The organism is Novosphingobium beihaiense, from assembly GCF_022832375.1.
Classification (GTDB): Bacteria; Pseudomonadota; Alphaproteobacteria; order Sphingomonadales; family Sphingomonadaceae; genus Novosphingobium; species Novosphingobium beihaiensis.
This window is the reverse complement of sequence record NZ_JALHLG010000026.1, coordinates 1-47,054: the sequence shown is the minus strand read 5'-3', so window position 1 is coordinate 47,054 and position 47,054 is coordinate 1. Positions and strand designations below refer to the sequence as shown.

The following is a 47,054-nucleotide window of genomic DNA, read 5'->3' as shown; positions in this document are numbered from 1 at the left end:
CACTTCCAAGGATAAACGAAGGGGGCGCCCACAGGGCGCCCCCTTCTTTGTGCGTTCCGCACAAGGCTGCAGCGCCTCTTCCCTGTCAGTCCTCAAAGCACAAAAGCTGGACTTCACCGCCCGATGGCATATGCGGGCCTGGCGAAGGTAACGTGTTCGATTGTTAGCGCCTGTCAATCCGCCACGGCTGCTGATAAGGGGCTGAGCCTTCGATCGCTCGAAACCGGAGATCAGCCCCCCAATGGACGATACGCTGCGCCGCGCCGCACTGGACTACCACCGCCTGCCCACCCCCGGTAAGGTCACCATCGAGCCGACCAAGCGCATGATCAACCAGCGCGACCTGGCGCTGGCCTATTCGCCCGGCGTCGCGGCCCCTTGTGAGGAAATCGCGGCCGATCCCGGCAAGGCGATGGACTACACCGCGCGCGGCAATCTGGTGGCCGTCATCTCCAACGGCACCGCCGTCCTCGGCCTCGGCGCAATCGGTGCACTGGCATCGAAGCCGGTGATGGAAGGCAAGGGCGTGCTGTTCAAGAAGTTCGCCGATATCGACGTGTTCGATATCGAAGTGGACACCACCGATCCCGAAAAGTTCGTCGAAGCCGTGGCGCTGCTGGAACCCACGTTCGGCGGTATCAACCTTGAAGACATCAAGGCGCCCGAATGCTTCGCGATCGAGGCGGCTCTACGCGAGCGGATGAGCATCCCGGTGTTCCATGACGATCAGCATGGCACCGCGATCGTGGTGGCAGCGGCGGTGCGCAACGCGCTGGTGCTGCAAGGCAAAACGCTGGCGGAAGCCAAGCTCGTCACCTCCGGCGCGGGCGCGGCGGCGCTGGCCTGCGTCGATCTGCTGGTGGCGATGGGCCTTCCGGCCGAAAACGTCACGCTGACCGACAAGGACGGCGTGATCCACGCCGGGCGCGAAGGCATGCTGCCCAACATGGCCCGCTATGCCCGCAACACCAATGCGCGCACGCTCCCCGACGTGCTGCCCGGCGCCAATGTCTTCCTCGGCCTCTCGGCGCCCGGGGTGCTCAAACCGGAATGGCTGCCGCTGCTGGCCGAAAATCCGCTGATCTTCGCTCTCGCCAATCCCGAGCCGGAGATTCTGCCGGACGTCGCACGCGAAGCACGCCCCGATGCCATCATCGCCACGGGCCGTTCGGACTTTCCGAACCAGGTCAATAACGTGCTGTGCTTTCCCTATATCTTTCGCGGTGCGCTGGACGTGGGGGCGACGGCCATCAACGAGCCAATGAAAATGGCCGCCGCAGAAGCGATCGCCTCGCTCGCGCGGCTGCCCGCGCATGAAAGCGTCTCCCAGGCCTATGGCGGGCGCAAGCTGGTGTTCGGCCCGGAATATATCATTCCCACGCCTTTCGATCCGCGCCTGATCGCCGAGATCGCGCCCGCCGTCGCCAAGGCGGCGATGGAGACCGGCGTCGCCACCCGCCCGGTCGATATCGAGACCTACCGGCGCGCGCTGGCCCAGAAGAACACCCGCTCGGCCCAGGTCATGCTCCCCGTCTTCGAAGGCGCGCGCGGCACCCGCACCCGCATCGCCTATGGCGAAGGCGAGGACGAGCGCGTGCTGCGGGCGATCCAGGATGCGCTCGACGACGGGATCGTCAGCCCGGTGATCGTCGCCCGCCGCCGCATCCTCGAAGAGCGCTTGCCCGCGCTAGGCTTGCGCTTCGAGCTGGACCGGGATGTCGAAGTGATCGATCCGGAAACCGACGAAGCGCTGATGAGCGAACTCGTCGAGGCCTATCGCACCGCCGCAGGGCGCAAGGGTGTGCCTGCCCCCGAAGCGATCCGCCATGTCCACCGCCGCCCCACCGTTACGGCTGCCATGCTGCTGCGCACCGGCCGCGTCGATGCCGCTCTGGTGGGCGGCAATTCGGAGTACTGGGGCCAGGTCAAGCATGTGCTGCGGATCATCGAACGCGAACCGGGTGCACAGCGGGTCTATGCGCTTTCGGGGCTGATCCTGGATGCTGGCGCGCTGTTCATCACCGATAGCCACATGGTCACGGAACCGACACCGGAGCAAGTCGCCGAAATGACCTTGCTGGCCAGCGAGGAACTGCGCCACTTCGGCCTCGATCCGCGTGTGGCGCTGCTGTCGCATTCGAACTTCGGTGCATCGCACAGCCCCAGCGCGCGCAAGATGCGTGCGGCCCTCGCGATCCTGCGCGAAGCGGCTCCCGATCTTGCCGTCGATGGCGAAATGCATGCCGATGCCGCGCTGTCGCAGCCGCTGCGCGAGCGGCTGGTTTCCGATGGACGGTTCGAAGGATCGGCCAACCTTCTGGTCATGCCCAACCTCGATGCCGCGAACATTACGCTGACCGCCCTGAGCGCCTCGTCGAGCACGGCCACGGTGGGCCCCATGCTGATGGGCCTGTCGCAGCCGATCCACGTGCTGACGCCAAGCGCGACTTCACGCACGATCCTCAACCTCACCGCCATCGCCGCCTCGGAAGTGCTGACGAAAGCCTGACCGGGCGGCGGCTTCCCCCGGTCACACTCCGGGGAGCGGCTGCTCCGCGATTCCCCATCCCTGCAAACCGCCGTCCGCCGCCCGCTCGATCAGGGCATCTGCATCCCCGATCGAGAAGGCGCTGGCTGCAGAGAGCCCGGGCAGTTCCTCCCATGTGACCGGCACCGCAACGGGCGCGCCGGGACGGGCCCGGGCGGAATAGGGCACGACGGCCGTGGCCCCGCGCTGGTTTCGCAGCCAGTCGATGAAGATCTTCCCCTTGCGCTTGGCTTTGGCCATCACCGCCACGAACCGCTCCGGCTCGGCCTGGCTCAGGCTTTCGGCGAGATCCCTTGCAAAAGCGCCGTGCTCATCCCAGCCATGCCCGCGCTGCAAGGGAACGATAACGTGGATACCCTTTCCCCCGGTCAGCATGGGAAAGCTGGCAAGCCCCTTCTCTGCCAGCCGTGCACGCACATCCGCCGCAGCGTGCCTGACCTCCTCAAAGTCCAGCCCCTCGTCCGGATCGAGATCGAAGATCATCCGGTCCGGCTGTTCGATAGTGTCTTCGTGGCAGGCCCACGCATGAAACTCGATCGTGCCCATCTGCACGCAATCGAGCAGCCCTGCCCCGCTGTCGAGATAGAGATAGGGTTTGAGTTCCCCTGCCTTTTCGCGAATGGAGACTTGATGCACATGCGCGCCAAGGCCGCCGGTATCGTGTTTCTGGAAGAAGCACTTTCCTGCCCGCCCCTGAGGACAGCGCACCAGGCTGACCGGGCGGCGGGCCAAATGCTCCAGCATCAGCGGCGCGATTCGCATGTAATAGTTCGCGAGATCGCCCTTGGTCTGGCCAGTTCCGGGAAACACCACACGATCGGCATGCGTGATCGAGACCCGGCCGTTTTCCCCTGTTTGAACTGTCTGCGTTTCCTCTTTCCGCTTGTTCAAGGGCTGCTCTCCCTTTCGAGTCCCGGACCACCGCGGCATCGTCCGTCCTGTCCCTGCACGGGTCAATTCCCTGTCCGGCTCGTGCTGCCCCGCATAGTACTGGACGAAACACGCTCCCCTACCTATATACCAGCTGGTATGAAATGTTCGGATACTGCAACCAAGGCTCGTGGCCGTCCCCGGGAGTTCGATCCGGATAAGGCCCTGGCAAGCGCACTGCGCGTGTTCTGGCAGCACGGCTACGAAGGCGCCTCCATGGCGGAGCTGACTGAAGCGATGGGCATTACCAAGCCCAGCCTCTATGCCTGCTTCGGCAACAAGGAAGCCCTCTTCAAGAAAGCCCTCGACCTCTACGAGCAGGAAAAGCTTTCCTACGTCAAGGCTGCACTCGAAGCGCCCACGGCAAAGGGCGTGGCCAAGCGCCTGCTGAACGGGGCGCTTGATACGCATTGCGGCTCCACCGATCCGCAAGGATGCCTTGGCGTTATCAGCATGGTGGCCTGCACATCCGAAGCCCCCTCCCTTCGCGAGCATGTCATTGCCCGCCGTGTTTCGTCCGAAATGGCGATCGTCGAGCGGCTGGAACGTGCCAAAGCCGATGGCGACCTGCCCGAAAGCGTGGATCCGAAAGCGCTGGCCCAGTGCCTGACGACAGTCCTGCAAGGCCTGGCCGTCAAGACTCAGGCAGGCGCCAGCCGCGAAGACCTGCAGAACGTGGTCGATACCTTTCTGGCGCTCTGGCCCGGCCGCTGATCCCGCACAGCACGAACGCATTTTGAAAAATCTGCGTTCACCTGCGGTTCACCTCTTGAAAACACTCCCGGCGGCCTAAATTACCGCATGGTACAAAAAGGCGCTTGACGCGATACCGCATCGCAATATATATACCGTACTGTACAGTATGGAGTTGAGCCACTCGACTCGCCGGACAACGGCAAGACTGGTGACTGAATTCTATCCGCCGGCTCCAACCGGCTAACAATTGACGCCTTCCGTCCATGCGGGAGGCGTCTGACAATATGACTGCAATCAGCCGCACTCGGGCATCGGCTTCGGCGTACCCGGGCGGCGATAGAGACTTGTTTTCCAGTGCTCCTTGCACTGGAAAAAGCTTGGCGCGCACCCCGCACCCCCACCCCACCCCGCCCCGGGGTGCGCGCCGGGCACCCTCCGGGAGCTCAAAATATGGCCTTCATCGATTTCCACGATGCGGCGCCCTGTGCGCTGCCTAATTCAACCGCCGCTCTATCGGCAGAGATCCAGACCACCGGCGCTGTCAGCATGCTCACAGTGCTGGAACACCGCGTCATCGAACTCGCCCGGGAAGACGGCCTTGAAACGCTTGTGCCCCCACGCAAGCGCGGCTGGCTCGCCCGGCTGATCTTCGGGCCGGAACCGGCATCCTCGATGCTCGCCAACGAACGGCTGGAGGCTCTGCGCAGGCTGGCCGTCCATGCCTGGCATCACGGTTACCAGCTCCCCGCTTCCGCCCTCAAGGAAGCCCAGACATCCGGTTTCAACGAAGATGAAATCGGCGCCGTTATCGATACCATCGGGCGCGCCCGCCCCCCATTTCAAAGGCTTACCCCGTGAATTTCCCTGCAAAAATCGAAACGCAGGCGCAGGACGCGCCTGAGGCCACCGCCAAACGCCGCTGGCCCTTCGGCATGCGCACGACGGCTGTCGGCGCCATTGCCCTTGTCCTGGTGGCAGGGGCCGGCTGGGCCCTGCTCGATCAGGACAACACGGCGGCCGCGATGCCGCCGCTGCCGTCCGTTCAGGCCGCCCATCCGCTGGTGCGCGACGTGACCGAGTGGGACGACTACATCGGCCGTTTCGCCCCCAGCAAGACCGTGGAGGTACGCCCCCGGGTCTCGGGCGCGATCACCCGGATCTACTTCCGCGATGGCGATACCGTCCGCAAGGGCCAGCCGCTGTTCCAGGTCGACCCGCGCCCCTACCGCGCAGCGCTGGCCGGAGCCCAGGCCGACGTCGCCTCGGCGCAAAGCGCGCTGGCGCTGGCGAAGTCCGACTATGACCGCGTGGCCGGTCTGACCGGTGACGAGGCCGTGGCCGCGAGCGAGATCGATCAGCTGCGCACCCGCGTCCGCTCGGCCACTGCCGCGCTGGCCGCCGCGCAGGCCCGCCGCCGCGAACGTGCGCTCGACATGGAGTTCACCACCGTGCGCGCGCCGATCTCGGGCAAGATCTCGGACCGCCGCGTCGATGCGGGCAACCTCGTTTCGGGCGACAACAACGCCAATGCGACGCTGCTGACGACGATCAACGCGGTGAATCCGATCTACTTTACTTTCGATGCCTCCGAAGCCCTGTTCCTCAAGACCCAGCGCGACCGGGCGGAAAGCAAGACTCCCGCCGCCGTGCAGGTGCGCCTCCAGGACGAGGCGGACTATCGCTGGAAGGGCAAGCTGGACTTCACCGACAACGGCCTCGACCCCCGCTCCGGCACGATCCGCGTGCGCGCCGTGCTCGCCAATCCCGACGGCTTCCTGACGCCGGGCATGTTCGGCAACATGCGCCTGGCTGACAGCGGCACCGTCAAGGCCATGCTGGTGCCCGACGATGCGATCCAGTCCGATCAGGCGCGCAAGATCGTGCTGACGGTCGGCAAGGACGGCATGGTCGCGGCCAAGCCGGTGGAGCTGGGCCCGATGATCGGCGGTCTGCGCGTGATCCGCGCCGGGCTGACGGCAAAGGACCGGGTGGTGATCTCCAACTATCAGGCCGCCGTCGCCGGGTCCAAGGTGGCCACGCGGCGCGGCCAGATCATCGCCGATCCGCACGCCGCTCCGGCACCCACAGGGCCTTCCGAGCCGGTAGCCGCGCAAGCGACCCTGGCCAACTGATCCACCCGTAACGAGGGCGCCCTCCCCCGGCCGCGCTCTCCAACAGGGGCACATACCCATGCGATTTTCCCGGTTCTTCATCGACCGGCCGATTTTCGCGGGCGTCATCGCGGTGGTCATCACCGTGGTGGGCGCGCTCGCTTTCTTCGGCCTTCCCGTCACTCAGTATCCCGACATCGTCCCGCCGACGGTGACGGTGACTGCACAATACCCCGGCGCCTCCGCCGAGACCGTGGCCGACACTGTCGCCGCGCCGATCGAGCAGGAGATCAACGGCGTCGACAACATGATCTACATGGACTCGCAGTCCACCGGCGACGGCAAGGTGACGATCACCGTCACCTTCAAGATCGGCACCGATCTCGATGAGGCGCAGGTCCTTGTGCAAAACCGGGTGGCCGTGGCCACACCGCGCCTGCCCGAGGAAGTGCAGCGCTTCGGCATCGTCACGCGCAAGTCCTCGCCGGACTTCCTGATGGTGGTGAACCTGCAATCGCCCGACGGCACGTTCGACCGCGATTACATCTCGAACTATGCCCTGACGCAAGTGAAGGACAAGCTGGCCCGCCTCGATGGCGTGGGCGATGTGCGTCTGTTCGGCGCGCGCGACTATGGCATGCGGATCTGGATCGATCCGGGCAAGGCCGCCGCGCTGGACCTGACGGCGGGCGAAATCGTCTCCGCCCTGCGCGCGCAGAACGTACAGGTCTCCGCAGGCGCGCTGGGCCAGCCGCCTTACGATCAGGGCAATGCCTATCAGGTCAGCGTCGAACTGCAGGGCCGCCTCAAAACCCCCGAACAGTTCGCCAATGTCGTGATCCGCACCGATCCCGACGGCCGCCAGATCCGCGTGCGCGATGTCGCCCGCGTGGAACTGGGCGCGCAGGACTATGGCACCAACACCTATCTTTCGGGCAAGCCCACCGTGGTCATCGCGGTGCTGCAACGCCCGGGTTCCAACGCGCTCGATGCCGCGCAGGCCGTCCGCGATCAGATGGACGAACTGGCCAAGTCCTTCCCGCACGGGCTTGAATATTCGGTGATCTACAACCCCACCGAATTCATCGGCCAGTCGATCGACGCCGTGTACCACACGCTGTTCGAGGCGGTAGTGCTGGTCGTGCTCGTCATCCTTGTGTTCCTGCAGAACTGGCGCGCGGCGATCATTCCGATCATCGCCATTCCGGTCTCGCTGGTCGGCACGGCAGTGATGCTGGCAGCGCTCGGCTATTCGCTCAACAACCTCTCGCTGTTCGGGCTGGTTCTGGCGATCGGCATCGTCGTCGACGACGCCATCGTCGTGGTCGAGAACGTCGAACGCTATATCGAGCACGGGATGAAACCCATCGAGGCGGCCCGCCGTTCGATGGACGAAGTCTCGGGCGCGCTGGTGGCCATCGTGCTGGTGCTCTGCGCCGTGTTCGTGCCTACGCTGTTCATCTCGGGCATCTCGGGCCAGTTCTACAAGCAGTTCGCCGTCACCATCTCGACCGCGACGGTGATCTCGCTGCTGCTCTCGCTCACGCTCTCGCCCGCGCTGGCGGCGATCCTGCTGCGCGAGCGGCACCGGCTTCCCGCCGATGCGCCGCGCTGGAAACGGGGGCTGCAGACCGCCGCCGACCGTTTCAACCACGGCTTCGAGCGGATGAGCGAGGCCTATGCCCGGCTGACCCACAAGCTCGTCCTGCGGCCGCTGCGGATGATGGCGACCTATTGCGCCCTCATTCTGGCAACGCTGGGCCTGTTCTGGGCGACCCCGGCCGGCTTCGTGCCGCAGCAGGATCAGGGCTACTTCCTGGCCGCGATCTTCCTGCCGCCGGGCTCCTCGCTCTCGCGCACGGACGATGCCATGCAGGACATCGCCAAGCGCATCCTGCCGATCAAGGGGCTGCGCGGTGCAGTGATGTTCGCGGGCTTCCACGGTCCCTCGCGCACGCAGGCGCCTGATGCCGCCGCGATCTACTTCCCGTTCAAGACGTTCGAGGAACGCAAGAAGCTGGGCGTGACCTACAAAGGCATCATGCAGCAGGCGCAGGCCGCGGTGCAGGGCTTCGACAAGGGCCAGGTGATCCTGCTGCCCCCGCCGACCATCAACGGCATCGTCCCTCCGGGCGGTTACCGCATGATCGTGGAGGACAAGGAAGGCCGCGGCTATGGCGAACTGGCCAAGGCGGTCGGGCCGCTGCTCGGCAAGGCCAACCAGTCGCCCGAACTGCAGCAGGTCTATACCCTGTTCAACATGGCGACGCCGCGCGTCTATGCCGATGTGGACCGGCGCAAGGCTGATCTTCTGGGCGTGCCGCCGCAGCGGATCTTCGAAGCGCTGCAGGTCTATCTGGGCTCCGCGTTCATCAACGACTTCAACCTGCTCGGCCGCACCTATCGCGTCACCGCACAGGCGGATGCGCCCTATCGCGGCACGACGGCGGATATCGCCAACCTGAAGACCCGCTCGGACTCCGGCGCGATGGTGCCGATCGGTTCGGTCGCCACCTTCAAGGACAAGACCGGCCCCTACCGCGTCGTGCGCTACAACCTGCAGCGCGCCATCGAAGTGGATGGCAGCGTGGCGCCGGGCTATTCGACCGGTCAGGCCCTCTCGACGATGGAACGTATCGCCGACGAGACCCTGCCCTCGGGCTATGGCCACGAATGGACGGGTATTGCCTATCAGCAGACCACTGCGGGTAATACCGCGGGTATCGTGTTCGGCATGGCCGTGCTCTTCGTGTTCCTCGTGCTGGCGGCCCAGTATGAGAGCCTGACGCTACCGCTGGCGATCGTGCTGATCGTGCCGATGTGCCTGTTCGCGGCCATGCTGGGCGTGAACCTGCGGGGGATGGACAACAATATCCTCACCCAGATCGGCCTTGTCGTGCTGATCGCGCTGGCGGCCAAGAACGCGATCCTTGTGGTCGAGTTCGCCAAGCAGGCCGAAGAGGAACGCGGGCTGTCCCCGGTGGAAGCCGCCGTCGATGCCGCTCGCACCCGTCTGCGGCCGATCCTGATGACCAGCTTTGCGTTCATCCTGGGCGTGGTGCCGCTGGTGATCGCCGACGGCGCCGGCGCCGAACTGCGGCAGGCGCTGGGCACGGCGGTGTTCTTCGGGATGGCCGGCGTGACCGCGTTCGGCCTGCTGTTCACGCCGACCTTCTACGTGGTGTGCCGCCATCTGGCGGCCCGCTTCCCCGGAAGGCCGCGCCGCCCCGAGCATCATAGCACCGCGCTGGAACCGGCGGAATGAAAGGAACCCTTGCAATGAAGACGCGCAACCTTGCCGCGGCGCTGCTGGCTTCGGTCAGCCTCGCGGCCTGCGCTGCCGGTCCCGACTATGTCGCGCCGGTGGCGCCCCCCGCCGCCGAGGCGCCGTTCGTCGGCGCCCAGTCCCCGGAAGTCACCGCCACCGCGCCCAATGACACCTGGTGGCGCCTCTATGACGATCCCGTGCTCAACGGCCTTGTGCAGGATGCGCTGGCGGCCAACACCGATGTCCGCGTGGCCGTGGCGCGCATCGCAAGAGCGCGCGCCAACTTGCGCGGATCGCGCTCGGACGCGCTGCCGCAGACCGCGCTCAACGGCACCGGCACGTATGGCCGCGTGCCCGAGAGTCAGGTGCTGCCCGGCATCGACCGCGAACGGCGCACCGTGGATGGCGAATTCGCCGTCAGCTATGAGTTGGACCTGTTCGGCCGCGTCCGGCGCGGGATCGAAGCCTCGCGCGCGGACTATGCCGCCGCGCAGGAAGATGCCGATGCTGTGCGCGTCACCGTGGTCGCCGATACCGTGCGTGCTTATGTCGATGCCACTAGCGCGGCCGAGCAACTGGCCGTCGCACGGCACACGGTGGACCTGCTCGACCGTTCGGTGCGGATCACGCAGGCCCGTTTCGAACACGGGCTCAACCAGAAGCTGGACGTGATCCGCGTCACCCAGCTTCGCGAGCAGCAGGCGGCGGCGATCCCCACGCTGCAGGCGACGCGCGATGCTGCGCTGTTTCGCCTGGCCACGCTGACGGGCCGCACGCCGCAGGATCTTCCCGCGCAGGTGCGCGAGCGGACCACCACGCCCGATGTCGGCCAGCCGATCCCCGTCGGCGACGGTCGCACGCTGCTGGCGCGCCGCCCCGACGTGAAGGCCGCCGAACGCCGCCTTGCCGCCGATACCGCGCGGATCGGCGTGGCGACGGCCGATCTCTATCCGAAGATCACGCTGGGCGCGTCGGTCGGCACGACAGCCCTGGGCGATACCAGCGTGTTCGGCGCGGGGCCCTTGCGCTGGCTGGTCGGGCCGCTGATCTCCTGGGCCTTCCCCAATCAGGAAGCGATCCGCGCCCGCATTGGCGGGGCCAAAGCGGACGCGCAGGCCGATCTCGCCACGTTCGACGGCACCGTGCTGCGCGCGCTGGAGGAAACCGAGACGGCGCTCTCCGCCTATCGCAACGCGCTGCTGCGCAAGGACCGTCTTGCTTCCGCGCGCGATGCAGCGACCCGGGCCGCAAACGTCAGCCTCGCCCGTCAGCGCCGGGGCCAGATCGACGCTCTCAACGTGCTCGATGCCCAGCGCACGCAGGCGCAGTCGGACGCCGACTATGCGCAGGCGACGCGTGACGTGGCCTTTGCGCAAGTGAACCTGTTCCGCGCGCTGGGCGGCAACTGGCAGAACGAGCAGGTCGCTGCCGCCGAGCCAGAAGGCACAGTCAGGTAACGGTAAAGCCGCCGTCCACGGCAAGGACCTGATTGGTCACCAGCCGCGCCATCGGCGTGGCGAAATAGAGCACCGCCGATCCCACATCGCGCGGTGTGCAAGGCCCCAGCGGCGGCTTGCGATTGCCCGGGCCGATCGGCGGCGGACCTTCCGCCCCGATCGCGCCCGGCGTGCCCACGCCGCCGGGCAGCACGGTATTCACAGTGATGCCATGCCCGGCCAGTTCAAAGGCCGCACTGGTGGTAAGCGCCGCCAGCGCGCCCTTGCTGGCCATATAGGCCGCCAGCCCCTGCACGAACTGCCCCACAAGGCCGCAGGAGGCGCAATTGACGATGCGCCCGCCCTCGCCTTTCGCGATCATCGCCTGCGCCACTTCGCGGATCATCAGGAACGGCGCGCGGGCATTCACATCGTTGATCCGCTGCCAGTGCTCAGCCGTGCCGTCCAGCAGCAGTTCGCGGTGCTGCAGTCCCGCATTGTTGACCAGCAGCCACGGCGCCCCATGACGCACCACCGCTTCCGCGCAGGCCCCCACGATAGAGGCTTCATCGGCAAGATCCACAGCCACGAAATCCGCGGCGGCCCCGGCTTCGATCTGCCTGCGGGCACCGGCCTCATCACGGTCGGCAATCACCACCGTGGCCCCGGCTTCGGTGAGCATTTCGCAAATGCCCGCACCGATGCCGCTGGCCCCGCCGGTAACGAGCGCCACGCGCCCGGACAGATCAAATGGTCCGCTCATCCCCTGCTCTCCCTTTCAGGCGGACAGGGGATGTTTCTCGCCCTCAGTCCCCCGTGATCGGCAGCCAGACGGCACTGGCTGCATCGCCACCATAATGCACCGTTTCGGTCGCCTTCACATAGTCCTTGGGCATCGCATCCATGATCGATGGCACCCAGCTCTGCGGGTTGCGGTCATAGAGCGGGAACAGGCTCGACTGCACCTGCACCATGATCCTGTGCCCCGGCAGGAACACGTGATCGACATTGGGCAGCGACCACTTGAAGGCATAGGTCTTGCCCGGCTCCAGCGGCGCCGGGGTAGCGAAGCCGTGGACGTAGCGCCCCCGGAAGATCTCGATCCCCATCGGCAGTTCGTATCCCGCCATCACCGGATTGGCCGAGTTCTCCTCTGGATAGACGTCGATCAGCTTCACCACGAAGTCGCTGTCCTGCCCGGTAGTGGAGGCATGAAGATCCACCTTCGGCGCACCCTTGATATGCACCGGCTTGCTGAGCACGCCGGTGGAATACGTCATCACGTCGGGCCGCCCGTCGACGAAGCGCTGGTCATGCACCAGCCACTCTTTCCACTCATTGCCTTCCATGTGGATCGGGCGCGGCAGCATCGGCACCGGCTTGGCCGGGTCGGACACATAGCTGTCGCTGCCCGCGTCCGGCTTAGTGAAGGACAGCGAGGCCTTGGCGCCGAGGTAAAGCGGCGTGTAGGTGCCGTCGGGCCACTTCTGCGAAACTTCCCAGCGGTCGGCGCCCGTCGCGTAAGTAATTACCGGCGGCGTGTCGCACTTGGGCGCCTGGGTCTTCAGGTGGCAATCGAGGAACGGCAGTTCATAGCGCTCGCGGAACTGCTTGGCGGTATCGCCCGCGAACTGGAGCGGCCCCAATGAGCGCCCCACATAGTTCACGCCCGAATGGCGCCAGGGGCCGATGGCCAGGCTGACCATATCGTTATTGACGTCCTTGGGCTCCAGCGCCTGATAGACGGCGGGCGCGCCATAGCTGTCTTCCTGATCCCACTCGCCGACAAGCAGCAGCATCGGCACCGTCAGCGGGCGCTTGGCAAGCTGCTTGTCGACCGCCTGCCCCTGCCACCAGGCATCGTAAGTGGGATGTTCCAGCACCTTGCGGATCGCGGGCATTTTCAGCAGGCCATAGGCCTTGGCATATTCGATAGCCGAACCGGCGTTCAGATAGGCGGTATATTCATCGCCTGTGCCTTTGGGCACTGCGCCGCCGCCCTGCTTCACCGTCTGGCTGAGATCGTAATCGAACCCGAAAGTACGGTAGGCGCCGTTGTGGAACCAGTCGTCCCCGATCCAGCCATCGACCATCGGGCTCTGCGGGATCGTCGCCTTGAGCGCCGGGTTCGGATCGACCGTACCCATCAGCGCGGTAAAGCCTTCGTAAGACGAGCCGATCATGCCCACGTTACCATTGCTTTCCGGCACGTGCTTCACCAACCAGGCGATAGTGTCATAAGTATCGGTCGCGTGATCGGTCCGGGTGTGGTTGAGGGCCCCGCGCAGCGGCCGGTTCATCACATATTCGCCTTCGGACCCGTGCTGCCCGCGAATGTCCTGAAAGACGCGGATATAGCCGTTATCGACGAAGATCTGATCCGAATAGCGGACGACTTCGTCGATGTCCTGGCTCCGATTCCGGCTGGTCGCCGCTTCCGCGTCGTAAGGCGTGCGCGTCAACAGCATCGGCGCGTCTTTCAGCCCCTTGCGGAAGATGATGACGGTGTGCAGCTTCACGCCATCCCGCATCGGAATATCGACGACACGGCGCACGAAATTGGCCTGCGGACGGACCCAGTCGTAGCTCTCGACCAGTTCGTTCATCATCGTGTCAGTGGGCGCCGCGGCGTGGATCGCTGCGGTGGTGGAAAGGGCGAGAACAAGGCTCGCTGCGATCAGGGGGTGTTTCATGCGCCATGGTTGGAGCGCCCTTGCCGCAGGGTCAAGCCGGAAGCGTAAGGTTTCCCTTCGCCGTCCATGATTTAGGCCCTGCCACAAGGCCTGCTCCGGGAAAAACCCGGATGGTTAACGCAGCCCTAATTCTCAACCCTCCGCGCGAACGCATCAAGGTTCGGTCTCGCAGGACAGTGAACATGACAATTATCGGCACGAACATCACCGCCATGCGCGCGGCCATGGCCGCGAATTCAGCAGATGCCGCCCAGCAAAAGGCCATGGAGCGGCTTTCCACCGGCAAGCGCATCAACAGCGCCGCCGACGATGCGGCCGGTCTTGCCATTTCCACCAGCATGACATCGCAGATCAACGGCCTGTCGGTTTCGATGCGCAATATTTCCGATGGCCTCTCCATGCTGCAGACCGCGGACGGTGCGCTTGGCGAAGTGACCAACATCCTCCAGCGTATGCGCGAGCTTACCGTGCAGGCAGCGAGCGGGACATATTCAACCAGTGACCGCGCCGCGCTGCAAATCGAGATGGATCACTCGGTCCAGCAGGTCAATTCGATCCTGGGCAACAGCGATTTCAACGGGAATGCGCTGTTTTCGGATACAAGCAACGGGCATACGGCCGACAGCAATTACTACTACGTCCCCGGTAACTATTACGAGGACGAGGAAACCCGCCGCATAAACGGCGGACGTTCGTTTCAAGGCCCATACCAGACCGGTAACGCAGACTTCGAAATCCAGAGCGGTGCGGACTCGGGCGATGTCGTCGAAACGTCGCTGGACACACTCTACAGCAAGAGCGACAATTTCGCCTATCTCGGAAAGGACATGGGCTTTTCCAGCGGAAATACACGATTTGTGGGAATATCCAATATCGATCTAACAGCCGCAAACAGCGTGGACGTCAGATTTATTCCAGACCCGGGACACTCCCAGAATATAGACCCTTCCAACTACCTTTCCTATTCGCCAACGGGCAGCAGAAGCTACAATTTCAAGAGCCAGTTCACGGACAGCAACAGCTATGGAAACACATATGCGCCGCTGAAAGTGAACGCGAACGATGGCATCGCTGTCCTCGACGCGGCGCTGCAGCAGGTCACCGCCGTCCGGGCGGATATCGGCGCAGCCAGCAGCCGCCTGACGTCGGAAATGAATGTCGCCCAGTCCCAGATGACCAACCTGACCGAGGCGCGCTCGCAGATCGAGGATGCGGACTATTCGGAGGAGTCAGTCCGGCTCGCCAAGAGCCAAATCCTGGCGCAGGCCTCATCCGCGATGATTTCGCATGCCAACATGAACGCGAAGAACGTACTCGATCTGCTCAAGTAATCTTGAAGGCGCCCGGTTCCCCATGAGCAAGGGGCGCGGAAGCCATAAGCCTCCGCGCCCCTTGTTTCATTGCCGGAACCGAAATCAGGCGGCCTGCTTGTGCCGCTCGTTCGCTTCGAGGTTGAGCAGGTCCGCCATCTCGAAGGCCAGCTCGATCGACTGCGCACCATTGAGACGCGGATCGCAATGGGTGTGGTAGCGGTCGGCCAGTGCCTCGTCGGTGATGGCGATGGCGCCGCCGGTGCATTCGGTCACGTCCTGCCCGGTCATCTCGATGTGGATGCCGCCCGCGTGAGTGCCTTCGGCGCGGTGGACCGCGAAGAAGCCGCGCACTTCGGAGAGGATGCGGTCGAACGGACGGGTCTTGAGGCCGGAGTCGGTCTTGATCACATTGCCGTGCATCGGATCACACGACCACACCACCGGATGCCCTTCCGCCTTCACCGCGCGCACCAGCTTGGGCAGCCCGGCTTCGACCTTCTCATGCCCGAAGCGGCTGATCAGGGTCATGCGGCCCGGCTCGCGGCCCGGATTGAGCGTGTCGAGCATGCGCAGCAGCGCGTCCGGCTCCAGCGAAGGGCCACACTTCATGCCGATCGGATTGCCGACGCCGCGCAGGAACTCGACGTGGGCCGAGCCCTCGAAGCGGGTGCGGTCGCCGATCCACAGCATGTGGGCCGAGCAATCGTACCAGTCGCCCGTCAGCGAATCGCGGCGGGTCAGCGCTTCCTCGTAAGGCAGCAGCAGCGCTTCGTGGCTGGTGTAGAAGCTGGTGCCCTGAAGCTGCGGCACGGTTTCAGGATCGACACCGCAGGCCGCCATGAATTCCAGCGCCTCGCCGATGCGGTCCGCCATCTGCGCGAACTTCTCGCCCCAGGGGCTGCGGCCGATGTGGTCCATCGTCCACTGGTGCACCTGACGCAGATTGGCATAGCCGCCGCCCGCGAATGCGCGCAGCAGGTTCAGCGTCGCCGAAGACTGCGCATAGGCGCGCAGCATGCGCTCGGGATCGTTACGGCGCGATTCCTCGCCGAATTCGATACCGTTGATGATATCGCCGAAGTAGCTGGGCACTTCCAGATCGCCCTGCTTCTCGGTCGGAGCCGAGCGCGGCTTGGCGAACTGGCCCGCCATGCGGCCCAGTTTCACCACCGGCTGCTTGCTGGCGAACGTGAGCACCACCGCCATCTGCAGCAGCACGCGGAACGTATCGCGGATGTTGTCGGCGCTGAATTCGGCGAAGCTTTCCGCGCAGTCACCGCCCTGGAGCAGAAAACCGCGTCCGGCCGCCACTTCGGCCAGATCGTCCTTCAGCGCGCGCGCCTCGCCGGCAAAGACCAGCGGCGGAAACTTTGCAAGCGTGGCCTCGACCTCGCTCAATTTCTCCGCATCGCCATATACCGGAAGGTGGCGGGCTTCCTGTGCCTTCCAGCCGTCCGGGGTCCAATTGCTAGCCACTTTTTCTACTCCTCAGATCCGGCACGCCGCGTGCCGGACAGCAAAACAAGAGGCGCCCATTAGCGCCCGCGGGCAATTTTTGCAAAGCCGCTTTGCCCGATGACTGTGATCGGTTGCGTGACGGGGGCCGGAGCCCCTCCCCGGCAGCCCTGTACAGAGTAGAGCCCGTTACCGCGAAGCGACGGCGCCCTTGTCCTTTTCCGGCATCACTTCCAGCCGCCAGGAATTGTTCTGGCCCAGATAGCGTGCGGCAAGCTGCTGCATCTTTTCCGGCGTCGTCACCGTATAGTCGCTCAGCACCGAACGCACGCTGCCGATGCGCGCAGGATCGCTGGTCGCACCTTCGAGCTGACTCATGAAGAACGAGGTGCTGGAGGCCGCGCGCGTCACCTGCTGGCGCAGCGGTTCGGTCACGCGTTCCAGTTCGTCGGCCGTGGGCGGATTGGCGATCAGGTCCTGCGCGATCTCGTCAGCGGTTTGGAAGAAGACCGGCACTGACTTGGGATCAAGCTGTGCCATCGCGGTGATCGATCCGCCCTGCTGCAAGTCCACTGGCCAGGTCGAAAAGACGTAGGGCGCATAGGACACGCCCAGCTTCTCGCGCACCGCATCAAGCAGCCGGTTGGTGAAAAGCTGCGTGAGGATTTCGAGCTGGCGCGATTCGTGGATGCCCAGCGAGCCGCCACCGGTGGGCCAGGAAATCACAGCCGCCGCCTGATCGGGATCACCATGATGATGCAGCACCACGGGCGTGTTCGAAGGCTTGGGCACCGTCACTTCGGTAAGTTCCGACGTGGAGGGGGCAGGCGTGCGCCGCTTGAGCGCGCCGAACGTTTTTTCCAGCGCCTTGATTGCCGCCGCCTTGTCGAAATCGCCGAAGATCTGCACTTCGACCGGCCCTTGCGAAAGGGCCTTGCTCCAGACCCGCTTGAACCCTTCGGGCGTGGTCTTCTCCAACTCTGCCGGGTCCGGCGTCGCAAAACGCGGGTCCTTGCCGCGCTGGTAGAACTGCAGATCGCGGTTAAGCACGCCCTGCGGCGAAGTGGCATATGTATCGTACTGGATCTTCGCCGCGGCCTTGGCGCGCAGGAACGGGTTCACATCCCACTTGGGCAGATCCAGCTTGGCGGCGAAAAGGTAAAGCTGATCTGCCAGATCCTGCGGGCGGGTTTCGGCCGAAAGCTCGAAATTCGCATCCTGAACATCGAAGTCAAAGCCCATCTTGCGGCCCGTCGCGATCCGGTCGAGATCTTCCTGGCCCAGTGTCGCCAGCCCGGAACCGACAAGCGCATACTGGCCAAGCGCGATATAGGGCGCATCCTTGGGATCGATCGAACGGTAGCCCCCGCCAAAGCGGACTTTCACCATCACCCGGCCCGGCTCTTCCGCCACGGGCCAGAGGAGAACCTTCACCCCGTTCGCAAAGGCCAGTTCCTCGATATCGAGCAACCCCGTCGGCACGTCGGATACCGGCTCGGCAGGCGTGCCCACGGGGGGCAACTTGTCGAACGAGACCGGCGCGGCCTCCGCCGCCATGCGAACGGACTGATCCGGCTTGACCGGTTCGAGCAGCGCCTGATGCAGCGCCGCATCGGTGGCCATGCCTTTCTTCTGAACCGTGAACAGCGCCCGCTTTACCGTTCCGGAGAACAGCTTTCGCGTGTGTTCGAGCACGGCCTGCGGCGTGAACAGCGGCTTGGAGCTGCGGAAAATCTTCAGCACATCGTCCGGCGCGGCCACAGTCTCGCGGATATCCAGCGCATTGACCAGATCGTCAGCCAGCTTGGAGCCCGGCAGGATGCGCTGCTGTTCCACCGGCACCTGAAAGGCGACGTCCAGTTCGGCCGCTTCGCGATCGATTTCTTCCTGCGTCGGCGGGCGGCTGACCGCATCGGCGATCACCGCGCGCACATCGTGCAGCGCCGCTTTCCAGTCATCCCCCAGCGGCGTGACCGAAATGAAAGTGGCATCGGCCGAGCGCGAAACATCGTCCTGATTGACCGAGGCCGAGAGGAAACTGCCGCCCGCGCGCGCCTTGGTTTCCAGGCGGCGGTTGATGACGGCCTGTGCGATCGCGTCGATCATCAGGCCCTGATTGTAGGCGATGTTGTCATTCACCTGCCGCCAGGGGCGCAGGATCGCCACCATCAGCGAAGACGGCAGATCGGGTTCGACCAGCACGCGGGTTTCGCCCACCGGGTTCTTCGGATCGATGCCTTTGGGCGCCACGGGATCGCCGAAGCTGGGCGCCGGGGTTTTCGGCCCCTGCACATGCCAGTCGCCAAACCACTTGCGCACATAGGATTCCAGCATGGCCGGATCGGCATCGCCCGCCACGATCACCGCCACGTTGTCCGGCCGGTACCAGCGAGAATAGAACGCGCGGACGGACTGCGGCGTCGCTGCTTCCAGTGTAGCGACAGTGCCGATCGGCTCGCGTTCCGAAAGCGGCTGCCCGGCGTAGAACACTTCCTGCATCGCGTTCTGCACGCGCTTGGCCGCACCGCCGCGCTCGCGCATTTCGGCCAGCACGATCGGCAAGTCCTTCTTGAGGTTCGAGGCGGACAGCGTGGGCGCCGTCACCATGCCCGACATCAGCTTGAAGGTTTCGTCCAGCGAAGCGGGCGTGGCATTGGGCAGATCGAGCTGGAACACGGTTTCGGTGGTCGTCGTCTGCGCATTGGTATCGCTGCCGAAGGTCGCGCCCAGGCGCTGGAACGCGGCAATCGCGGTGCCTTCCGCCAGATACTTCGACTGGCGGAACAGCATGTGCTCCAGCAAGTGCGCATAGCCGCGCTCGGAATCGGTTTCGTAGAGCGAACCAGCGTCGACGCGGATGCGGATCGAAACCTGCCCCGGCGGCACGCCGTTCTTGCGCACGGCATAGCGCAGCCCGTTGGGCAGTTCGCCGAAATGCCACGCCTTGTCGTGCGGGATATCGCTGTTCTTGTAGAGCCAGGGCTCCTGCGTATCGGCCAGCAGCACCGGCTGTGCGGCGGGTGCGGCGGGTGCTGCAGTATCCTGCGCCAGGACTGGCGAAACCGGAACCTGGGCGAGAAGAACAAGGCAAGCAAGCGAGCTAGCGGCGCGCGGAATTTTTTTCATCGCGCAAGCTATAGGGGGCGCATCCCTTAAGGGCCAGTGAATAGCGCTGATACTTGACCATCCCGCCACTTCACCTACATCGCAAGTGCCATGTATATTGAAACCGAAACCACGCCCAACCCCGCGACGCTCAAGTTCCTGCCCGGACGGCAGGTCATGACTGCGGGCACACGCGAATTCACCTCACCCGAAGACGCAGCAGCCTCGCCGCTGGCCGAAGCGCTGTTCGATCTGGGCGACGTGACCGGCGTGTTCTTCGGGCAGAGCTTCGTTTCGATAACCGCTGCGCCCGGCACCGAATGGCCCGCCCTCAAGCCGCAGGTCGTCTCGATCCTGCTCGATCACTTTGTTTCCGAAGCTCCGCTCTTTGCAGGCGGCGATGCCAGCGGCATTGCCGTGCCAGCCGAAGATGAGGGAGACTTTGGCGACGATCCCGCCGATGCCGACATCGTCGCGCAAATCCGCGATCTGATCGAGACCCGCGTGCGCCCGGCCGTGGCGAACGACGGCGGCGACATCATCTATCGCGGCTTTCGCGAAGGGGTGGTGTACCTGACGATGCAGGGCGCCTGCTCGGGCTGCCCTTCGTCGACCGCCACGCTGAAGCACGGAATCGAAAGCCTGCTGAAGCACTACGTGCCGGAAGTCACCGAAGTCCGGGCCGCCTGATACCGGGCGGACAGAGCGTGACGACACAGACCACTGCCTCCCTCCCCGCGCTGCATACCAAGCTGCATGGGGGCCGCACTCTCGTGATCGATTCCGCCACCGACGCCTGTTCGGTGGCACTGTTCGAAAATGGCGTGCTGGCCGCCGGTGAATTCCGCCTGCTCGGGCGCGGCCATGCCGAAGCGCTGGTGCCGATGATCTCCGCCCTGCCCGGACGCGGCAAGGCAGACCATATCGTCGTTGCCCTGGGACCAGGCAGCTTCACCGGCGTGCGGGTGGGCCTTGCCGCCGCGCGGGCCCTCGCGCTCGCCTGGGGCGCGGACCTTGCCGGTTATTCCAGCCTCGCGATGGTCGCCGCCGCCGCGCGCGATGCGCATGGCGCCGTGCCAGTGGGCGTGGCCATGACCGGCGGCCACGGCGAGTGGTTCGTGCAAGGCTTCGACGGCAATGGCGATCCGTCGCGCCCCTTGGCGTCCCTGCGCCCCGGCGCAGCTGCCACGGATACGCCGGAAGACCTTGTCGCAGGCACCCAGTCCGAAGCGCTGGTTGCCGCGCGCGGGCACGGAACCGCCATGCCCGCCTGGCCCGATGCGCGCGCCTTTCACCTGCTGCCGCCTGGCGCCCTGCTCACCGACGTCCGGCCGCTCTACGGGCGCGCGCCCGATGCCCGGCTTCCCGGAGGCGCGGCACCGGTGCCCGCCGCATGATCGACGACATCGACCGGATCATGGCGGTCATGGCGCTCGCGTTCGACCCTGCGTTCGGCGAAGCCTGGAACCGCCGCCAGGTCGAAGATGCAATGCACTTCGGAAATTGTCATTACGGCCTTGCCGCGGCGGGCTGCCTGCCGCCGGCGGATGACGCCCCCGCGGCCGGTTTCTTCCTGTCCCGCACCGGTTTTGAAGAAGAAGAACTCTTGCTGCTGGGCGTTTCACCCGCGTTTCGCAAACAAGGCCTGGGCCGCTATCTCCTGGAAGACCTGCGGCGCGGTGCTTCAGAGCGCGGCGCAAAGCGGCTGTTACTTGAAATGCGCCGGGGGAACCCCGCCGAATCGCTCTATAAGGCCTTTGGTTTCTATCAGATCGGCGAACGCCGCGACTATTACCGCACTCAAGGCGGCGATAGAATCGACGCCATTACCTTCGCCTGCGACATCGAATGATACAAAAACCGGGATTACAGACAAAATTAATCACCCGGCTTGAGAGTTTGCGTAAAAGCTCCCAATTAAACTTGCACTACAGAACGAAATCGGCCAATGGCCGTCCTCGCAGACGCTATTGAGTCTGAGAATCTGTCCTATGGTCGCTCATAAGGAAAATAACGTGGAAGATATTCAAACAGACATGACCGAGACGCTCATCACCCTGACCTCCGACATTGTCGCAGCACATGTCAGCAACAACAGCGTCACCGTCGAAGACCTGCCCTCGCTGATCACCAACGTTTACGGCGCTCTTGCCGGACTTGGCGGCCCGGCCGTGGTTGAAGAAGAAAAGCCGGAACCGGCTGTATCGATTCGCGCTTCGGTGAAGCCCGACTACATTGTGTGTCTTGAAGACGGCAAGAAGCTGAAGATGCTCAAGCGTCACCTCATGACTCACTACAACATGACCCCGGAAGAATACCGCGCGCGCTGGAACCTGCCCGCCGACTATCCGATGGTTGCTCCCAACTACGCCGAAAAGCGCCGCGAACTGGCCAAGAAGATCGGCCTGGGCCGCAAGCCCAACGCGCGCCGCGGCCGCAAGCCCAAGGCCGCCGCTGCCGCCTAAAGGCTACAGTGCAGGAACGGGTCCTGGGCGGTCTTCCGCTTTTGACGGCCCTTTCCTGTGCAAACCCTTGCTCCTTGCCAAAGGCAACGGCGCCATGATGGTTGAGATTGCAGGCGCACCGGCCTAACATGACCGGTGCGCCGCATTCATTTGACAGGTTACCACGTGCATCAGCCCATCGACATTGAAGCCCTCTGCGCCGAACGAGGCCTTCGCATTACCGAACAGCGCCGCGTCATTGCCCGTGTCCTGTCTGACAGCACCGATCACCCGGATGTCGAAAAGCTGCACGAGCGTGCCACGGCCATCGATCCCGGCATTTCGATCGCGACGGTTTACCGCACCGTCCGCCTGTTCGAGGAAGCCGGTATCCTCGACCGCCACGATTTCGGCGATGGCCGCGCCCGCTACGAAGCAGCGCCCGAAGCCCACCACGATCACATGATCGATGTCGAAACCGGTACTGTCATCGAATTCGTCGACCCCGAGCTGGAAGCCCTGCAGCGCCAGATTGCGGAACGGCTGGGCTTTCGCCTTGTCGACCACCGCATGGAACTGTTCGGCGTGAAGATCGAGCGCGAGGACGGCGAAAGCACCAGTACCCGCAAGTGAACGGGGCGACGCCTCCCCTGACAACCGTCCGGGGCCGGAACGTCGCACCATGGGCCTGGCCCCTCGTCGCCGTGCGGATCGCGGCCATGCTGGCCGTGTTGATGGCCTGTCTGCCGCTGTATTACCTGCTGAGACCGTTCACGGCGCACAATCCGGTGCCCCGGTGGTTCCTGCGCACGATTGCCGCGATCGCCGGTGTCCACATCCGCACGCGCGGCCCGCGCCCGGCGCGGCGCACGTTCTTCATCGCCAATCACGTAAGCTGGCTGGACATTCCCGCGCTGGCGGGCGCCACCGGCACCGCTTTCATCGCGCATGACGGTCTTACCGAAATCGGCCCCTTGCGCTGGCTGTGCGAGCTCAACGACACGGTCTTCGTCGCCCGCCATGACCGCCGCAGCGTCGCCGCGCAGATCGAGCAGGTCCGCGCCGCCCTTCGCGAGACCGGGGCGCTGGCCGTCTTTCCCGAAGGCACGACATCGAACGGCACGGAACTGCTTCCGTTCAAATCCTCGCTGCTGTCCGCACTCGATACCGAGGCTGATCATATTCCGGTCCAGCCCATCTGGCTCGACTACGGCCCGGAGACGCGCGGTATCGCCTGGGCTGGCACCGAACCGGGCCTGGACAATGCCCTGCGTATTCTGGCGCGCTGGCGGCCTATCGGCCTGACTATCACTTACCTGCAGCCGCTATCGCAAGACGAACGCGCCAACCGCAAGACGATGGCACAAGCGGCCCGCTGTGCCATCGCCTCGGCCATGGCACGGTGCCGCTGATCTTCAGCGGGTGGCGTTGTAAGCGAGCTGATCCTCGTTGAGCTGGAAACCGACGAGCACTTCGAAGGAAGCCCGCGCCACGGCTGCCTTCACTTTCGGATCGGCCAGCGGATCGACAGCCGCATCGGCATCGCCCGCCTTGCGCTTGCGGGTGATACGCTCGCGAATATCGTCAGGCAGGGTCGCTGCGGCGCGGTCGATATAGACGCTGCCCGAACCGGCGGCCTGCGCGCGCGCTTCGCCATCGGCGAAGTTCAGCGTAACATTGCCCACACGTTTGCTGATCACGGCCGTACCGCCCTGCAGCACTGTCACGAAGTAAGGCAGAGTCACCTGCCGCGCGCCGCTGGTATTGTTGCGGCGGGCCTGAACCTGGAAGGAGACTTGCGCGAAGACCTTGTCACCGGCGTCCTGATTGCACTGGGTGCGCACATCGGTCATCGACGCGACGACATCGATATTCGCCGCCGTCTTGTCGCCCGGCTTGGCGAACAGGGTAACATCGCCCGTGTAGTCCGGAATACCCACGGCCGGGCACTTGCTGCGCACCGCAGTGATGCCGACACCGGAATCGACCACGATCTCACCCTTCTTGGCGCACCCGCTCAGCGCGGTCATCGCGGCAGCGGAACAGAGAACAGTGGCAGTCAGGCGGCGTGCATTCATTATCACTTCCTCAGAATGGCGTGCGCTTGCCCTAGCGGCGCAAGCGGCAAAGCGCTAGAGGGCCGTTCATGAACGCGCCCTTTCCGTCCCCCGCGAAACAGCCTTTGCGTCTTTTGATTGCCGCCCCGCGCGGTTTTTGCGCCGGTGTGGACCGCGCCATCGAGATCGTCGAGCGCGCCATCACGATCTACGGCCCGCCGGTCTATGTCCGGCACGAGATCGTGCACAACAAGTTCGTGGTCGATTCCCTGAAGGCCAAAGGCGCGATTTTCGTCGAGGAACTGGACGAAGTGCCCGATGGCGTTCCAGTGATCTTCAGCGCGCACGGCGTGCCCAAGGCGGTCCCGGCTGCGGCCACTGCGCGCGGGCTGGAATGGCTGGACGCGACGTGCCCGCTGGTCAGCAAGGTCCACCGTCAGGCCGAACGCCAGATGGAAGCGGGGCGCCACATCCTGTTCATCGGCCATGCCGGGCATCCCGAAGTAATCGGCACCTTCGGGCAGATTCCCGATGGCACCATGACGCTGATCGAACGGGTGGAGGACGTCGCCGCCCTGCCCTTCCCGCCCGACACCGAGCTGGCCTATCTCTCCCAGACGACGCTTTCGGTCGATGATACCGCCGCGATCATCAAGGCCATCGAAGCCCGCTATCCGCAAGTCGTCGCGCCGAAGGCCGACGATATCTGCTATGCCACGTCGAACCGCCAGGCCGCCGTCAAGCAAGTGGCGCCCGAATGCCAGCTGATGTTCGTGATCGGCGCGCCCAACAGTTCGAACTCGCTGCGGCTTGTCGAAGTCGCGCAGCGCGCCGGGGCCTGCGCCCAGCTCATCCAGCGCGCGACGGACATCGATCCGGCCTGGCTGGAAGGCGTGGAAACCGTCGGCGTCACGGCGGGCGCGTCGGCGCCGGAGCAACTGGTCAACGAAGTCACCGACCGTTTGAAGGAACTGCGCGAAGTTACCGCCGAAGAAGTGGTGACGGCCACCGAACGCATGATCTTCAAGCTGCCCCGCCAGCTCCTGGATTGAGGAAACCACAGGCATGGCAGTCTATACCCGGCTCGGCGCGGAAGAGATGGCCGCGATCATCGCTTCCTTCGATGTGGGCACCCTCGTTTCGGCCAAAGGCATTGCCGAAGGCGTATCCAACAGCAACTGGCTGATCGAGACGCAGAACGCACAGGGCGATGCCCGGCGCTTCATCCTCACGATGTATGAAACGCGCACCGATACGGCGGACCTGCCGTTCTTTCTGGACCTGCTCGATCATCTTGCCGCAGGCGGATGCCCGGTGCCGCGCACCATCCATGACCATGACGGCGCCAGCCACCGCTTTCACGACGGCAAGGCACTGGCGCTGATCGAGTTCCTGCCCGGCGTCTCGGTCTCCGAACCCACACCGCAACAGGCCCGGGCGGTCGGCGCGGCGCTGGCCCAGGTCCACCTTGCCGCCGCGAGTTTTCCCGGCACCCGCGCCAATTCGATGGGCCTTTCGGCATGGGAGCAGCTGCTGGGCGATTGCGGGGCGGACGGGCTGGCCTCGATCCATCCGGAACTCGCCGGCATCGTCGCGCGCGAACTGGCCGCGCTCAAGGCCCGCTGGCCTTCCGGCCTGCCGCGCGGGGTGATCCATGCCGATCTGTTTCCGGACAATGTCCTGATGCTGGGAGACAGCGTCACCGGCCTGATCGACTTTTACTTCGCCTGCACCGACATCACAGCTTACGACGTGGCAGTCACCCACGCGGCCTGGTGTTTCAGCGCGGATGGCGCGCGGTTCCTTCCCGCCCTGTCCGCCGCGCTGCTTGAGGGGTACGAAAGCGTGCGCCCCCTTTCGCCGGAAGAGCGTTCCGCCCTGCCGCTGCTGGCGCGCGGCGCGGCCGTGCGCTTTCTCGCCACCCGCGCCTACGACTGGCTGAACACGCCGGACGACGCGCTCGTCACACCCAAGGACCCGATGGCTTTCGCACGCAGGCTCGAATTCTATGCCGATCCGGGCAATGCGGGAGTTTTTGCAGCATGAAACAGATCGACATTTTCACCGACGGCGCCTGCAAGGGCAATCCCGGCCCCGGCGGCTGGGGCGTGCTGCTGCGCATGGGGCAGCACGAAAAGGAAATGTCGGGCGGCGATCCGGAAACCACCAATAACCGCATGGAAATGACCGCCGTCATCAAGGCGCTCAAAGCCCTCAAGGAACCGTGCGACATCACGCTGCACACGGACAGCCGCTATGTGATCGACGGGATCACCAAATGGGTCCACGGCTGGAAGAAGAAAGGCTGGGTCAACGCCAGCAAGCAGCCAGTGCGCAATGCCGACTTGTGGCACGATCTGATCGAGGCCTCCGCCCCGCACAAGATCCATTGGGAATGGGTGCGCGGCCACTCGGGCCACGTGGAGAACGAGCGGGTCGACAAGCTTGCAAGCGATGCGGCGCTGGCCGCAGGCTAGGGTTCTGCGGGAATTCAGCCCATGCGGGCCTGCGAAGGGCAGCTTTCTGCGCTTCCGGTGCTCACGTACATAAAGTAAGCTGCGCGCCGGTTCTCGAAATCCGCCATTCTCGGCTCCACCTGACCTGAATTCCCACAGAACCCCAGGGCATCGTGCGAGAAATCTGCACCACCTCCGCTCAACTTGAGCATGTCGAAGGGTGTCCAACCCGGCGTGCGCCAGCGTCCCCTTCTGCCGGCTACTTGCAGCGACCGCACGGCCGCATCGCGGCGGGCATGCAGAGCCCACCGCCGCGGCATGGAGAAACGCTCAGTCTGCGCTCTTGTCGATCACTTCCGCGTCAGGGCCGTTCTTCTTGATCGAATCGATGGCATTCTGCGCCGAGGCCTTGCTTGAATAGCCTTCGGTCCAGAACATCGTTTCCGCATTGTAGCAGAAATAGGCCACGAACTCGCCAGCCTTGTTCTTACGAATTTCGAAACGGTGCGCCATCTGGGATCTCCTGTGAATGGTCCACTGCGAACTGAGCAAGTCCCTCAGGGCGATGCAACCGTAGTAACCGCGTTGCGAACCAGTCTCAGAAAAAACGAGCGGGCGAATAAGGCGCGGGATCGATTGCCCCGTCCCCCGTTCCGTCCAGCAACAGCCGCGCGCCCAGTTCCGCTGCGGCCGGGGCTGTCTGAATGCCAAAACCGCCCTGTCCGGCGAACCAGAAAAACGCCCGGTCCTCTGGCGCGAAACCGTAAACCGGCAGCCGGTCCGACGCAAAAGAGCGCAGGCCCGCCCAGCGGTGTTCGAGCCGGTCTATGCGCCAGTCAACGACCTGCTCGAAACGGTCGATCGCCAGCGCCACATCCAGTTCCTCCGGCGCGACATCGCAAGGCGGGCTCGGCGTCTCGTCATGCGGGCTGAGCCAGAGGCGGCCTTGCTCCGGCTTGAAATAGAATGCGCCGGAAATATCGAGCACCAGCGGCAGATCGTCGGGCGCGGCAGGTGAAACCGCCAGTTGCGCAATGGTGCGGCGGTATGGCGTGATGCCCAGCGTTTGCACGCCCGCCAGCCGGGCCACCGGATCGGCCCAAGCGCCCGCCGCATTCACCAGAATGGCCGCCGCGATCCGCTGCCCGTCCGCCAGAGTCAGCATCCAGCCGCTATCCGTGCGCTCGGCGGCGGCGAGGCCGGCGCGGCACGCGATATCCACGCCCGCCTTGCGCGCCAGCTTCAGGTAGTGCTGGTGCAGGCTGGCAACGTCGATGTCGCAGCAACTTGGTTCGAACGCCCCGCAGACCCAGTCCTCGCGCAGGCCGGGAACATGGCTCTCGATTCCGGCCCGGCCAAGCATTTCGACTTCGACCCCGGCAGCGCTGTATTTCCGGGCGAATGCCTCGACCCGTGCCTCTTCGCCCTTGCGCCCCAGCGTAAGCGCGCGGCGCGGCGTCAGCAGGCCCAGCGTTTCGAGCGCCGGGCGGGACGCCAGCGTCAAGGACAGCACGTCCGGCCCCCCATAGCTTTCACACCAGAACGCGGCGGAACGGCCGGTGGTATGATAGCCGGGCCGCTCCTCCGTCTCGATCACCAGCACGCTGGCATGCGTGCCAATAGCGGCGGCAAGCGAGGCTCCGGCCATACCGGCGCCAACCACGACAATATCGTACCGGGCATTCATGACGATCAGCCCCTAGCCGGAACCGCCCGGTCAAGAAACTCCCGTATCGCATCCATCGCCCGGTCGCGCACGGGATCGGCCTCGCGCAGAATCTCGTGGTGGCATTCTTTCCCGAAAGTCACCAGTTCGCCTTTCGGCAAACGCCGGGCCGCCTCACGGATCGCAGGCCAGGATACAAGGCTGTCCGTCCGGGTGCCCAGCAGCAGGACCGGCACGCACACCGCTTCGAGCATCCCCGGTCTTTCAAGCAGCCGGATCGAGGCCAGCGCCTGTTCGATCCAGCCCCAGCTGGCCGCGCCCATCTCGATCTCCGGCCGCTGCTCCCGCCACCAGAGCTCATCCTCGTAGCGCGACAGATCGTGCGTCAGCAGCATGCTGCGGGCATGGGCGACGAGTTCGGGCTTCTCATTGCCTTTCCAGGCAGGACGCCGCCGGTCCCCCATACCCGCGATGACTTTCGCCACCCGGTAGAGCAGCCTGCTCGGCATCCAGGCCGGGTGCAATCCCAGCATCGGGGCGGAAAGCACCACCGCATCGGCCTGTATCCGCCTTTCCACGACCGCGCGCAGCACGAGATGGCCGCCCATAGAATGCCCGATAGCCACGCGCGGCCCGACGGTATGGCGGGACCAGCTGTCCCACAGCGCGGCGTAGTCCTCCACCCAAGTGGCGAAATCGTCGATGTGACCAGTCAGGGCATCCTTGCCGAGACGCCCGCTGCAAGCCTGCCCGCGCCAGTCCGCAGACGTCATCTGCCAGCCCGCGCCGTGCCACTGATCAAGGCTTTCCAGCCATTTCTCGTAAGTATCGCCGCGCCCGGGCATGAACAGCATCGATCCGCGCGGCGCCCCCTCCGGAGCGGGCCAGTCGATCCGGCGCAGTTTCCAGCCATCCGGCGCATGCCATGTGCTCTCCCGTGCCCCGGCAGGGATCATCCTGCGGGCCGGGCAGACCGGACGGCTGAGTACGGGAGATGTCACTTGGTCAGTTCCGTGCGCAACCCACTGGTTACTTTTTAGTAAGCGATACCCGGTAGATCAGAACCCCGATCGAGGGGGACACAATCACATGCCGGGCGGTATATTCTCGTACCCACTGATGGCGGCGTTGGCAATCGCCCTGCTGGTGGCCGCCTTCACCGACCTCAGACGCCGTGAAATCGACAACCGGCTCAACGCCGCGATCGCGCTCGCCGCGCCGCTGTGGTGGCTGGCGATGGGCTTCGGCTGGGCCGATGCCGGTTTCCAGATCGGCCTTGCGGGCATCACCTTTGCAGGCGCCTGCCTCCTCTTCGCCACCGGCCAGATGGGCGGCGGCGACGTCAAGCTTCTCACCGCTCTCGCCCTGTGGTTCACGCCGGTCAGTTTCGTCCAGTTGATCGTGCTGATGGCCGTGCTCGGCGGCGGCGCCTCGGTGGCTATGGCCGCCTTCAACATGGAACGCATTCCCGGCGAAACGCTGCGTGACGGGCTGGCCCTGCTGGCCGCGCTAGCCTGGATCTTGGGCGCCTGCGCCATCGTTTATGCGCTCGTTACCCACCGCCCGCTCGCCGATAGCGAAACCATCGCGGCAGCCGCGGCTCTGCTGCCGCACGCGTGGCTGCTGCCCGGCGTGTTTGCCGCCATAGTCCTAATCGTCGCCTTCGGGCTTTTCCATATCGTGAAGCGTCAGAAATCGCGACTCCCCGTCCCCTATGGCATCGCCATCGCTGCAGCGGGTCTTTGGGTGCTGGGCGAGCAGACACTCCCGGCAGCGCAACTGGCGGCGCAATCGGGATGAACTCGATTTTAACCAATTTGCCCGATGGTTCGTGTTCCATCGAGGGATTCTCAGGGGGCTTATCAAGCCATGGATAAGAAGAAGCTGGTGCTGCTGGTGGTGGCACTGCTGGTCGCGGCAGGCACGGCGTTCGCAGCCCGATCGCTGTTTTCGGGTGCGCCCGCGCCGCAGGCCGAGGCCGTTCCCGTCAAGCCCAAGGGCCCCAAGGTCCTCGTCGCGCAGCGCGCGCTTCCGGTCGGCACGATCATCACCGCCGATGCCGTGTCGTTCCAGGACTGGCCGGAAGAACTCGTCAAGGATGCCTACTTCATCGACGGCGAAGCCGACATGAGCAAGCTGCTCGGCACTGTCGTGCGCTATCAGATCACGGCCGGCCAGCCGCTGACCCAGGGCGCGCTCGTCGCGCCGGGCGACCGCGGCTTCCTCGCCGCCGCGCTCGGGCCGGGCATGCGCGCCGTGACAATCCCCGTATCCGTCAAGACCGGCGTTGCCGGGTTCGTATTCCCCGGCGACCATGTCGATCTGGTGCTGACGCAAACCGTCAAGGGCCAGGGCGAGCCCCTGCGCACGGCGGAGACCATCCTGCGCAACATGCGCGTCCTCGCCACCGACCAGGCCACCGGTAACGATGTCGTGGACGGCAAGACCGTGGTTCGCGCCTTCCGCACCGTCACGCTGGAAGTGACGCCGCGCATTGCCGAAAAGGTTGCTGTGGCACAGGACATCGGCACGATCAGCCTTTCGCTGCGCTCCATCGCCGACAACCAGGCCGAATTCGAACGGGCGCTCGCCCGCGGCGATATCAAGGTTCCCGAAGGCGCCTCCAAAGAGCAGGAAGAGCAGCTCATGCGCCAGGCCATGTCCAAGCCGATCGAGGGCAAGACCACTTATGTGACCGGCGGCGACGTCTCGCGCTTCCAGCCCTCCAGCCGCCCGGCTCCGGCCGGCCCGCCAATGCCCCCCGGGGTAGCGGCCTACACGCCCGGCACCGGCCGCCCCGCCCGCACGGGCCCCGTGGTCCGCGTTACCCGCGGCAAGAACACCACTGAAGAAGTCGTGGGGACAAAGTGATGGCCCGCACCAAGCCTGTCTCCTTCGCCCGTTGCAACGCCTTTGAGGGCTCATCCATGAAACCGCGCCTTATCAAGTCCGTACTGGCCACGGCCTGCGCCCTTGCGCCACTGACCGTAACGGTTTCCGCGCCAGTCACGGCCCAGTCGGTAGTTCGCCCGGCCCAGAGCATCGATCTGTCGATCGGCAATGGCCAGCTGATCAACATTCCCGGCGCGATGACCGACGTGTTCGTGTCCAACGACCAGGTCGCGGACGTGCAGGTCAAGTCGCGCAGCCAGTTCTACGTCTTCGGCAAGGCGGGCGGCACCACGTCCGTTTATGCCAGCAACGGTGCAGGCAAGGTCATCTGGTCCGGCACGATCCGCGTCGGCTCCAACATCGACAGTGTCGATGCGATGCTGCGTCTCGCCATGCCCGAGGCCAAGATCGGCGTTTCGACGATGGGCACCAACACCTTCCTGCTGACGGGCACGGTCAAGACGCCGGAAGACGCCTCGGAAGCCGAACGGCTCGTACAGGCCTATGTCGGCAAGGAAGCGAATGTCATCAGCCGCCTGCGCATGGCAACGCCGCTGCAGGTAAACCTGCAGGTCCGCATTGCCGAAGTCAGCCGTTCTCTGATCAAGAATCTGAGTTCGAATCTGACCACAATCGACAACTCCAGCGGCTTCAAGTTCGGCATCGGCCAGGGAACGTCCATTGGATCAGGCGGCGTCTTCGCGCCCGGGCGCGTGTTGGGCGTCGGCAATACTCCCTCGCAGTACATAATCGATCCGGTTACGGGCCAGCCGACGCAGGTGCCCGGCACCAGTGTAGCCCAGGCCGGCACCGGCACGACGCTGGGCATGGCAGGACATCTGTTTGGCCTAGACATTCTCGGCGCGCTCAATGCAGGCGAAACTGTGGGCCTCGTTTCCACCCTTGCCCAGCCCAACCTCACCACCCTGTCAGGTGAAACCGCCGATTTCCTCGCGGGCGGCGAATATCCCATTCCGATCAGCCAGGGCCTCGGTTCGACCTCGGTCGAATACAAGAAGTACGGTGTCAGCCTCTCCTACACGCCCACGGTTCTGGCGAACGGCCGCATCTCGATGCGTGTGCGCCCGGAAGTCTCCGAACTTTCCAGCCAGGGGGCCGTTAATCTCAATGGCTATGAAGTGCCCGCACTGACCGTGCGCCGCACGGAAACGACGATCGAACTCGGCTCGGGCCAGAGCTTCATGATCGCAGGGCTGCTCAGCAACAATACGTCCAACACGATCCAGAAGATGCCCGGCGCGGGCGATCTGCCGATCCTGGGCTCGCTGTTCCGTTCGACCAGCTACCGCCGCGGCGAGACGGAACTGGTGATCGTCGTCACGCCCTATCTCGTCAATCCCGTCAATTCCTCACAGATCACGCTGCCCACCGACGGCTTCAACTCGCCCAACGAGCTGCAACGCCTGCTCGGCAACATGGATAGCGACGGAGCCAGCGGCGCCAAACGGCCAGAACCCACGCAGGCTCCGTCGTCCGGCGGCAATCCCGGCATCGGCGTAGCCGATCTGCCCCTGAAGGGCCCGCAGGACAAGAAAGTCAAACGCACCGCATCCGGCGGCAGCGCCAAGCCCGGCTTCAGCCTGAAGTGAGAAAGGTGAACATCATGCGTTCTTCGAAACCGGCCCGCGCCTTCCGTTCCGGCGGTGCCGCACTCGCTCTCTCGCTGGGGCTTGTGCTGGCGGGATGCGCCGGCATTCCCACCAACCGTTCGATGTATTCCGAGCACCAGCCAGTGGTCGAGAAAGTCAACTACACGCTGGATCTCACCACCGGCGGCTCGGGCCTTGCCTACGGCGAACAGAGCCGCCTTGCCGGCTGGTTCGATGCCATGGGCCTGAAATACGGTGACAAGGTCTACATCGACGATCCGAACGGCAACGGTGCCGCGCAGAGTGCCATCGGGGCCGTGGCCTCACGCTACGGCATCTTGGTCAGCGACGGCGCGCCGCAGACGGCAGGCTATGTCACGCCCGGCACGGCCCGGGTGGTGATCGTGCGCAGCAAGGCCAGCGTGCCCGGCTGCCCGGACTGGTCCGTCAAAACCGATTTCAATCCGAACAACGGCCTGTCCAGCAACTACGGCTGTGCCACCAACAGCAATCTCGCCGCGATGGTCGCCAATCCGGAAGACCTGCTGCGCGGGGCCGATTCCACCGGAACCACGGTCTCGATGAGTTCGAACAAGGCTATCGACGCCTACCGCGCAGCCAGCCCCACCGGCAACGGCAACACCGTCTCCAAAGTCGGCAGCAAGAGCAACTAAGCCATGAACGCACCCTGGAAATCCGGCAGTCCCAATGGACGCGACCAGTTCGCCGCCTACCTTTGCGACGAGGCCTCGCTCGACGTTCTGCGTCCAGTGGTAATGGAAATGGGCTGGCAGCCCGAAAAGTGCAACAAGGGCGGCCTGCGCAATGCCGTGCAGTCACTCTCCATCACCGCTTCGCCGAACATCCTGCTGGTAGACCTGTCGGAAAGCGGCGATCCGCTCAACGATATCAATGCCCTGGCGGAAGTCTGCGAACCCGGCACGGTGGTGATCGCGGTGGGCCAAGTCAACGATGTGCGCCTCTACCGCGACCTCATCGCCAGCGGCATTCACGACTACCTGCTCAAGCCGCTTTCGCCCGCGCCGCTGCGTGATGCGCTGGCACAGGCTCAGGCGGTGTTTTCCGCGCCCAAGGCGCATGAAACTGGCGAGGGCAAGGAGCATATCTGCACGGCCGTGATCGGCACCCGCGGCGGTGCCGGTGCCTCCACGATCGCCACTTCGCTTGCATGGCTTTTCAGTGCCGACAACAAGCTGCCGACCGCGCTGCTCGATCTCGATATCCACTTCGGCACCGGCGCGCTGTGCCTCGATCTCGAACCGGGCCGCGGCCTGACCGATGCGATCGAGAACCCCAGCCGCATCGACGGCCTGTTCATCGAACGCGCCATGATCCGCGCGAATGACAATCTGACGATCCTCTCGGCCGAAGCGCCGATCAGTACGCCGCTGATGACTGACGGCTCCGCCTTTATCCAGCTGGAGGAAGAGTTCCGCCAGGCATTCGAAATGTCCGTTCTGGACATGCCGCGCAACATGCTGATCAACTTCCCGCAGATCATCGCCAGTGTGAACGTGGTTGTGCTGGTCGTGGAAATGACCCTGGCTTCGGCACGCGATTCCATCCGCCTGCTCTCCTGGCTCAAGGTCAACGCGCCGCATGCGCGGGTGATCGTGGTGGCCAACAAGGTTCAGCCCAACCTGGCCGAAATCAGTAAGACCGATTTCGAGGCCTCGATCGAAAGCAAGATCCAGCTTTCAGTCCCCTACGACATGAAGAGCGCTTCGATGGCGGCGAAGCTGGGCCAGACTTTCGCCGACGCCAATCGTTCGAGCAAGGCCTCCGCCGTGATCCGCGAGCTGTCGGACCAGATTATCGACCGGAGCGGCGAAAGCCCCTCCGCCAAGAAATCGCTGCTGAGCAAGCTGGACATCAAGTCCATGATTCCCAAGGCAAAGAAAGCGGAAACAGCGGAATAACGGCCTGCACCGGCGCGATCCGGTGCAACGCCGTCCCGCAAGGGCGTAAAGGCACGACAGGCAGATGAACATTCTTCCGGTGATCCTGGTGGCGGTAGGCCTGACGAGTGTTCTGGCTCTCGTCTGGGGGGCCTTTTCCGGCCCCTCCCCCGAGAAAGAATCGACGCGCCGTCTGCGTGCCGTCCGTTCCCGGCATTCAGACAGCGCCGTGGACCGCGTCGAGGCGCAGATGCGCAAGGCCGTGGCCGCGCGCAAACCCAGGACCCACGCGCCCGGCGGATCCAGTTCGCGCATCGATGCGCTGGCCCTGCGCCTGCACCGCACCGGCAAGGCCTGGACGGTGCAGCAATATATCTACGCCTCGCTGGGCCTGGCCGGAGCCGTGGCCGCGATCGTCTACCTCAAATCCGGCGCGATCCTCATGGCGCTGGCCATCGGTCTTTTCGCCGGAGCGGGTATTCCCCACATGGTGGTGGGCCACTTAATCAAGAAGCGCACCAACGACTTCACCGTCAAGTTCTCCGATGCCATCGAACTGCTCGTGCGCGGCCTGCGCTCGGGCCTTCCGGTGACGGAGACACTCGCCATCGTCGCTCAGGAAGTACCAGGCCCGGTCGGCGAGGAATTCAAGCTCGTCACCGAACGCATCAAGATCGGCAAGACGATGGACGATGCCCTGCAGGAAACCGCGGAGCGTCTGGCGATGCCTGAATTCAACTTCTTCTGCATCACCCTCGCCATCCAGCGTGAGACCGGCGGCAACCTGGCCGAAACGCTGGCCAACCTCGCCGACGTGCTGCGCAAGCGCGCGCAGATGAAGCTCAAGATCCGGGCGATGAGTTCGGAGTCCAAGGCATCCGCCTATATCGTGGGCGCCCTGCCCTTCATCGTCTTCGGCATGATCTGGTGGATCAATCCCGGCTACATCGGGAAGTTTTTCATCGACGAGCGCCTGATCGTCGCCGGTCTGGGCGGCATGGTCTGGATGGGCATCGGCGCCTTCATCATGGCCAAGATGGTCAGCTTCGAGATCTGATCGCGGGAACCTCAGGAACCATGCTCGAACAATCCTCCGGCCCGACCCTCCTCGGCTTCGACGTCGTCTTTGTTGCCACGATGCTTGCTCTGGTCGCGGCGGCTGCCGTGATCACCGCGATCTATGCCGCGATCACTGTCAGCGATCCGATGGCCAAGCGCGTCAAAGCGCTCAACCAGCGCCGCGAAGCGTTGAAGGCCGGGATCGTCACCACGGCCCGCAAGCGCCAGAGCGTGGTGCGCCGCAACGACACGACCGACAAGATCGGCGAGTTCCTCGGCAAGTTCAAGATGCTGCAGGACAGCCAGATCAAGGAGATCGAGCAGAAGCTGGCGCAAGCGGGCATCCGCAGCAAGGAATGGGCGGTTGCGGTTGTCTTCGCGCGCCTGGTCCTGCCGATCGTGCTCGGTACACTGGCCGCTTTCGTGATCTACTGGATCGACTACTTTCCGGAGTGGAGCAGCCTCAAGAAGTTCATGGGCTTCGCGGTCATGGTCGGCGCGGGCTACAAAGGCCCGGACATCTTCATCAAGAACATGGCCGACAAGCGCACGGACGCGATCCGCAAGGGCCTGCCCGACGCGCTCGACCTGCTGGTGATCTGCGCCGAGGCGGGCCTCACCGTCGATGCCGCTTTCGAGCGCGTCGCCCGCGAACTGGGCCGGGCCTATCCCGAACTGGGCGACGAATTCTCGCTCACCTCGATCGAACTCTCGTTCCTTACCGAACGGCGGCAAGCCTTCGAAAACCTCGCCTGGCGCGTCAATCTCGACGCGGTGAAAGGCGTCGTCACCACCATGATCCAGACCGAACGCTACGGCACTCCGCTCGCATCGGCGCTGCGCGTGCTTTCGGCCGAATTCCGCAACGAGCGCATGATGCGCGCCGAGGAAAAGGCCGCGCGCCTGCCCGCGATCATGACCGTGCCGCTGATCCTGTTCATCCTGCCGGTGCTGTTCATCGTCATTCTCGGCCCGGCGGCCTGCTCGATCTCCGACGCGTTCTCCGGCGGCGACCCGCACCCGCCGAAGTAACCCCCGCACCGGAGCCCCCCCCCCTCCCCGCTATGATCGATACCCGGGAGGGGCGCCAGGGCGCGAAGTTCAAACTTCACCCATAGCGGCCACGGCGAATTTGAAATTGCCGTTAGTTTCCAGCGCCTTGCAGCGTTCAGAATTTCACACCCCCGAAAGGCATGAAATTCCAGAGATTGACGTTTCAAAGAGCCCGGCAAGACAGATGCCGCACGCAGTGTGACAGGCCGCGGGCGTGTAGGAAAATGGCTTGCCGGATCTTGGCCCGGTCAGTTCCAGCCGCCTTCGCTGGCCCGCTGCCGCATGGCCTCGATCAACAGGCGCACCGCCGGTATTGCGGCGCGTCCGGGGTCATAAAGCAGGTTCACAGGCATCGGCGGCGGAGCGTGCCCGGCCAATATGTGCACGAGCTTTCCTTCCGCCAGCGATGCGGCCGTCTGATAGCTCAGCATGTTGGCCACCCCGAGCCCCGCCTCGGCCGCGGCCAGGGTCGCGTCGAGCGTATTGACGGTGAGGCGGGGTGTGACTTCGACGGCCTTGTCCCCCTTCGCGCCGAAACGCCATGCGGCACCGGCCCACACACTGCTGCCCATGATGCAGCTATGGTCCGCAAGATCGTCCGGAATGCGCGGCATCCCGTGCTGCGCAAGATAGGCGGGGCTTGCCACGATGGTCTGGTGCACCGTTCCAATTCTCGTGACACGCAGCGCACTGTCGGCCAGTTCCCCGATCCGCACGGCCACGTCGATACCTTCCTCCACGATCCGCACATTGCGGTCGATCAGCATCATGTGCACGCTGAGCCCGGCGTGCTCCGCCAGCAGCCCGGCAATCACCGGCAGCACATGCAGGCGGCCGAACATGACCGGCGCGGTGAGGTAAAGCTGGCCGCGCGGCGTTGACCGGCCGCCCATCACGAGATGTTCCGCATCGCGCAGTTCCGCCAGGATCTGACGCGCGCGTTCGAGCAGCACGGTCCCTTCGTCGGTCAGCGATACGGCACGCGTGGAACGGTGAAACAAGGTAGCGCCGAGGTGGCGTTCCAACCCGGCAACGGCGCGGGTGACGGCAGGCGGGGACATCTCCAACGCCCGCGCCGCCGCCGCAAATCCGCGGCTGTCCGCCACGGCTACGAACGCTCTCAAAGCATCAAACCGGTCCATTATTTCAGATATTGAAATAGTGAAGCACATTTGTCACGGATTATGTCAGACATGGCAGTGCGGTACATCCCCGGCCATGGCACGGACATACCTTCAAACCATGATCGGACCGGGCGCGCGCGCCCTGCAGTCAGCGGCAGGGTCGCGCTCGTCCTATGCACGCATGGCGGCTGGCGCAGGCCCGGCGGACATCCTGACCGGAAAAGAACGGGATTTCATCGCCGCCAGAGACAGCTTTTACATCGCCAGCATCTCCGAGGGCGGCTGGCCCTACGTCCAGCACCGGGGCGGCCCCGCCGGTTTTCTTCGGCATGCAGGCGGGAACCGCATCGGCTTTGCGGACTACAGCGGCAACCGGCAGTATCTCACCACGGCCTATCTCACCGCGGATAGCCGCGTCGCGCTCATGCTGATGGACTATCCCAACCGCCGCAGGCTGAAGCTCATCGGCCGCGCGCGCATCAGTGACGATCCCGCCGAAATCGCCGCCTTCACAGATCCCGGCTATCCCGCAGAACCCGAACGCGCCTTTCTGATCGATGTGACGGGGTTCGACTGGAACTGTCCGCAGCACATCACCCCGCGCTTCACCGAAGCTGAAGTCCGGCACGCCACCCGGCCCCTCCTCGACGAGATCGAGGCTCTGCGTGCCCGCGTCGCCCAACTGGAAAACCCGAAGGAGCACTAAGCCATGACGGAAAAACTGACTTGCGGAGCCCACCATATCGGCCTCACCGTCCCCGACCTCGATCAGGCGCGGGACTTCTTCTGCGGCACATTGGGGTTCGATGAAGTGGGCGGCGTTCCCGCCTATCCAGCGATCTTCGTATCCGATGGCGCGATCCTGCTCACCCTGTGGCGCGCCGCCGACCCGCAGACGGCCCGCGCTTTTGACCGGCGCGCCAACATCGGCCTGCACCATCTGGCTCTGACGGTGGCCGATGACGCCACGCTGGACACGGCATGGGCGCGGCTGAAGGACCATCCGGGCGTTACCGTGGACAGCGAGCCGGGCCCGATCGGCCCGGATGCGACGGTACGCCATTTCCTCGTCTTCATTCCCGGCGGCATACGCCTCGAACTCGCCACGCCGTTCGCCTGACGATCGTCTGACCGGAGGACCCGACCAGTGACCCGCCCGCCCCTGCCACCGTTCACCCACGAATCTGCCATCCAGAAAGTCCGCGGCGCGGAAGACGGCTGGAACAGCCGCGATCCCGAACGGGTTGCCCTTGCCTATACCGAAGACAGCCTGTGGCGGAACCGGTCCGAGTTCCTGCAGGGGCGGCAGGCGATCATCGCCTTCCTCACCCGCAAGTGGCAACGCGAACACGAATACCGGCTGGTCAAGCAGCTCTGGGCGCACGACGGCAACCGGATCGCCGTGCGTTTTGCTTACGAATGGCATGACGGCGCGGGCCGCTGGTATCGCTCATACGGGAACGAGAACTGGGAATTCGCCGCCAACGGCCTGATGGCGCGCCGGATCGCCAGTATCAACGACCTCGCGATTACCGCAGAAGAGCGCCTGTTCTTCTGGCCGCAGGGGCCGAGGCCCAAGGACCATATGTCCCTGGAGGAGATGGGCCTGTAGGCTCAGCCCTGCTCCCCGAACATCCGGCACGCCACCGCGTCCAGCCGCGCGATCACGGCCGGATCGCGCGCATCGGGCGCGGTGATGAAGGCGTGTTCCAGCGCCCTGTCGGCCGGGCTGGCCTCGCGCACGGACGGCAGCACGGCAGCGAGTTGCGCCACGGCGGCGCGGGCCGTGCGGGCATTGGCATGGAGCACCGCAAGCACATCGGTCACTTCAACGCCCGCCTCCTCTTCACGCCAGCAGTCGTAGTCCGTGACCATCGCCAGCAGCGCGTAAGGCAGCTCCGCCTCGCGCGCGAGGCGCGCTTCGGGCATTGCGGTCATGCCGATCACGTCGGCACCCCAGGCCTGATACATGCGGCTTTCGGCGCGCGTGGAGAACTGCGGCCCTTCGATGGCGACATAGCAGCCGCCATCGTGCACTTCGCCGCCCGCCCGGCGCGCAGCGGCCCCCAGCAGCCCCGAAAGCCGCGTGCAGACCGGATCGGCCAGGCTGACATGGGCGACAAGCCCCGGGCCGAAAAAGCTGTTCGCGCGGCCCATCGTGCGGTCGATGAACTGGTCCACCATCACGAACTGGCCCGGCGCGCGGTCCTCGCGCAGTGAACCCACGGCCGAAAGCGAGATCACATCCGTCACGCCGCAACGCTTGAGCACGTCGATATTGGCGCGGTAATTCACTTGCGCGGGGGGAATGCGGTGCCCCGCCCCGTGCCGCGCCAGAAAAGTGAAGCGCACGCCGCCCAACCGCCCGGTGACGACTGGCCCCGAAGGCTCCCCGAACGGGCTGGAGACGGCAATCTCCTGCGCGTCCTCAAGATCGATACCGGCGGCAAGGCCGGACCCGCCGATGACTCCGATGTGCCAGAAGCTGCTTTTTTCAGCGCGCAAGGATACCTGCCATGATGATGTCTATGGTGTGCTCACGATAGCGGTCGCGCAGCTCTTCGGTAAGAGTGTCCTGATCGAAACAGTGCTTGAGCACCAATCGCGCGGAGAAGAACCGGTCCACCGCCCCGGTGACGGTGAAATAGAACAGTTGCGGATCGATCTCGCGAAACACCCCCGCCTTCACCCCGTCGCCAATGAGCTGCTCATAAGCGCGGTAGATCGGCGAGAGATAGCAATCCGCGATCCGGCGCGCCTCGGCATCGTCGCTCTCGCGGATCACGCGCATGGTCAGGCGGTTGAGATAGGGCACTTCGTAAAAGGTATCGACCACCTTCCACAAATGCCGCCGCAGCTTGGCTTCCGGCTCCCACCCGTCCTTGGCCAGCAGTGCATCGACGCTGGAGACGATCGCCTGCCAGTCGCGGTCGAGCAGGGCTTTGAGCAGCCCTGCCTTGTTGCCGAAGTAATATTTGACCAGCGCCGAATTAAGGCCGGAGCGCAGGCTGAGTTCGGACAGCGAGATGTCGATCACGTCGCCTTCGCGCATGATCGCACTCGCCGTATCGAGCAGCAGGGCCCGCGCGCCCGGAGGCGCGGCAAGCCCGGAGGCTGCTTTCGATGGCCCGCGCTCCGGCATCGTCAGGTCCTTACTTCGGCCCCATGCGGATCGCGCCGTCGAGACGGATCGATTCGCCGTTGAGATAGTCATGCCCGATCATGAACAGCGCCAGCTTGGCATATTCCTCGGCCTTGCCCAGACGCTTGGGGAACGGCACCATCGCCGCCAGCGCATCCTGCACCTGCTGCGGCATGCCCGCCATCATCGGCGTTTCGAAAATGCCCGGCAGGATGGTGTTCACGCGGATGCCGTCGTTCATCAGATCGCGCGCGACCGGCAGCGTCATCGCCAGCACGCCGCCCTTGGAAGCGCCATAGGCCGCCTGACCGATCTGCCCGTCCTGCGCCGCGACAGACGCGGTATTGACGATCGCCCCGCGCGAGCCCTGCTCGTCCACCGGATCGAGCGTAACCATGCCCGCGGCCGACTTGCTGATGCAGCGGAAGGTGCCGACGAGATTGATGGCGATAGCCTTTTCGAACAGCGCCATGTCATGCGCGCGCGGCGCGCCGGTTTCGCGGTTCTTGCCCACGGTCTTGGCGGCGGGCGCGATCCCGGCGCAGTTCACCAGCACGCGCTCCTGCCCGTGCGCGGCGCGCGCCTTGGCGAACCCGGCATCGACGCTGGCATCGTCCGTCACGTTCACTTCGCAGAACACGCCGCCGATTTCCCTGGCGATCGCCTCGCCCGCCTCGGCATTGAGATCGAAGAGCGCCACCTTCACCCCCTGCGCCGCAAGCGCCCGCGCAGTGGCGGCACCCAGACCCGAGGCCCCGCCGGTAACGACGGCGGCAACAGTGTTATCGAGCTTCATCTTTCGTGTTCCTCTTTCTGAACGGGCCTTTCGCACCCTCTGTCCGCACGGAACGGAGGAATGCAGCCGGTGATTTAATCAACCGGTTAAACAGCAGGTCCGGACAGGTCAATCAGCCATGGCAAAATCCCGCCGTGGCGTGATCAAGAGGTCCTATGCGAAAGTGCGCAAAATATACTCAATGCGCGGTTTCGAGCCCGCGCTGAACCTGCGAACGCTCGATATTAGCGCGATCACCGCGGCGCTGCTCTTCCCATTGGCTCTTGCGCATACAGACTTTCTTCGAGCGCAGCAGCGAACCGATCTGCTTCACACGCTCACAGATCATGGGATCGTTGGTCTTTGCCTTGTCTTCATCGCCCATAGCAGCAACACTTGTTTTGGCTTCAGTGGAAACCTTATCGGTTTTCGCCTGTGCGCCGCCTGCAAACATCATCAGAGCAGCGATAGAAACGACAATACGTGAACCAATATGCATGAGCATCTCCGTGGCGCGAGCGAACTGCTCAAGCGCCCTCTGTTGGGGGATGAAATAAGTCTATGGATATTTGATGATTTGTTCAAGCACGCGCGACATCGAATGCAATAGTCATGCGTTCGCCCGCATGAAACGGCCGCGTACCATGCCACATCCAGCTCGGGAACAAGACTAGCCGGGCTTCCGCAGGCGCAACCGTGGCGCGCGGCGGTATGTCGATACCCAATCCTGCCGGTGCACCGCCAAGTTCAAGATACCCTTGCCCGTCCCGCAATCCTTCAGGAACGGATATATAGAGCGCCGAGCTGATCCACCCTTGCGGATGGTGATGCGCCGTGTGGAAACCCGATCCCGTCAGCCGCACCGACCAGCTGCCTGCAAAGCGCGGACGCGCGCCGCGCATCTGCGAAAGCATCGGATGCCCGGCATCGGATGCAGGTAACGCAGATACGAAGCGGCCCACCTCGCGGCACAGTACTTCGCGCACTTGCACGATTTCCGGATCAATCCGGGCCAGCAGCGCGCCTTCGGTTTGCGTGCCATTGCGCACTGACTGATCGAGGAACCGGCCCGAGCCTTCATGCAACTGCCGCAGCAACGCACGCAGGGACTCCAGCCCGATTTCCTCCGGATCGAGATCCACGACGCTCCATAACCCCGTCTGCCCATCAAGCCATTCTGCCTTGGGATCACCGCCCAGCCGCCAAGCTAGTTCCGCATATGGCCAGATGCTTTCGGCCCCGGCCTGCGCAAGCCATGGCTCCACCACAGCAGCTGCCTGTTGCGGCTGCCCCGTGCGCAGCAGGTGGCGGGCAAGCCAAATGGCATGGCCCGTATCGCCGGGAGCACCCAGTTCTTCGAACAGCCCGGCAGCTTCCCTGGTTTGTCCCGTTTCATCGAGGGCCGCTGCCTGTTGCAGGACATACGGTGCCAGCGCGCCTCGCACGGCGATGACCCGTTTGGTCCGGTCCAAGGCTTCAGGATAGCGTTCGCCTTCCAGCAACAATGTGATAGCCATGCGGTGCAGATCGTCACCTTGCGGAAACCTAGCCAGCGCTCGGTCAATACTGGAAAGAGACATGCCTCCCTTCCCCAGCAACGCAGCTATCTGCGCGTATTGGCGGTGCCCTTCCATCCAGCCCGGATTGGCAGCCAGCATCGCATCGAGCTCAGCAAACCCGCGCTCCCCCTCTCCTTGCGCGAACCGGGCCGAAGCAAGACCGAGCCGGATCTCGCCCTTGGCCGGAGCCAGACGGACAGCCTGCTCGAACAGCGCCGCAGCCGGACGCCCCGCTTCCAGCGTGACATGCGCCAACGCATGCATAAGACCGGGATTATCCGGCGCATAGCGGAGCGCCTGCTCCAACGCTGTGATCGCCTCCTCTCGCCGGTCGAGCGCACGGCGCAACATCGCTGTCCAGTGCAGCAGAGCGACATCCCCCGGATGGCTGGCCAGATATTCGGCAAGCCGTGGTTCAGCTTCGGCTTCCGAGCCGTTTGCCAGAGCCAGCTCCGCCAGTTCGGCCAAGACCTTCGCGTCATCGGCCATGCCGTCTCACCCCTCCCCGCCTTCGGAGGCGATCATGGCGGCGACTGCCTGCTGCTCAACGCTGGAGAGGCCGGGATGCCAAGCATCGAAAATCAGGACGACACGCAAGGCATCACTGGGGTTCATAGCCTCATGCTCCATGGTATCATCGAATGCGAAAGCCTCTCCCTCACGCCATAGGCGGGTTTCGGCGCCGACCCTGAACCAGCACCCATCCGGCACGACCAACGGCAAGTGGCAAACCAGCCGCGTGTTATCCACGCCGACATGCGGAGGAATCGCGGTGTGCGGCGCCAGCAACGAAAACATCGCATTCGGCGACGCGCCCATCACGCATGGCTGTGGCACACGCGAGAGGATTTCCATCGTGCGCGGCGCCTGAGCCACATTTTCCGGCACTTCCCTCCCCTGCTTGAGAAGATGGATAGCAGACCAATCCGTATTCCGATTCAACGGCCGCCATTGGTCCAGAGCCTCGCGCTCCTCATACTGGATATAGGGCTCCAGTTCTGCCCGGCCGGACTTGAGCAGCATCAGCATTTCAGCCCGGATATCCTCGAAGCCCGCTTCCAGTTCGGCCAGCCAGGGCGTGGTCTGACGCGGATGGAATTCACGCTCGACAAGCCCTGGATAGTGAAAGTGCGTGGGCTGCGAATGGTAGACACGAGTCTTCCGCAAAATGTTGTCGCGAAAGCGGCTCATGCGCCATATCTGATCCTCATCCGCCCCGGCAGCCGCATCGCGGCCAGCTAGGACCAGCCGTTGCTCGCGTTCATCCTGCCAGGCCGCGTAAAATGCTTCCCCAGCCGCGAGCGCGGCAGCCAACGGCGGAACCAGCGCGGTGTCCGGCTTCTGCGCGATTGCTTCGCCCCAGGCCTCACCAGCTCCGGGATCACCAAGCCGTTCGAGCAGTCCGGCACGCATCACCAATGCCATGAAATCCAGCGGAACGAGCTCCAGTGCCCTATGCACTGCATCCAGCGCGCGGCGCGGCTGCCGCATCGCCCGGCGCAACCCCGCCAGTTTGAGCCAGTGCGCGGCCATCTCACTTCCTGTTTCCGGGCTCTGCGCCAGCAGGGTTTCAAGCTGCTGAGCGGCTGCGGGCAATTGGCCCGCGGCAGCAAGCCGGTCGGCTTCGGCGAAGGTGGCAGCGGTGCTCATACCCTTCCCCTACGCCGGTTTGTCCGGACGCTCATACGGCACGCTCCATTGCGGCACCCGGTCGTCTTCCAGTGAATAGCCAAAACGCTCCACCCATGGCCGAAGAAGATCGAACACGGGTTCAAGATGCCGTTCATAATGGTGCCAGCGCCCTGCCGCACGGGTGTAAATGGGCTCGGTTACTTGCGAATAACTTGCCGTGCGCACTACGCCCCGCGCCCGCGCGGCCTCGCGGTGATCGAAGTCCGCACTCTGCCAGGGCAACTCCAGCCAGTCGAACAACGGCGCCAATTCGCGCGACTGATCGGCAACGAGCCGCTCATAGACGACTGTGCGCACATCGAGCCCAAACACGTCGCACGCCTTCGTCCAGTAAGCAAAGCTGCGATCATAGAGCCAGGCGGCCGTGTCCAGCTCAAGGAAGTTGCTCATCGCATGGTTGGTACGAAAGTTGGTGATGTAGCAACTCAACAGCACATCGCAGGGGTGGCGCAATGCAAGAATGAACTTCGCATCGGGAAACAATCGCCGGATTACCGGGATCTTGTTGAGATGAAGCGGATGCTTGTCCACCACCAGGGTGTCCGGCCTCAACTCGCCAAGAGCCGCAACTTTCTCAAAGTACCGTGCACGGGCATCGCCAATGGCCGCTGCATCCAGTCCAGGAAGGGCCTCGATACCGCCAAGCTCGCGTTCGATATCCGCGATGAATGGCTCTTCCTCCAAGATCAGCGTCCCCGGTGCTGCCATTAGCATCGTATCGAGCAAGGTTGTGCCCGATCGGGGAAAGCCCAGCAAAACCACAGGAGCCGGACGCGGTTGTTCCGGTGGTGTGGTCCAGCGTGACACCCATTCGGGAGTCAAGGTCTCCATGTCCCGTTCCACCATGTCACGGTAGATCTTTGCCCGTGCAGGCGGCCCGGATGGCTCTTCGAGATGACACCGGTTCATCTCGGCGAACTCCGCAAAGGCCTCGTCATGATGCCCCATCCGGTCAAGCAGGATGCCGCGTAACTGATGCTTGCGGTTGGCAACTACAGCATCGCCTGCGGCCTCAAGCGCGGTGAAAGCCTCCTCGATCTGCCCGGCACGCTTGAAACGCAACGCATCAATGAACGACAACGTAGCCGCATCGCCGCCTGCCGCTTCAGCGCGTTCCCGCAGGGAATCAAGCTCACCCTCGCGATTGGTCCGTTCGTAAAGCGCCGCAAGGCCAACCAGCGAAGGCCATAGCCCCGGATCAATTGCCAGCGCCGCCTCAAAAGCGGATTCGGCCACAGCATAGTCGTTACGCTTGTTCGCTTCCTGGCCATAATCGGACAGAACACCGGCATCGCCCGGCGCACGACGAGTTGCTTCGGCCAGCATTTCGTAGGAGCGGTCCTCTGCCCCTGCCCGGCGGTAGAACGTTGCAAGCGCCAACACTGGCTCGACATCGCCTGGATCCGCTTCTGCAGCGGCCTTCAGGACCTTCTCCCCCTCTTCGAAACGCTCAGCTTCAAGCAGCGCATTGCCCAGATTTACGCGGATCGGCGCAGCATCTGGCGCCAGCTTTAGCGCACGTTCCAGAGCCTTTGCCGCTTCACCGTGCTGCTCCAGGCTGCTTAGCGCATTGCCGAGGTTGTTCCAGAGCGTCCAGTCGTCGGGGAACTTTGCCAGAACTATACGATACAAGCGCACCGACCGTTCGAACTCCTCTGCCTCTTGCGCCAGATGGGCACCGAGACGAGCCAGCCGCAGGTTCGGTCCGGCAGCAGCCGAAGCATCGTCACAAAGGGTCAATGCCTCCGCGGCGTGCCCGGTATGGAATAACGCTTCCGCCAGGTTCGTACGAATTGTCAGGTCTTGCGGGCGATGCTTGTGCGCGACCTTAAGGTAAGGAACGGCGCGGTCAAAACGGCCGCGATGCGTCTCCACGGCGCCAGCCAGAGCGGCCAACACTGGATCATCTCCATGCGCCGCGAACACCGTCGCCGCCATCACAGCCGCCTCATCCAGCCTGCCCGAGCGCGCAAGACCGGCGATCTGCTGAAGGTTCTGCTGCGGAGTCGTGGTTGCCATGTGTTGTCCGGACGATCTGGAAAGCCGGTTCA

Annotated in this window: 43 protein-coding genes; 26 read left to right on the top strand and 17 right to left on the bottom strand. The window is 64.4% G+C overall.

What is annotated here, in order from left to right; all coding sequences use genetic code 11:
- Positions 1 to 241 precede the first annotated feature (241 nt).
- Positions 242 to 2,509, top strand: a complete 2,268-nt coding sequence (locus MTR66_RS15385; RefSeq protein ID WP_243922627.1) for an NADP-dependent malic enzyme — start codon at positions 242 to 244, stop codon at positions 2,507 to 2,509.
- Between the two features lie 21 nt (positions 2,510 to 2,530).
- Here MTR66_RS15385 and ligD read toward each other — a convergent pair whose 3' ends face one another.
- The gene (gene ligD / locus MTR66_RS15380) at positions 2,531 to 3,439 is read right to left on the bottom strand and encodes a non-homologous end-joining DNA ligase (RefSeq protein WP_407673061.1); all 909 of its coding nucleotides are present in this window, start codon (positions 3,437 to 3,439) and stop codon (positions 2,531 to 2,533) included.
- Between the two features lie 138 nt (positions 3,440 to 3,577).
- On the opposite strand from ligD, the gene MTR66_RS15375 reads away from it, so the two are divergent.
- The 5 genes from MTR66_RS15375 to MTR66_RS15355 all read left to right on the top strand — a co-directional run bounded on the left by MTR66_RS15375 (position 3,578) and on the right by MTR66_RS15355 (position 11,010).
- A complete protein-coding gene (locus MTR66_RS15375; RefSeq protein WP_243922625.1) occupies positions 3,578 to 4,192 on the top strand; it encodes a TetR/AcrR family transcriptional regulator in 615 nt (204 codons plus the stop codon).
- Between the two features lie 432 nt (positions 4,193 to 4,624).
- The gene (locus MTR66_RS15370) at positions 4,625 to 5,032 is read left to right on the top strand and encodes a hypothetical protein (protein ID WP_243922623.1); all 408 of its coding nucleotides are present in this window, start codon (positions 4,625 to 4,627) and stop codon (positions 5,030 to 5,032) included.
- Positions 5,029 to 6,306: an efflux RND transporter periplasmic adaptor subunit gene (locus MTR66_RS15365; RefSeq protein WP_407673059.1), complete on the top strand. Its 1,278-nt coding sequence runs from the start codon at positions 5,029 to 5,031 to the stop codon at positions 6,304 to 6,306. The genes MTR66_RS15370 and MTR66_RS15365 overlap by 4 nt, the downstream gene beginning before the upstream one ends.
- A 58-nt stretch (positions 6,307 to 6,364) precedes the next feature.
- On the top strand, positions 6,365 to 9,550 hold the full coding sequence (locus tag MTR66_RS15360) for an efflux RND transporter permease subunit (protein WP_243922621.1): 3,186 nt from the start codon (positions 6,365 to 6,367) through the stop codon (positions 9,548 to 9,550).
- A gap of 14 nt (positions 9,551 to 9,564) precedes the next feature.
- Positions 9,565 to 11,010 (top strand): efflux transporter outer membrane subunit, encoded by a 1,446-nt coding sequence (locus MTR66_RS15355; protein WP_243922619.1) that lies wholly within the window; start codon positions 9,565 to 9,567, stop codon positions 11,008 to 11,010.
- On the opposite strand, the gene MTR66_RS15350 is transcribed toward MTR66_RS15355, so the two are convergent.
- Both MTR66_RS15350 and MTR66_RS15345 read right to left on the bottom strand, forming a co-directional pair.
- Positions 11,003 to 11,752 (bottom strand): SDR family NAD(P)-dependent oxidoreductase, encoded by a 750-nt coding sequence (locus MTR66_RS15350; protein WP_243922617.1) that lies wholly within the window; start codon positions 11,750 to 11,752, stop codon positions 11,003 to 11,005. The two genes, MTR66_RS15355 and MTR66_RS15350, sit on opposite strands and share 8 nt — an antisense overlap.
- 43 nt (positions 11,753 to 11,795) lie before the next feature.
- Positions 11,796 to 13,682 carry a CocE/NonD family hydrolase gene (locus tag MTR66_RS15345; protein WP_243922615.1) on the bottom strand — a complete coding sequence of 629 codons (1,887 nt, stop codon included), beginning with the start codon at positions 13,680 to 13,682 and terminating at the stop codon, positions 11,796 to 11,798.
- 182 nt (positions 13,683 to 13,864) lie between these two features.
- Between MTR66_RS15345 and MTR66_RS15340 the strand changes: the two genes are divergently transcribed.
- Positions 13,865 to 15,013 carry a flagellin N-terminal helical domain-containing protein gene (locus tag MTR66_RS15340; protein ID WP_243922613.1) on the top strand — a complete coding sequence of 383 codons (1,149 nt, stop codon included), beginning with the start codon at positions 13,865 to 13,867 and terminating at the stop codon, positions 15,011 to 15,013.
- An 84-nt stretch (positions 15,014 to 15,097) separates the two neighbouring features.
- Here the strand turns inward: MTR66_RS15340 and MTR66_RS15335 are convergent, their stop codons facing one another.
- Together MTR66_RS15335 and MTR66_RS15330 are read right to left on the bottom strand one after the other, a co-directional pair.
- Positions 15,098 to 16,471, bottom strand: coding sequence for a class II 3-deoxy-7-phosphoheptulonate synthase (locus MTR66_RS15335; protein ID WP_243922611.1), 1,374 nt, complete (start codon positions 16,469 to 16,471; stop codon positions 15,098 to 15,100).
- Between the two features lie 168 nt (positions 16,472 to 16,639).
- The gene (locus tag MTR66_RS15330; protein ID WP_243922609.1) at positions 16,640 to 19,576 is read right to left on the bottom strand and encodes a M16 family metallopeptidase; all 2,937 of its coding nucleotides are present in this window, start codon (positions 19,574 to 19,576) and stop codon (positions 16,640 to 16,642) included.
- Between the two features lie 90 nt (positions 19,577 to 19,666).
- Here MTR66_RS15330 and MTR66_RS15325 point away from each other — a divergent pair, with 90 nt between their 5' ends.
- The 6 genes from MTR66_RS15325 to MTR66_RS15300 all read left to right on the top strand — a co-directional run bounded on the left by MTR66_RS15325 (position 19,667) and on the right by MTR66_RS15300 (position 23,411).
- Positions 19,667 to 20,245, top strand: a complete 579-nt coding sequence (locus MTR66_RS15325) for a NifU family protein (protein ID WP_243922607.1) — start codon at positions 19,667 to 19,669, stop codon at positions 20,243 to 20,245.
- A 17-nt stretch (positions 20,246 to 20,262) separates the two neighbouring features.
- Positions 20,263 to 20,952 (top strand): tRNA (adenosine(37)-N6)-threonylcarbamoyltransferase complex dimerization subunit type 1 TsaB, encoded by a 690-nt coding sequence (gene tsaB / locus MTR66_RS15320; protein WP_243922605.1) that lies wholly within the window; start codon positions 20,263 to 20,265, stop codon positions 20,950 to 20,952.
- Positions 20,949 to 21,407, top strand: coding sequence for a GNAT family N-acetyltransferase (locus MTR66_RS15315; protein ID WP_243922603.1), 459 nt, complete (start codon positions 20,949 to 20,951; stop codon positions 21,405 to 21,407). Before tsaB ends, MTR66_RS15315 begins: the two co-directional genes overlap by 4 nt.
- A gap of 163 nt (positions 21,408 to 21,570) precedes the next feature.
- A complete protein-coding gene (locus MTR66_RS15310) occupies positions 21,571 to 22,020 on the top strand; it encodes a Ros/MucR family transcriptional regulator (RefSeq protein ID WP_327194513.1) in 450 nt (149 codons plus the stop codon).
- Positions 22,021 to 22,185: 165 nt separating this feature from the next.
- Positions 22,186 to 22,632, top strand: coding sequence for a Fur family transcriptional regulator (locus MTR66_RS15305; protein ID WP_243922599.1), 447 nt, complete (start codon positions 22,186 to 22,188; stop codon positions 22,630 to 22,632).
- Positions 22,633 to 22,703: 71 nt separating this feature from the next.
- The gene (locus MTR66_RS15300; protein WP_243922597.1) at positions 22,704 to 23,411 is read left to right on the top strand and encodes a lysophospholipid acyltransferase family protein; all 708 of its coding nucleotides are present in this window, start codon (positions 22,704 to 22,706) and stop codon (positions 23,409 to 23,411) included.
- Positions 23,412 to 23,414: 3 nt separating this feature from the next.
- On the opposite strand, the gene MTR66_RS15295 is transcribed toward MTR66_RS15300, so the two are convergent.
- Positions 23,415 to 24,077: a hypothetical protein gene (locus MTR66_RS15295; RefSeq protein WP_243922595.1), complete on the bottom strand. Its 663-nt coding sequence runs from the start codon at positions 24,075 to 24,077 to the stop codon at positions 23,415 to 23,417.
- Positions 24,078 to 24,145: 68 nt separating this feature from the next.
- Here MTR66_RS15295 and ispH point away from each other — a divergent pair, with 68 nt between their 5' ends.
- The 3 genes from ispH to rnhA are packed head-to-tail and all read left to right on the top strand — an operon-like array spanning position 24,146 to position 26,533.
- Positions 24,146 to 25,108: a 4-hydroxy-3-methylbut-2-enyl diphosphate reductase gene (gene ispH / locus MTR66_RS15290; protein ID WP_243922593.1), complete on the top strand. Its 963-nt coding sequence runs from the start codon at positions 24,146 to 24,148 to the stop codon at positions 25,106 to 25,108.
- A gap of 13 nt (positions 25,109 to 25,121) precedes the next feature.
- Positions 25,122 to 26,102 (top strand): homoserine kinase, encoded by a 981-nt coding sequence (gene thrB, locus MTR66_RS15285; RefSeq protein WP_243922591.1) that lies wholly within the window; start codon positions 25,122 to 25,124, stop codon positions 26,100 to 26,102.
- On the top strand, positions 26,099 to 26,533 hold the full coding sequence (rnhA, locus tag MTR66_RS15280; RefSeq protein ID WP_243922589.1) for a ribonuclease HI: 435 nt from the start codon (positions 26,099 to 26,101) through the stop codon (positions 26,531 to 26,533). Before thrB ends, rnhA begins: the two co-directional genes overlap by 4 nt.
- A gap of 309 nt (positions 26,534 to 26,842) precedes the next feature.
- Here rnhA and MTR66_RS15275 read toward each other — a convergent pair whose 3' ends face one another.
- The 3 genes from MTR66_RS15275 to MTR66_RS15265 form a co-directional block, all read right to left on the bottom strand.
- A complete protein-coding gene (locus MTR66_RS15275) occupies positions 26,843 to 27,025 on the bottom strand; it encodes a YegP family protein (protein ID WP_243922587.1) in 183 nt (60 codons plus the stop codon).
- Between the two features lie 85 nt (positions 27,026 to 27,110).
- Positions 27,111 to 28,199 (bottom strand): NAD(P)/FAD-dependent oxidoreductase, encoded by a 1,089-nt coding sequence (locus MTR66_RS15270; protein ID WP_243922585.1) that lies wholly within the window; start codon positions 28,197 to 28,199, stop codon positions 27,111 to 27,113.
- Positions 28,200 to 28,204: 5 nt separating this feature from the next.
- Positions 28,205 to 29,134, bottom strand: coding sequence for an alpha/beta fold hydrolase (locus MTR66_RS15265; protein WP_243922631.1), 930 nt, complete (start codon positions 29,132 to 29,134; stop codon positions 28,205 to 28,207).
- A 163-nt stretch (positions 29,135 to 29,297) separates the two neighbouring features.
- Here MTR66_RS15265 and MTR66_RS15260 point away from each other — a divergent pair, with 163 nt between their 5' ends.
- The 7 genes from MTR66_RS15260 (at position 29,298) to MTR66_RS15230 (ending at position 36,690) form a co-directional block, all read left to right on the top strand.
- The gene (locus MTR66_RS15260) at positions 29,298 to 29,978 is read left to right on the top strand and encodes an A24 family peptidase (RefSeq protein WP_243922583.1); all 681 of its coding nucleotides are present in this window, start codon (positions 29,298 to 29,300) and stop codon (positions 29,976 to 29,978) included.
- A gap of 69 nt (positions 29,979 to 30,047) precedes the next feature.
- The gene (cpaB, locus tag MTR66_RS15255) at positions 30,048 to 31,049 is read left to right on the top strand and encodes a Flp pilus assembly protein CpaB (RefSeq protein ID WP_243922581.1); all 1,002 of its coding nucleotides are present in this window, start codon (positions 30,048 to 30,050) and stop codon (positions 31,047 to 31,049) included.
- A gap of 56 nt (positions 31,050 to 31,105) precedes the next feature.
- Positions 31,106 to 32,680, top strand: a complete 1,575-nt coding sequence (locus MTR66_RS15250) for a type II and III secretion system protein family protein (RefSeq protein ID WP_243922579.1) — start codon at positions 31,106 to 31,108, stop codon at positions 32,678 to 32,680.
- Between the two features lie 14 nt (positions 32,681 to 32,694).
- Positions 32,695 to 33,354 carry a CpaD family pilus assembly protein gene (locus tag MTR66_RS15245; RefSeq protein ID WP_243922577.1) on the top strand — a complete coding sequence of 220 codons (660 nt, stop codon included), beginning with the start codon at positions 32,695 to 32,697 and terminating at the stop codon, positions 33,352 to 33,354.
- A 3-nt stretch (positions 33,355 to 33,357) separates the two neighbouring features.
- Positions 33,358 to 34,620, top strand: coding sequence for a pilus assembly protein CpaE (locus MTR66_RS15240; protein ID WP_243922575.1), 1,263 nt, complete (start codon positions 33,358 to 33,360; stop codon positions 34,618 to 34,620).
- Positions 34,621 to 34,684: 64 nt separating this feature from the next.
- Complete coding sequence (locus MTR66_RS15235; RefSeq protein WP_243922573.1) at positions 34,685 to 35,656, top strand: type II secretion system F family protein; 972 nt, start codon at positions 34,685 to 34,687, stop codon at positions 35,654 to 35,656.
- 20 nt (positions 35,657 to 35,676) lie between these two features.
- A complete protein-coding gene (locus MTR66_RS15230) occupies positions 35,677 to 36,690 on the top strand; it encodes a type II secretion system F family protein (RefSeq protein WP_243922571.1) in 1,014 nt (337 codons plus the stop codon).
- 269 nt (positions 36,691 to 36,959) lie between these two features.
- On the opposite strand, the gene MTR66_RS15225 is transcribed toward MTR66_RS15230, so the two are convergent.
- The gene (locus tag MTR66_RS15225; protein WP_243922569.1) at positions 36,960 to 37,835 is read right to left on the bottom strand and encodes a LysR family transcriptional regulator; all 876 of its coding nucleotides are present in this window, start codon (positions 37,833 to 37,835) and stop codon (positions 36,960 to 36,962) included.
- A gap of 118 nt (positions 37,836 to 37,953) precedes the next feature.
- On the opposite strand from MTR66_RS15225, the gene MTR66_RS15220 reads away from it, so the two are divergent.
- The 3 genes from MTR66_RS15220 to MTR66_RS15210 are packed head-to-tail and all read left to right on the top strand — an operon-like array spanning position 37,954 to position 39,447.
- Entirely contained in the window at positions 37,954 to 38,541 is a 588-nt protein-coding gene (locus MTR66_RS15220; protein WP_243922567.1) for a pyridoxamine 5'-phosphate oxidase family protein, read from the top strand.
- A gap of 3 nt (positions 38,542 to 38,544) precedes the next feature.
- The gene (locus MTR66_RS15215) at positions 38,545 to 38,955 is read left to right on the top strand and encodes a VOC family protein (RefSeq protein ID WP_243922565.1); all 411 of its coding nucleotides are present in this window, start codon (positions 38,545 to 38,547) and stop codon (positions 38,953 to 38,955) included.
- A 27-nt stretch (positions 38,956 to 38,982) separates the two neighbouring features.
- Positions 38,983 to 39,447 (top strand): nuclear transport factor 2 family protein, encoded by a 465-nt coding sequence (locus MTR66_RS15210; RefSeq protein ID WP_243922563.1) that lies wholly within the window; start codon positions 38,983 to 38,985, stop codon positions 39,445 to 39,447.
- Between the two features lie 2 nt (positions 39,448 to 39,449).
- On the opposite strand, the gene mtnP is transcribed toward MTR66_RS15210, so the two are convergent.
- From mtnP to MTR66_RS15175, 7 genes are all read right to left on the bottom strand, one after another.
- Positions 39,450 to 40,340, bottom strand: a complete 891-nt coding sequence (gene mtnP, locus MTR66_RS15205; protein ID WP_243922561.1) for an S-methyl-5'-thioadenosine phosphorylase — start codon at positions 40,338 to 40,340, stop codon at positions 39,450 to 39,452.
- On the bottom strand, positions 40,330 to 40,977 hold the full coding sequence (locus MTR66_RS15200) for a TetR family transcriptional regulator (protein ID WP_243922559.1): 648 nt from the start codon (positions 40,975 to 40,977) through the stop codon (positions 40,330 to 40,332). Before MTR66_RS15200 ends, mtnP begins: the two co-directional genes overlap by 11 nt.
- 10 nt (positions 40,978 to 40,987) lie before the next feature.
- Complete coding sequence (locus tag MTR66_RS15195) at positions 40,988 to 41,773, bottom strand: SDR family oxidoreductase (RefSeq protein WP_243922557.1); 786 nt, start codon at positions 41,771 to 41,773, stop codon at positions 40,988 to 40,990.
- A 178-nt stretch (positions 41,774 to 41,951) separates the two neighbouring features.
- Positions 41,952 to 42,251 carry a hypothetical protein gene (locus MTR66_RS15190; protein WP_243922555.1) on the bottom strand — a complete coding sequence of 100 codons (300 nt, stop codon included), beginning with the start codon at positions 42,249 to 42,251 and terminating at the stop codon, positions 41,952 to 41,954.
- Between the two features lie 82 nt (positions 42,252 to 42,333).
- The gene (locus MTR66_RS15185) at positions 42,334 to 43,800 is read right to left on the bottom strand and encodes a 2OG-Fe(II) oxygenase family protein (RefSeq protein ID WP_243922552.1); all 1,467 of its coding nucleotides are present in this window, start codon (positions 43,798 to 43,800) and stop codon (positions 42,334 to 42,336) included.
- Positions 43,801 to 43,806: 6 nt separating this feature from the next.
- A complete protein-coding gene (locus tag MTR66_RS15180) occupies positions 43,807 to 44,961 on the bottom strand; it encodes an aspartyl/asparaginyl beta-hydroxylase domain-containing protein (protein ID WP_243922551.1) in 1,155 nt (384 codons plus the stop codon).
- Between the two features lie 9 nt (positions 44,962 to 44,970).
- Positions 44,971 to 47,054, bottom strand: a 2,084-nt coding sequence (locus MTR66_RS15175; RefSeq protein ID WP_327194512.1) for a tetratricopeptide repeat-containing sulfotransferase family protein, incomplete at its 5' end; no start/stop codon positions are given.

Coding starts and splice junctions, on each gene's coding strand:
- MTR66_RS15385 (WP_243922627.1), top strand. CDS start 242: ATGGACGATACGCTGCGCCGCGCCGCACTGGACTACCACCGCCTGCCC.
- MTR66_RS15375 (WP_243922625.1), top strand. CDS start 3,578: ATGAAATGTTCGGATACTGCAACCAAGGCTCGTGGCCGTCCCCGGGAG.
- MTR66_RS15370 (WP_243922623.1), top strand. CDS start 4,625: ATGGCCTTCATCGATTTCCACGATGCGGCGCCCTGTGCGCTGCCTAAT.
- MTR66_RS15360 (WP_243922621.1), top strand. CDS start 6,365: ATGCGATTTTCCCGGTTCTTCATCGACCGGCCGATTTTCGCGGGCGTC.
- MTR66_RS15355 (WP_243922619.1), top strand. CDS start 9,565: ATGAAGACGCGCAACCTTGCCGCGGCGCTGCTGGCTTCGGTCAGCCTC.
- MTR66_RS15350 (WP_243922617.1), bottom strand. CDS start 11,752: ATGAGCGGACCATTTGATCTGTCCGGGCGCGTGGCGCTCGTTACCGGC.
- MTR66_RS15345 (WP_243922615.1), bottom strand. CDS start 13,682: ATGAAACACCCCCTGATCGCAGCGAGCCTTGTTCTCGCCCTTTCCACC.
- MTR66_RS15340 (WP_243922613.1), top strand. CDS start 13,865: ATGACAATTATCGGCACGAACATCACCGCCATGCGCGCGGCCATGGCC.
- MTR66_RS15330 (WP_243922609.1), bottom strand. CDS start 19,576: ATGAAAAAAATTCCGCGCGCCGCTAGCTCGCTTGCTTGCCTTGTTCTT.
- MTR66_RS15325 (WP_243922607.1), top strand. CDS start 19,667: ATGTATATTGAAACCGAAACCACGCCCAACCCCGCGACGCTCAAGTTC.
- MTR66_RS15315 (WP_243922603.1), top strand. CDS start 20,949: ATGATCGACGACATCGACCGGATCATGGCGGTCATGGCGCTCGCGTTC.
- MTR66_RS15295 (WP_243922595.1), bottom strand. CDS start 24,077: ATGAATGCACGCCGCCTGACTGCCACTGTTCTCTGTTCCGCTGCCGCG.
- ispH (WP_243922593.1), top strand. CDS start 24,146: ATGAACGCGCCCTTTCCGTCCCCCGCGAAACAGCCTTTGCGTCTTTTG.
- thrB (WP_243922591.1), top strand. CDS start 25,122: ATGGCAGTCTATACCCGGCTCGGCGCGGAAGAGATGGCCGCGATCATC.
- rnhA (WP_243922589.1), top strand. CDS start 26,099: ATGAAACAGATCGACATTTTCACCGACGGCGCCTGCAAGGGCAATCCC.
- MTR66_RS15275 (WP_243922587.1), bottom strand. CDS start 27,025: ATGGCGCACCGTTTCGAAATTCGTAAGAACAAGGCTGGCGAGTTCGTG.
- MTR66_RS15270 (WP_243922585.1), bottom strand. CDS start 28,199: ATGAATGCCCGGTACGATATTGTCGTGGTTGGCGCCGGTATGGCCGGA.
- MTR66_RS15265 (WP_243922631.1), bottom strand. CDS start 29,134: ATGATCCCTGCCGGGGCACGGGAGAGCACATGGCATGCGCCGGATGGC.
- MTR66_RS15260 (WP_243922583.1), top strand. CDS start 29,298: ATGGCGGCGTTGGCAATCGCCCTGCTGGTGGCCGCCTTCACCGACCTC.
- cpaB (WP_243922581.1), top strand. CDS start 30,048: ATGGATAAGAAGAAGCTGGTGCTGCTGGTGGTGGCACTGCTGGTCGCG.
- MTR66_RS15250 (WP_243922579.1), top strand. CDS start 31,106: ATGAAACCGCGCCTTATCAAGTCCGTACTGGCCACGGCCTGCGCCCTT.
- MTR66_RS15245 (WP_243922577.1), top strand. CDS start 32,695: ATGCGTTCTTCGAAACCGGCCCGCGCCTTCCGTTCCGGCGGTGCCGCA.
- MTR66_RS15240 (WP_243922575.1), top strand. CDS start 33,358: ATGAACGCACCCTGGAAATCCGGCAGTCCCAATGGACGCGACCAGTTC.
- MTR66_RS15235 (WP_243922573.1), top strand. CDS start 34,685: ATGAACATTCTTCCGGTGATCCTGGTGGCGGTAGGCCTGACGAGTGTT.
- MTR66_RS15230 (WP_243922571.1), top strand. CDS start 35,677: ATGCTCGAACAATCCTCCGGCCCGACCCTCCTCGGCTTCGACGTCGTC.
- MTR66_RS15220 (WP_243922567.1), top strand. CDS start 37,954: ATGATCGGACCGGGCGCGCGCGCCCTGCAGTCAGCGGCAGGGTCGCGC.
- MTR66_RS15215 (WP_243922565.1), top strand. CDS start 38,545: ATGACGGAAAAACTGACTTGCGGAGCCCACCATATCGGCCTCACCGTC.
- MTR66_RS15200 (WP_243922559.1), bottom strand. CDS start 40,977: ATGCCGGAGCGCGGGCCATCGAAAGCAGCCTCCGGGCTTGCCGCGCCT.
- MTR66_RS15195 (WP_243922557.1), bottom strand. CDS start 41,773: ATGAAGCTCGATAACACTGTTGCCGCCGTCGTTACCGGCGGGGCCTCG.
- MTR66_RS15190 (WP_243922555.1), bottom strand. CDS start 42,251: ATGCATATTGGTTCACGTATTGTCGTTTCTATCGCTGCTCTGATGATG.
- MTR66_RS15185 (WP_243922552.1), bottom strand. CDS start 43,800: ATGGCCGATGACGCGAAGGTCTTGGCCGAACTGGCGGAGCTGGCTCTG.
- MTR66_RS15180 (WP_243922551.1), bottom strand. CDS start 44,961: ATGAGCACCGCTGCCACCTTCGCCGAAGCCGACCGGCTTGCTGCCGCG.